The sequence below is a fragment of the Actinomadura sp. GC306 genome (genome assembly GCF_004348665.1).
Taxonomy (GTDB): Bacteria; Actinomycetota; Actinomycetes; order Streptosporangiales; family Streptosporangiaceae; genus Spirillospora.
In genome coordinates, this window is sequence record NZ_SMKM01000006.1 from 1 (window position 1) to 57,671 (window position 57,671).

General features: G+C 68.9%; 46 protein-coding genes, 1 tRNA gene and 1 pseudogene (1 of these 48 running past the window's edge). 21 read left to right on the plus strand and 27 right to left on the minus strand.

Translation table 11 applies throughout. The annotated features are described in order from the left end of the window. The coding region (sthA, locus tag E1200_RS01730; protein ID WP_131949969.1) for a Si-specific NAD(P)(+) transhydrogenase at nucleotides 1-955 on the plus strand (955 nt) is incomplete at its 5' end. 1 nt (nucleotide 956) lies between these two features. Here sthA and E1200_RS01735 read toward each other — a convergent pair. Then, the gene (locus tag E1200_RS01735; RefSeq protein ID WP_131949970.1) at nucleotides 957-1,370 is read right to left on the minus strand and encodes an SsgA family sporulation/cell division regulator; all 414 of its coding nucleotides are present in this window, start codon (nucleotides 1,368-1,370) and stop codon (nucleotides 957-959) included. Nucleotides 1,371-1,646: 276 nt separating this feature from the next. Here E1200_RS01735 and E1200_RS01740 point away from each other — a divergent pair, with 276 nt between their 5' ends. Next, nucleotides 1,647-2,060 (plus strand): TIGR02611 family protein, encoded by a 414-nt coding sequence (locus E1200_RS01740; protein ID WP_243708287.1) that lies wholly within the window; start codon nucleotides 1,647-1,649, stop codon nucleotides 2,058-2,060. Nucleotides 2,061-2,127: 67 nt separating this feature from the next. Further along, nucleotides 2,128-2,199: transfer RNA gene (locus E1200_RS01745), tRNA-Val, on the plus strand. A gap of 187 nt (nucleotides 2,200-2,386) precedes the next feature. On the opposite strand, the gene E1200_RS01750 is transcribed toward E1200_RS01745, so the two are convergent. From E1200_RS01750 to E1200_RS01765, 4 genes and pseudogenes are all read right to left on the minus strand, one after another. Next, entirely contained in the window at nucleotides 2,387-3,808 is a 1,422-nt protein-coding gene (locus tag E1200_RS01750; protein WP_131949971.1) for a site-specific integrase, read from the minus strand. Between the two features lie 27 nt (nucleotides 3,809-3,835). Then, nucleotides 3,836-4,087 carry a helix-turn-helix domain-containing protein gene (locus E1200_RS01755; RefSeq protein WP_131949972.1) on the minus strand — a complete coding sequence of 84 codons (252 nt, stop codon included), beginning with the start codon at nucleotides 4,085-4,087 and terminating at the stop codon, nucleotides 3,836-3,838. Between the two features lie 545 nt (nucleotides 4,088-4,632). Next, nucleotides 4,633-4,803: pseudogene (locus E1200_RS34595) on the minus strand (IS3 family transposase); the annotation flags it as partial. A gap of 482 nt (nucleotides 4,804-5,285) precedes the next feature. Beyond that, the gene (locus E1200_RS01765) at nucleotides 5,286-5,507 is read right to left on the minus strand and encodes a hypothetical protein (RefSeq protein ID WP_131949974.1); all 222 of its coding nucleotides are present in this window, start codon (nucleotides 5,505-5,507) and stop codon (nucleotides 5,286-5,288) included. Nucleotides 5,508-5,644: 137 nt separating this feature from the next. Between E1200_RS01765 and E1200_RS01770 the strand changes: the two genes are divergently transcribed. Together E1200_RS01770 and E1200_RS01775 are read left to right on the plus strand one after the other, a co-directional pair. Then, nucleotides 5,645-14,683, plus strand: a complete 9,039-nt coding sequence (locus E1200_RS01770; protein ID WP_165950160.1) for a DNRLRE domain-containing protein — start codon at nucleotides 5,645-5,647, stop codon at nucleotides 14,681-14,683. Then, nucleotides 14,646-15,215: a hypothetical protein gene (locus E1200_RS01775; protein WP_131949976.1), complete on the plus strand. Its 570-nt coding sequence runs from the start codon at nucleotides 14,646-14,648 to the stop codon at nucleotides 15,213-15,215. Before E1200_RS01770 ends, E1200_RS01775 begins: the two co-directional genes overlap by 38 nt. A gap of 328 nt (nucleotides 15,216-15,543) precedes the next feature. Here the strand turns inward: E1200_RS01775 and E1200_RS01780 are convergent, their stop codons facing one another. The 3 genes from E1200_RS01780 to E1200_RS01790 are packed head-to-tail and all read right to left on the minus strand — an operon-like array spanning nucleotide 15,544 to nucleotide 19,429. Then, the gene (locus tag E1200_RS01780) at nucleotides 15,544-17,553 is read right to left on the minus strand and encodes a hypothetical protein (protein ID WP_131949977.1); all 2,010 of its coding nucleotides are present in this window, start codon (nucleotides 17,551-17,553) and stop codon (nucleotides 15,544-15,546) included. After that, a complete protein-coding gene (locus E1200_RS01785; protein ID WP_131949978.1) occupies nucleotides 17,550-18,698 on the minus strand; it encodes a 5'-methylthioadenosine/S-adenosylhomocysteine nucleosidase in 1,149 nt (382 codons plus the stop codon). Before E1200_RS01785 ends, E1200_RS01780 begins: the two co-directional genes overlap by 4 nt. Then, nucleotides 18,695-19,429 (minus strand): NUDIX domain-containing protein, encoded by a 735-nt coding sequence (locus E1200_RS01790; RefSeq protein ID WP_131949979.1) that lies wholly within the window; start codon nucleotides 19,427-19,429, stop codon nucleotides 18,695-18,697. Before E1200_RS01790 ends, E1200_RS01785 begins: the two co-directional genes overlap by 4 nt. Nucleotides 19,430-19,726: 297 nt before the next feature. Here E1200_RS01790 and E1200_RS01795 point away from each other — a divergent pair, with 297 nt between their 5' ends. Both E1200_RS01795 and E1200_RS01800 read left to right on the plus strand, forming a co-directional pair. Then, nucleotides 19,727-19,957, plus strand: a complete 231-nt coding sequence (locus E1200_RS01795) for a hypothetical protein (RefSeq protein ID WP_207933045.1) — start codon at nucleotides 19,727-19,729, stop codon at nucleotides 19,955-19,957. Next, nucleotides 19,957-20,589, plus strand: coding sequence for a nucleotidyl transferase AbiEii/AbiGii toxin family protein (locus tag E1200_RS01800; RefSeq protein ID WP_131949980.1), 633 nt, complete (start codon nucleotides 19,957-19,959; stop codon nucleotides 20,587-20,589). The genes E1200_RS01795 and E1200_RS01800 overlap by 1 nt, the downstream gene beginning before the upstream one ends. 611 nt (nucleotides 20,590-21,200) lie before the next feature. Here the strand turns inward: E1200_RS01800 and E1200_RS01805 are convergent. Continuing rightward, a complete protein-coding gene (locus E1200_RS01805) occupies nucleotides 21,201-23,357 on the minus strand; it encodes a DUF262 domain-containing protein (protein ID WP_165950161.1) in 2,157 nt (718 codons plus the stop codon). A 789-nt stretch (nucleotides 23,358-24,146) separates the two neighbouring features. Between E1200_RS01805 and E1200_RS01810 the strand changes: the two genes are divergently transcribed. Continuing rightward, nucleotides 24,147-24,713 carry a DDE-type integrase/transposase/recombinase gene (locus E1200_RS01810; protein ID WP_207933051.1) on the plus strand — a complete coding sequence of 189 codons (567 nt, stop codon included), beginning with the start codon at nucleotides 24,147-24,149 and terminating at the stop codon, nucleotides 24,711-24,713. A 24-nt stretch (nucleotides 24,714-24,737) separates the two neighbouring features. Here E1200_RS01810 and E1200_RS01815 read toward each other — a convergent pair whose 3' ends face one another. The 5 genes from E1200_RS01815 to E1200_RS01840 all read right to left on the minus strand — a co-directional run bounded on the left by E1200_RS01815 (nucleotide 24,738) and on the right by E1200_RS01840 (nucleotide 30,904). Then, complete coding sequence (locus tag E1200_RS01815) at nucleotides 24,738-25,952, minus strand: cytochrome P450 (RefSeq protein WP_131949983.1); 1,215 nt, start codon at nucleotides 25,950-25,952, stop codon at nucleotides 24,738-24,740. 31 nt (nucleotides 25,953-25,983) lie between these two features. Then, a complete protein-coding gene (locus E1200_RS01825; RefSeq protein WP_207933053.1) occupies nucleotides 25,984-28,164 on the minus strand; it encodes an NAD(P)-binding domain-containing protein in 2,181 nt (726 codons plus the stop codon). A 229-nt stretch (nucleotides 28,165-28,393) separates the two neighbouring features. After that, complete coding sequence (locus tag E1200_RS01830) at nucleotides 28,394-28,807, minus strand: nuclear transport factor 2 family protein (RefSeq protein WP_165950163.1); 414 nt, start codon at nucleotides 28,805-28,807, stop codon at nucleotides 28,394-28,396. 5 nt (nucleotides 28,808-28,812) lie between these two features. Beyond that, nucleotides 28,813-29,340, minus strand: coding sequence for a serine hydrolase (locus E1200_RS34285; RefSeq protein WP_347813196.1), 528 nt, complete (start codon nucleotides 29,338-29,340; stop codon nucleotides 28,813-28,815). A 691-nt stretch (nucleotides 29,341-30,031) separates the two neighbouring features. After that, nucleotides 30,032-30,904 carry an SDR family NAD(P)-dependent oxidoreductase gene (locus E1200_RS01840; protein ID WP_131949985.1) on the minus strand — a complete coding sequence of 291 codons (873 nt, stop codon included), beginning with the start codon at nucleotides 30,902-30,904 and terminating at the stop codon, nucleotides 30,032-30,034. A gap of 220 nt (nucleotides 30,905-31,124) precedes the next feature. Between E1200_RS01840 and E1200_RS01845 the strand changes: the two genes are divergently transcribed. Further along, nucleotides 31,125-31,739 carry a TetR/AcrR family transcriptional regulator gene (locus tag E1200_RS01845; RefSeq protein ID WP_131949986.1) on the plus strand — a complete coding sequence of 205 codons (615 nt, stop codon included), beginning with the start codon at nucleotides 31,125-31,127 and terminating at the stop codon, nucleotides 31,737-31,739. Here the strand turns inward: E1200_RS01845 and E1200_RS01850 are convergent. Then, complete coding sequence (locus E1200_RS01850) at nucleotides 31,727-32,545, minus strand: IclR family transcriptional regulator (RefSeq protein WP_165950164.1); 819 nt, start codon at nucleotides 32,543-32,545, stop codon at nucleotides 31,727-31,729. The genes E1200_RS01845 and E1200_RS01850 overlap by 13 nt on opposite strands. Nucleotides 32,546-33,006: 461 nt before the next feature. Between E1200_RS01850 and E1200_RS01855 the strand changes: the two genes are divergently transcribed. Further along, entirely contained in the window at nucleotides 33,007-34,047 is a 1,041-nt protein-coding gene (locus tag E1200_RS01855) for a ferredoxin--NADP reductase (RefSeq protein ID WP_131949988.1), read from the plus strand. An 84-nt stretch (nucleotides 34,048-34,131) separates the two neighbouring features. On the opposite strand, the gene E1200_RS01860 is transcribed toward E1200_RS01855, so the two are convergent. From E1200_RS01860 to E1200_RS01875, 4 genes are all read right to left on the minus strand, one after another. Further along, nucleotides 34,132-35,805 carry an FAD-binding protein gene (locus E1200_RS01860; protein ID WP_131949989.1) on the minus strand — a complete coding sequence of 558 codons (1,674 nt, stop codon included), beginning with the start codon at nucleotides 35,803-35,805 and terminating at the stop codon, nucleotides 34,132-34,134. Nucleotides 35,806-35,906: 101 nt separating this feature from the next. Next, a complete protein-coding gene (locus tag E1200_RS01865; protein WP_207933058.1) occupies nucleotides 35,907-36,728 on the minus strand; it encodes an IclR family transcriptional regulator in 822 nt (273 codons plus the stop codon). Between the two features lie 86 nt (nucleotides 36,729-36,814). After that, the gene (locus E1200_RS01870; RefSeq protein ID WP_131949991.1) at nucleotides 36,815-38,035 is read right to left on the minus strand and encodes an acetyl-CoA C-acetyltransferase; all 1,221 of its coding nucleotides are present in this window, start codon (nucleotides 38,033-38,035) and stop codon (nucleotides 36,815-36,817) included. 2 nt (nucleotides 38,036-38,037) lie between these two features. Then, on the minus strand, nucleotides 38,038-38,982 hold the full coding sequence (locus E1200_RS01875) for an SDR family oxidoreductase (protein WP_131949992.1): 945 nt from the start codon (nucleotides 38,980-38,982) through the stop codon (nucleotides 38,038-38,040). A gap of 135 nt (nucleotides 38,983-39,117) precedes the next feature. Here E1200_RS01875 and E1200_RS01880 point away from each other — a divergent pair, with 135 nt between their 5' ends. Beyond that, nucleotides 39,118-39,888, plus strand: coding sequence for an enoyl-CoA hydratase family protein (locus E1200_RS01880; protein ID WP_131949993.1), 771 nt, complete (start codon nucleotides 39,118-39,120; stop codon nucleotides 39,886-39,888). 132 nt (nucleotides 39,889-40,020) lie between these two features. Continuing rightward, nucleotides 40,021-40,173: a hypothetical protein gene (locus E1200_RS01885; protein WP_207933061.1), complete on the plus strand. Its 153-nt coding sequence runs from the start codon at nucleotides 40,021-40,023 to the stop codon at nucleotides 40,171-40,173. Nucleotides 40,174-40,199: 26 nt separating this feature from the next. On the opposite strand, the gene E1200_RS01890 is transcribed toward E1200_RS01885, so the two are convergent. After that, nucleotides 40,200-41,804 (minus strand): AMP-binding protein, encoded by a 1,605-nt coding sequence (locus E1200_RS01890; protein ID WP_243708288.1) that lies wholly within the window; start codon nucleotides 41,802-41,804, stop codon nucleotides 40,200-40,202. 136 nt (nucleotides 41,805-41,940) lie between these two features. Between E1200_RS01890 and E1200_RS01895 the strand changes: the two genes are divergently transcribed. Beyond that, a complete protein-coding gene (locus E1200_RS01895; RefSeq protein ID WP_131949994.1) occupies nucleotides 41,941-42,567 on the plus strand; it encodes a TetR/AcrR family transcriptional regulator in 627 nt (208 codons plus the stop codon). A gap of 19 nt (nucleotides 42,568-42,586) precedes the next feature. On the opposite strand, the gene E1200_RS01900 is transcribed toward E1200_RS01895, so the two are convergent. After that, nucleotides 42,587-43,342 (minus strand): CoA-transferase, encoded by a 756-nt coding sequence (locus E1200_RS01900; RefSeq protein ID WP_207933063.1) that lies wholly within the window; start codon nucleotides 43,340-43,342, stop codon nucleotides 42,587-42,589. Nucleotides 43,343-43,344: 2 nt separating this feature from the next. After that, nucleotides 43,345-44,223, minus strand: coding sequence for a CoA-transferase (locus tag E1200_RS01905; protein ID WP_131950018.1), 879 nt, complete (start codon nucleotides 44,221-44,223; stop codon nucleotides 43,345-43,347). Nucleotides 44,224-44,348: 125 nt separating this feature from the next. Here E1200_RS01905 and E1200_RS01910 point away from each other — a divergent pair, with 125 nt between their 5' ends. Next, the gene (locus E1200_RS01910) at nucleotides 44,349-45,473 is read left to right on the plus strand and encodes a nitronate monooxygenase (RefSeq protein ID WP_131949996.1); all 1,125 of its coding nucleotides are present in this window, start codon (nucleotides 44,349-44,351) and stop codon (nucleotides 45,471-45,473) included. Here E1200_RS01910 and E1200_RS01915 read toward each other — a convergent pair. Genes E1200_RS01915 through E1200_RS01925 form a run of 3 tightly spaced genes read right to left on the minus strand, consistent with a single transcriptional unit; the run spans nucleotide 45,470 to nucleotide 47,696 of the window. Further along, nucleotides 45,470-46,624, minus strand: a complete 1,155-nt coding sequence (locus E1200_RS01915; protein ID WP_131949997.1) for an acyl-CoA dehydrogenase family protein — start codon at nucleotides 46,622-46,624, stop codon at nucleotides 45,470-45,472. The genes E1200_RS01910 and E1200_RS01915 overlap by 4 nt on opposite strands. An 11-nt stretch (nucleotides 46,625-46,635) precedes the next feature. Next, nucleotides 46,636-46,815, minus strand: a complete 180-nt coding sequence (locus E1200_RS01920) for a hypothetical protein (RefSeq protein ID WP_131949998.1) — start codon at nucleotides 46,813-46,815, stop codon at nucleotides 46,636-46,638. Beyond that, entirely contained in the window at nucleotides 46,812-47,696 is an 885-nt protein-coding gene (locus E1200_RS01925; protein WP_131949999.1) for an enoyl-CoA hydratase, read from the minus strand. Before E1200_RS01925 ends, E1200_RS01920 begins: the two co-directional genes overlap by 4 nt. Before the next feature lie 141 nt (nucleotides 47,697-47,837). Here E1200_RS01925 and E1200_RS01930 point away from each other — a divergent pair, with 141 nt between their 5' ends. From E1200_RS01930 to E1200_RS01960, 7 genes are all read left to right on the plus strand, one after another. Beyond that, nucleotides 47,838-49,016, plus strand: a complete 1,179-nt coding sequence (locus tag E1200_RS01930; RefSeq protein WP_131950000.1) for an acyl-CoA dehydrogenase family protein — start codon at nucleotides 47,838-47,840, stop codon at nucleotides 49,014-49,016. Nucleotides 49,017-49,121: 105 nt separating this feature from the next. Beyond that, on the plus strand, nucleotides 49,122-50,273 hold the full coding sequence (locus E1200_RS01935; RefSeq protein ID WP_131950001.1) for an acetyl-CoA C-acetyltransferase: 1,152 nt from the start codon (nucleotides 49,122-49,124) through the stop codon (nucleotides 50,271-50,273). Nucleotides 50,274-50,323: 50 nt separating this feature from the next. Beyond that, complete coding sequence (locus tag E1200_RS01940; protein ID WP_131950002.1) at nucleotides 50,324-51,676, plus strand: LLM class flavin-dependent oxidoreductase; 1,353 nt, start codon at nucleotides 50,324-50,326, stop codon at nucleotides 51,674-51,676. Beyond that, nucleotides 51,673-52,863 (plus strand): flavin reductase, encoded by a 1,191-nt coding sequence (locus E1200_RS34290; RefSeq protein ID WP_207933073.1) that lies wholly within the window; start codon nucleotides 51,673-51,675, stop codon nucleotides 52,861-52,863. The genes E1200_RS01940 and E1200_RS34290 overlap by 4 nt, the downstream gene beginning before the upstream one ends. Before the next feature lie 58 nt (nucleotides 52,864-52,921). Next, nucleotides 52,922-53,692, plus strand: a complete 771-nt coding sequence (locus tag E1200_RS01950; RefSeq protein WP_207933075.1) for an SDR family oxidoreductase — start codon at nucleotides 52,922-52,924, stop codon at nucleotides 53,690-53,692. Then, on the plus strand, nucleotides 53,689-54,561 hold the full coding sequence (locus tag E1200_RS01955) for an aldo/keto reductase (RefSeq protein WP_131950003.1): 873 nt from the start codon (nucleotides 53,689-53,691) through the stop codon (nucleotides 54,559-54,561). The genes E1200_RS01950 and E1200_RS01955 overlap by 4 nt, the downstream gene beginning before the upstream one ends. 10 nt (nucleotides 54,562-54,571) lie before the next feature. Continuing rightward, nucleotides 54,572-56,119: an FAD-dependent oxidoreductase gene (locus E1200_RS01960; protein ID WP_131950004.1), complete on the plus strand. Its 1,548-nt coding sequence runs from the start codon at nucleotides 54,572-54,574 to the stop codon at nucleotides 56,117-56,119. 85 nt (nucleotides 56,120-56,204) lie between these two features. On the opposite strand, the gene E1200_RS01965 is transcribed toward E1200_RS01960, so the two are convergent. Together E1200_RS01965 and E1200_RS01970 are read right to left on the minus strand one after the other, a co-directional pair. Further along, the gene (locus E1200_RS01965; RefSeq protein WP_131950005.1) at nucleotides 56,205-57,122 is read right to left on the minus strand and encodes a VOC family protein; all 918 of its coding nucleotides are present in this window, start codon (nucleotides 57,120-57,122) and stop codon (nucleotides 56,205-56,207) included. Between the two features lie 61 nt (nucleotides 57,123-57,183). Then, nucleotides 57,184-57,671, minus strand: partial view of a hydroxylase gene (locus tag E1200_RS01970; RefSeq protein WP_131950006.1) — the 3' end only. It continues 697 nt past the right edge of the window; the window shows 488 of its 1,185 coding nt (coding positions 698-1,185); its start codon lies beyond the right edge, outside the window — the gene reads right to left on this strand; the stop codon is at nucleotides 57,184-57,186.

Consider the following 57,671-nt stretch of genomic DNA (forward strand, 5'->3'; position numbering starts at 1 on the left):
CCCCGACACCGTCGAGTTCGACGACCGGACGGTCATCGACTCCGACGGCATCATCAACATGGACCGCATCCCCGAGACGATGGTCGTCGTCGGCGCCGGCGTCATCGGCATCGAGTACGCCTCGATGTTCGCGGCCCTCGGCACCAAGGTCACCGTCGTCGAACGCCGCGAGCGCATGCTCGACTTCTGCGACCTGGAGATCGTCGAGGCGCTGAAGTACCACCTGCGCGACCTGGCCGTCACGTTCCGGTTCCGGGAGAGCGTCGCGTCCGTCGAGCGGATGCCGCAGGGCGCGATCACCGTCCTGGAGAGCGGCAAGCGCATCCCCGCCGACACCGTCATGTACTCCGCCGGCCGGCACGGCATGACCGACGACCTCTGCCTGGACGCCGCCGGCCTGGCCGCCGACCACCGCGGGCGCATCAAGGTGGACGGCGAATACCGCACCGAGGTCCCGCACATCTACGCCGTCGGCGACGTGATCGGCTTCCCGTCCCTCGCCGCGACGTCCATGGAGCAGGGCCGCCTCGCCGCCCACCACGCCTGCGGCGAACCCGTCTCCGAGATGCACGGGACCCAGCCGATCGGCATCTACACGATCCCCGAGATCAGCTTCGTCGGCCGCACCGAGGACGCCCTCACCGAAGCCAAGATCCCCTTCGAGGTGGGCGTCTCCCGCTACCGCGAACTCGCCCGCGGCCAGATCATCGGGGACTCCTACGGGATGCTGAAACTCCTCGTCTCACCCGAGGACCGCCGCCTCCTGGGCGTCCACGTGTTCGGCACGGGCGCCACGGAGCTCGTCCACATCGGGCAGACGGTCATGGGCTGCGGCGGCACCGTGGACTACCTGGTCAACGCGGTCTTCAACTACCCCACTTTGGCCGAGTCCTACAAGGTCGCCGCCCTGGACGCGACGAACAAGATGCGCCACATCGCGCGCCTCACCGAGTGACCTACGACGGCCAGAGCAGGTTCTCCAGCTCGGCGTCGATGTCGATGAACTCGCACTCCTCGCCCGCGGGCACCGCCTGGTACGTCCGGTGCAGGAAGTCGGCGAGCGCCGGCAGCGGCACCTCGAACAACGCGTCCCCGAACGGGGACGAGAGCGCGATGTGCAGGGTGCCGTCATCGGCCCCCGGCCAGACCTCCACGTCCCCCTCCCCGACCCTGCGCACGATGCCGACCGTCAGGAGCTCCCGAGCGAAGATCCACTCCACCGGCTCGTCGTCGCCCACGTAGAACGCCATCCGGATCGCGTACGGGTCGTCGGCCGCGTACTCCAGCCCGGCCAGCAGGGGCACGGTCGTGCGGTCGGGGACGACGAGACGAAGGCCCAGCTCTGCTGAGACGGTCGTGCTGCTGTTCATGGCCATTCCCTCTAACGTCGGTCCCGCTGCCTCGCGGGGAGGCCGGTGGTGCTTCTCCCTGTACCGGGACATCCCCGCGATCTATGACGCCTAACTGCCTGATCTCGGCCGAACATTCCTGCGTCCCCGGCGACTGTGATCCATCTCACCGTAGCAAAACCGCCGCCTGACCTGCGCAAAGGTGGATCTTCCCCCCACGGGGCCACCGTCGCGTGGGAGGATCGGCACGGTAATCTAACGTCCCGGGCGGCCGGACCACTGGCTTGGGGTAAAACCGTGACGATCAAACAGGAAAACAATGCGCGGGGGCGTCACCACAGGTTCCGCGAGCGGATCCGGCGCAACCCCCTCCTGCACACCGCCTGGCGCGCGGGCGTCTTCACCGGCGGCTCCACCGTCCTCGCCTGCGGCCTGGTCATGATGGTCACCCCCGGCCCCGGCCTCCTCGGCATCGTCGTCGGCCTCGCGATTCTCTCCACCGAGTTCGCCTGGGCCCAGCGCGCCCTCCACCGCGCCAAGGCCGCCGCCGACCGCGCCAAGCAACAGGCCTTCAACCCCCGCCGTCGCCGCCGCAACATCATCCTCGGCACGGTGACCACCATCCTCGTCGCCGCCGCCGCGACCGCCTACCTCGCCCTCTACGGCCTCAAGGTCCCCTGGCATATAGAGAACCCAGCCTTCTGGACCTGACGTGCGCGATGCACACGCGACCCGCAACATGCGCTAGAGTTTCCGACGTCGGGCCCCGGGCCCGCCCGGGCGATTAGCTCAGTGGGAGAGCGCTTCGTTCACACCGAAGAGGTCACTGGTTCGAACCCAGTATCGCCCACCCTTACTACACAGGCCCTCCCGCACATCGGCGGCAGGGCCTGAGTGATCAACTGGGAGGATTCTGGGAGATCATCTTCCTCCCACCCGAACGAGGTCACCGGAAGCCTCCCGGTCACTGTCACAGTCCGTAGTCGCGGAAACGGGGATGGACGGCGACCGCCCACCCCCGTATCGATGCTTCCGTTCTATGCGCTGGCGAGGTGCCCGCGGGCAGTGCCCTTCGTCCGGGCGGCTTCCAACAGCCGGTTCAGCACCGGCACTGGCGATGTCGCTCCGTACTCGCGCCGCTGCGCCAGCGATTTCTCCCACCGCCGCTGGAGTTTGACCTTGAGTCCGTCCCGCATGGTGTCGGAGACGTGGGAGTACACGCCTCGGATGCCCGGAAGCGTGTGCCCGAGCCGTTCGGCCTGAAGCACTTCCGGAACGCCGTCTTCGAGCATCCAGGTCTTGTGGCTGTGCCGCAGCCCATGCGGGGTGAGCCCTTCGACCAGCGGCAGCCACACCGCAGGGGAGGAGTCCTCGTCCACGACGCGGATTCCCTTACCACGAGGCGGGACGAACGGCTGCCCGGGCACGGCGTCGGGCCAGGGTGGGATCGGCACCCCAGGCCATGCGGTCGTCTCGACCAGGATGCGCTTGCCGGCCTGCCGGGTCCCGCCGGGGTAGCGGCCGTCGGCCGCCGGTTGGAAGATCCGGCGGGCGTAGTTGGACCGCCGATGGTGCCCGCCGTCGGGGCTGAGGAACAGGAACTGCCCGCGACCCCCGCACGCAGGCGTCCGCCCCGGGCAGCCGCAGCGGCCTCGTGTCCGCGTGCTCTGGGCGGACACCAGGGCCGTCAGAAAAGGTGGCAGGTCCACGGGCCGGTGCGAGTCGTCCTTGGGCGGCACCATCTCCAGCCGTCCGGCCAGTTCGCGCAACTGCCAGTCGATCTGGATGCGGTCCAGTCGGCACGCGGGCCGCTCCAGCCCGTGGGCCTCGCCCCAACGCATGCCGGTGTAAGCGGTGAGGATGATCAGGACGAAGTCGTCATCGCGTCCCGAAAGCAACGCGCACCGCTCAGCGAGCAGCAGGGCCTGCAGGGACGTAGCCCACACCTTCTCCGGCCCGCGTACGGCGATGGTCCGCCGGGTGCGCTTACGTCCGCGCCCCCGCCGCTTCACCGCGACGTTGGACGCGACCATGCCCCGTTCTTTGGCATCGCCCAGGATCGTGCCAAGCAGCGATCGGGCGTCGGCTGCCGTACGGTGCGAGAACCCACGGGTCCGAGTGCGTTTCTCCCATGCGACGATCTCTTCTGGGCTGGTGAAGGTGCTGACGGGACGGTTCCCGAAGGCGGGGACGATGTGGTGGTCGATCAGGTACCGGTACTTGGCTTCGGTGGTGGCCTCTAGGTCCTGCCCGGCCCACCACAGCTCGACCCAGTCGGCCAGTAACGCCGCTCCGGCACGGGGATCGTTCCACATATGTCGCCGGATACCGGCTTCCTGTTCTTCTCCCCAGTGCAGGGCGGCCTGCTTGGTGTCGAAGCCCGACTGCGACGCGGTGCTCCCGTCCGGCCGCACGTACCGGACCCGCCACTTGTTGCCGCGCTTTTCGGCATACGCCATGACACACTCCTTCTCGGTAATCGAAGATCAGGCCCGGCCGCGCCGCCGCTGGACGATCGGCCGCTTGGCGCCGGCCGCGATGATCGCGTCGATGTCCTGGTCGCTGAACCGCAGGTGCTTGCCGATGAACGTGCACGGGACGGCCCGCGCGCTGGCCTTCTTCCTCAGCCAGGACTCCCGGACCTGCAGGACGTCCGCCGCTTCGGCGGGTGTGTAGAGCCGGACGCCCTCGGCTCTGCGCTCATTACGATGTGGGACCCGGTCGTTCCGCAAGGGCATACCTCGCCTCGTCAACGTGCCGCCGGACGCGCCGCCATGCAGGCTCGCCCGTGCAGCTCTCTTCGTGGGCCGGACAGCGCCCTTTCACGAGAGTTTGACGACCTTGCCCAGGACTTTACACAGAGAGTAGTTGGAACGCTACTGTCGAACGCGTGTCGGTTGATCAACGTCAGCCACGCGCCGACCGTTCAGCCTCGTCCTCTTCGCGCTCACGAGGCTGTCGCCGCCCGACTCGCCGTGGGCTGTGGCGGCACGGGGCAAGTAATGGTGTAAGTGACATATACGGGTTTCGGGCCGAGCGCGGTCCGAAGCTGCGTCCGCAGGTCCACTGTTCAGGCGATGACGTGGCAGGTTGGCGCTGAGGGGCGTGAAGGCTCAGGTCTAGGAACTCGTGGGCGGGTCTATGTGGGGCAGGACGGCGAGGGGCCAACTGGAGCCGCATGTCATCGTCGAGATCATGCCGGCTGCTGCACGCGGGTGCGATTGCTTCCACCGGTTCGCCGTAGGACCCCCGACGACCGCAACCACATCGGTGCCCTCCACCTCTGCCGGCGCCGTTCGCGGACCTCCCCGGCCCGGCGCAGCAGCCGGTACATGGTCGAGATCGAGGACAAGTAGGTGCCCTCGTCGAGCAGTACCGCCCACACCTGGGCGGGGGACCTGTTGACGAAACCGTCCGAGCGCAGGACGGCCAGCACCGGCTCCTGCTCGGCCGCCGTCAGCGACGGCCGGATGGGGCGCCGGCCGGCGGTGCGGCCCCAGCGGCCGCGCAACGGGGTTGCGCCGGCGGTGACGAGAAGACCCGGGACGCCGGGGACGTGCTCGCCGGCCAGTACCCACGCCCGCGCGCGTGCGGACGAGCGGGCCTCGCGGATCGCCCGTAACGCTCGCGGTCCGGCCTGGGCTAAACGCCTGCGCCTGCGGGGCTCCTCGACCGCCGCATGCCTGGCACGGGGCGGCAGACGGCTCCGGCTCCGGCTGGCCCGCTACTGGACCTGGAGCGGCCTGATCGCCGCCGCGATCACCCGGCTGTAGATGCTCCCGGCGCCCTGACCAGCACGAGCCGTCCCATCAACACCAGGAAGGAGAAAACCGGGGCCCGTGGAACCCCGCCCACCCGACGCGACAGGCGGGCCCAACCGGTGACCCGCCACCGAGAACCAATAAACGGTTGGGTCGCTCCGCGACCCAACCAACCTCACGAAATATCGAGGCTGAGCGCGTGGCGATCCAACGAAATGCTCGCTCCCCCCGCACTGGTGATCACATATTGTCGTGCTGTTTTTACCTGGCGGACTGCATGGGCGGACTCGTTTGTCAACAACGTAGGATGCTCACTTTTTGATAAAAACTGGTAAGGCTGCTGTTCGTGGCTGTTTGTGATCATTCCGTTTCCTAGACGATCTTGCGTGGCGTTCATGGGTCGGCCTACTCTCCATGTGTTCGAAGCGACGTATGAGCTGGCGGGCACGGATTGGGGTGTTCGAAACCCTGTGCCATGCGTGTCTCCGGCGTCGACGGTGTGTTGATGCGAGTCGGTGTCGGAGGCGATTTTCTGTGCGCGGCGTTCGTTTCTTCGAGCGGTTGTCGAACCGGACGACGGCGCGTTTCACCGCCGTTGTTGTCGCCGCTTCTCTGGTCCTCTCGCTTGGGGCCAGCGGAAATGTTGTTCCACCCGGAGCTATGTCGGCGGCGAACGTCGAAACGCCTGTGCAGCGTACGGGCTCGGCCAAGGGCAAGTCCCACCGCGTGACGACAGGGCAGACTGCCGCTGGCAACGACCGGACAAAGCGGATGCCCCGTCGGCCCAAGGGTGCACCGGGCCTGGAGAAGCCGCACACGCCCAAGGTCGTGAAGGACGTCAAGGGCAAGCGGGCGAAGCCCCCGCAGACGCGGCGGATATCCGAGCCGGAGCCGGTCGAAGTCACGGGGTTCGATCCGAAGAAGAGCGTTGAAAGTCCGGCGCGGAGAACGCGCTTCGGCACGCAGTACAAGAATCCTGACGGTACCTGGACCGCGAAGTACAACACGCGTCCGGTCAACTACCAGGCTTCTGATGGGTCGTGGCAGCCGATCGACTCCACCCTGACGCCATCAGGCAACGGGCGCTTTCGAAACAAGGCGGACGGGAGCCGTGTAGACCTCTCGGCGCGTGCGGCCGGTACGGACTTGGCGTCCATCGAACTGGGGCAGGGAAAACGGTTCGGGTTCGGAGTGGAGGGTGCCGGCGATGTGACCGGTCAGGTCAAGGGCGACTCCATCCTCTACCAAAGAGTGCGGCCGGACGCGGATCTCAAGCTACAGGTCCTGAATGGCGCCAGTGTCAAGGAGGAGATCGTCCTCCACTCCCGGGATGCGCCCTCCGAGTGGGTGTTCCCGCTGCGCACCGAAGGGGTGGCGCCACGGCTGGCGGCCGACGGCAGTGTCGAGCTCCTGGATGGTGCCGGGATCGTTGTCGCGCACATTCCGCACGGGTTCATGGTCGACTCCAAGATTCACCCCAAGTCCGGTGATGCGGCCCGCTCGGACGAGGTGAACTACGCGCTGGAGCAGCGTGGCGGCAGCTGGGCCCTGAAGGTGTCCGCTGACCGCGAGTGGTTGGAGGACCCGGACCGGGTGTACCCCGTGACGGTTGACCCGACCGCCGTGTGGAACTACGGAGCCACGCACGACACCTATGTGCAGACCGGTTATGGTTCTAGCCCTTACGCGGAGGCCGAACTCAAAGCGGGAACCTACAACGGTGGTTCCACAAAGGCAGCGACCTACCTGGCGTTCACTCAGGTCGACAATGAGCTTGCCTACAGCAAGGTCTACGACGTCAACCTGAACATCTACAACTGGTGGTCGTATTCATGTACGAAGACCCCGGTGACCGTGCACGGGGTAACCCAGCGGTGGGCGCAGTCCGAACTGGCGGCCTATCCGGGCCCCAACTACGGATCGGCGCTCACCTCCAAGAGCTTTGCGAACGGGTTCATCGCGGAGGGGGCCGGGAGCAGTGCGTGCCCGGCCAAGTGGCAGAGCATCGACCTTGGGTCTGCTGGTGACAGTCTTGTCCAGGGGTGGGTCAACAAGACCAAGCCCAACTACGGCCTGACGGTGCGTGCATCGACGAAGAGTAGTTACGGATGGAAGAAGTTCGGAAGCCGCGAGTCGGCGAACGGCCCCTACCTGGTCATCACCTACAGCCCGTACAACGCGGCCTACGCGTTCGCCGAGAACCCGCCCAAGGTAGACCCGCCTGTACTGAACAACCAAGCCGGCTATGTGAAGGTAAAGGTCAAGAATAAGGGCCATGACGCCTGGACGGCCTCCGCCGGCTACCGGTTGACCTACGGTGTATTCGACAAATCGGGTAGACAGATTTACCACAGGCCCGCCGAGACGCCGGTCCCCCAGACCGTGTCCAACGGCGAGACCGTGACGATAAATACAAAGATCAATCCGCTGCCGCCGGGTACGTGGACGATCAAGTTCGACATGCTGAACACCAGCTCGGGCGTGCTGTTCTCGCAATGGGGAGTCCCGCGCACCGCGGCGCTGTCGGTGACGGTCCCGGACATCCCATCGAAACTGAAGGAGATGTTCCCCAAGAACAATCACCGAGTCGGGACCCTGCGCCCTGAGCTGTTCGCCGAGGCCGAATCGGTAGACGCCTGGCCCTCGGCGAACGTCAATTATCAGTTCACTATATGCGCCCCGCCGTGGATCGACTGGGAATGGTGTGAAAGTTCTCCCTGGCAGGACACTCCGAAATGGACCGTCCCGGCGGGAAAGCTGCAATGGGGCAAGGAATACTACTGGATGGTGCGGGTCAGCGACAGTGGCGGAACCGCTACTGACAGCCCCTTGTACAAGCTGCTCACCGCTGTGGAGCAACCCGCCATAACCTCGCATCTGGCGAGCCCGGCGTCGGATCAGCAGGAGTTCGACCATCAGGCTGGCAACTACACCACCACGGTCACCGATGCCGCAGTCGCGAACGTGGGTCCGCCTCTATCGGTGGTGCGGACCTACAACAGCCTTGACCCACGGACTTCGCACGCTTTCGGTGCCGGATGGACGACCCGGTTCGACATGAAGGTCGTCCCGGACGCCGACGGGACCGGCAACGTGGTCGTGACTTATCCGGACGGCCAGGAGGTCCGGTTCGCCAAGAACACCGACGGCACGTTCACCCCGCCGCCCGCCCGGCAGGCGACATTCGCCGCGGTGACGGGCGGCGGATGGAAACTGATGGACAAGGGCTCGACCAGTTACCTCTTCGATGACGCCGGGAAGCTGACCCGGATCACCGACCACAGGGGTCGTAGCCAGAACCTGCAGTACGGGACCGATGGGAAGCTGTCCAAGGTCACGGTCCCCAGCGGACGGTCACTGTCCTTCACTTGGACGGGAGGCCATGTAACCGCCGTCAGCACCGATCCCGTCAACGGTGAAGCGCTGACATGGACCTATGGCTATACCGATGACACCTTGACGAAGGTGTGCCCACCTACCTCGGCGACCGAGTGCACAACCTACGAGTACGAGGACGGCTCTCACTATCGAAGTACGGTTCTCGACGACAATCCGACCTCCTACTGGCGGTTGAACGAGTCCAGTGGCCGGGTGATCTCCAGTGCCGTCGCGGGGAACCTGGGCACTGACAATGGTGGAGCCACCAGCCTCACCCTGGGGCGGCCCGGTGCCCTGGCCGGGACCTCGGACAGAGCGGTGGGATTTAACGGATCCGACAGCCGTGTACGGATGCCGGACCGCTACATCAGCCGGGAAGGCGGTTATCTTGCTGTCGAGGCCTGGTTCAGGACCACCGGACAGGGCGTGATCCTGTCATACCAGAACGCCATGTACGGGTCTCAGGCCAACAAGTACACCCCGGCTCTTTACGTCGGTGCAGACGGCAAGTTGCGTGGTCAGTTCTGGAACGGCAGCAATACCAACGTGCTCACCTCCGCCGGTGCGGTCAACAACGGGCAATGGCATCATGCAGTCCTGTCGGGTCAGGGAAGTTCGCAGACCCTCTACCTGGATGGCCAGAAGGTCGGCACCCTCAACGGGACGATCGACCACCTTAATGAGCCTTATGTTTATATAGGAAGTGGATACACCACCAAGGGGTGGGCTCAGACACCGCCCACTTCTGGCTGGTTCGACTTCGCCGGTGATCTGGACGAAGTAGCCATCTACGACAGGCCGCTGGGGCTGCCGGCCGTTCGCGCGCACTACGATGCCCGGCACACAACAAAGCAATTGACCAAGGTGACCAAACCGAGTGGCCGCGTCCAGGCCGTGAACGCCTACGACGTCGACACCGACCGGTTGGTCGAGCATGTCGATGCGAACGGAGGCACCTGGGAGATCCGTGCTCCGGTCTACTCCGGGAAGGTCGACGACCTCGAGCGGACCATCGAGGTCAAGGACCCGCGGAACGGGATGCTCAAGTATGTGTACGAGCCGTTGCGCGGGAACAGGCTCATCTCCGAAACCGACCAGCTGGGCAAGACCACAACGTACGCCTACGACACCAACGGCCAACTCGGCAAGATCACCGATGCCAACGGGAACGAAACGAACCTGTGGTTCGACGAGCGCGGCAACAAACGGTACGAACAGCGCTGCGCCGATGTCGATACCTGCCATGCCCAGTACTGGAACTACTACCTCAATCCGGACGACGCGTTCGATCCGCGGAATGACCAGCTGACCCAGCGCGCAGACGGCCGTACCGTCAACCCGTATGCGAGCCCGTACACCACCGTCTGGGAGTACGACGTCCACGGTCAGCAGACCGCGGAGCTCTGGCCGGCGACGGACGACTATCCCTTCCGAGGCATCGCCTACAGCTACACCGACGGCACCGAAGCCGCGGAAGGCGGCGGCACCCAGCCCGCCGGGCTCCTGAAGCGCCGCAGCAAGGCCAATGGCGGGACGGCCCAAACCTATGCCTACAGCTCCGCCGGAGACCTGCTCTCGACGACCGACGCGGCCGGCAAGGTCACCAGGTTCGGATACGACGCGATCGGCAGGGTGATCAGCAGCACCGAGATCACGGATGCACATCCCCAGGGCGTCACCACGACCTATGGATACGACGGACGTGGCCACCTCCTGCGGGTGACCAAACCCGCGGTGGAGAACGAGGTCAGCGGCGCCACCCACACCCCTGACACTCGCTTCTCCTACGACGCCGACGGCAACAAGCTCACCGAGACGTTGAGCGACCTCACCGGCGGGGATCCCGAACGCCGCACCACCTACGGCTACAACGCCCACGGCCAGGTCGAGACCATCACTGACCCGGAAGGCGGCACGGAGGGCTATGAGTATGACGCCACGGGCGCGCGCACGAAACTGACTGACAAGAGCGGTACGCGATATGCCTTCGCCTACGACTTGCGCGGTCAACTGACCACCCGGACCTTGCAGGAATGGGTGGGGAACCCGGACGACCCGAGCCCGGCCACCGATGTGATCCTGGACTCCTACGCCTACGATCCCGGCGGCCGCCTGGGCTCCCACACCGACGCTATGGGACGTACGAAGGCCTACACCTACTACGGCGACGACCGGCTCGCCCAGGTCATCGCCACCGGGGTCAAGGTCAACGACTCTGCCACTCCCAGGGACGTGGTGGTAGAAAGCCGCTCCTATGACGGTGCCGGTCATCTTGTGTCCCACGTGACGGGCGGAGGCAAGCACCGTACCGACTACGAGTACGACCAGGTCGGGCAACTCATCGCCGAAACCGTCGACCCGGACGGGGCCGCCCGCCGTACCGACTACGACCTTGACCCCGACAACAACGTGATCAGGACGGTCCGGAGCGGTGCGGACTCCGAACGCCAGGAGACCGCAGATTACGGGTACGACCCGATGGACCGGCCCGTCCGGCAGTCCATCGAGAATGGCGACGACAGCGTCGTCACGTCCCTCACCCGAGATCAGCGAGGGCTGGTCACCCAGATCGTCGACCCGCGAGGCAACGCGGTTGGAGTCGATCCCACCACGTACACCACCACAATGCGGTACGACGCCGCCGGGCAACTGAAGGAGCGCCTCGAACCCGCTGTCCAGGTCGAACGCAACGGAGAACCGGGCGTCACCACCCGTCCTGCAACCCGGTACGGATACAACACCGCGGGCGAGCAGACTCACGTGACTGACCCCGAGGGCCGCACCGTCACCAACTCCTATGACAAGGCCGGCCGCCCAGTCTCGACACACCAGCCCTCGTACGACCCGCCTGTGGGTTCGACGATCATTCCCACCATCACCATGGAGTATGACGCGGCCGGTCGGCTTACCGAGCAGACCGACGCCCGAGGCGGTACGACCCGCCTCTACTATGACGCGCTGGGACGACAGACCCGACTCGAAGAGCCCCAGTTGGCCAACGAGAACCGTCCCGGCGAATGGAAGTTCGAGTACGACCTGGCTGGCGAACAGCTGTCGGCGACCGGCCCCACCGGGATCCGGACCGAGGCGACTTACGACGACCTCGGCAGGCAGATCACCCATACGGAAATCGACCGATACCCCGTACCGGCCGCCTACACCACCGAGCTCGCCTATGACGACGCCGGGAACCTCACCTCACGCACCCGCCCGGCCGGGGACAGCACCGAATACACCGTCAGCGGAGCCGGGGACATCACCGCGGTCACCAACTCCCGCGGCCACACGACCGAACTCGCCTACGACCTGGCCGGACGACTGACCAAGGTCACCGATCCTCTGGGCGTCAGCGTCATCGCGGAATTCGACCACGCCGGACGACAGATCAAAACACGCGACGTCGACGCGGCCGGAAACACCATTCGCACCTACGGATACGAGTACGACGCAGCCGGCAACCGGATCAGTGAGACGAGCCCCGAAGGCCACACCACTTACCGGGCTTACGACGCCCTCGACCGGCTCACGACACTCACGGAACCGGTCTCGGCGACCGGCACCATCGAAACCGGCTTCGGCTACGACGCCACGGGGCAGCGCACCCGCCTGACCGATGGCCGGGGCAACTCCACCATCACCACCTACAACACCCTCGGCCTCCCGGAAAAGACGATCGAACCGTCCACCGCCGCGCACGGAGACAACGCCGATCGCACGTGGACCACCAGCTACGACGCCACGGGCAACCCTGTCCACGAGGCCAAGCCGGGCGGCGTCACCGTCACCCGCACCTTCGACCAGCTGAACCGGCTCACCGAGCAGACCGGCACCGGAGCCGAGGCACCGACACTGGAGAAGCGGTTCGGCTACGACCTGGCCGGACGCCGGTTGCGCATCTCCGGCCCCGTCGCAGATCTCTTGTTCACCTACAACGACCGCGGACAACTGCTCAGCAGCATCAGCCCTGGAGGCAAGACCGCCCATTTCGCCTATGACGCCAACGGCCGCCTCCAGCAGCGCACCGATCCCGCGGGCCAGACCTCTCTGACCTGGAACGGTGAGGACCAGATCGTCACCACCAGCGACGCCATTACCGGGGGCTTCTCCACACGCACCTATGATGACGCCGGTCGCCTCAACGCCATCAGCACACAGAACGGCGGAAACACCGGAACCCGGACGTACGGCTACGACGATCTCGACCGGATCACCTCCGACGAACTGACGTCCTCCACCGGGACGCCCCTGGCGACCACCTCCTACGGCTACGACCTCGACGACAGGCTCACCGAGAAGACCACCACCGGAACCATCGGAGCGGGCACGAACACCTACGCCTACGACCGGGCGGGCCGCCTCACCCAATGGGTCGCCCCGTCCGGGACGGAGACCGACTACGAATGGGACGCCTCCGGTAACCGCACCAAAGCGGGTGCCACCACCTACACCTACGACGAACGCAACCGCCTGACCTCCGACGGAACGAGCGGCTACACCTACACCGGCCGCGGCACGCTGAAGACGATCGGCGGCACTGGCCAGAAGTTCGACGCCTTCGACCGGCTGATACAGGAAGGCACGGTCGACTACCGCTACGACGCACTGGACCGCATCGCCACACGAACCGGTGACTCCGGCGCGACGAACTTCGTCTATGCCACACAGGAGAACGACGTCACCGCGGTCACCGATGACACCGGGATGGTCACGTCCGGATACCAGCGAACTCCCGATGGCGAACTACTCAGCGTGAAACAGGATGGCCAGGCTTACCACGCGCTGTCGGATCGCCACCAGGACCTCACCGCGCTGTACGACCCGGCCATCACCGCTCTCGCCGGCTCCACCGCCTATGACCCCTACGGCGGAACGATCGCACAGGCCGGCACGGGCACCCTTCTCGGATACCAGGGCGAATACACCGACCCTGCCAGCGGCCGCGTCAACATGCACGCCCGCTGGTACACCCCCGGCACCGGTAGCTTCGCCAGCCGCGACGACTGGACCCTCGAGCCCGACCCCAGCGTCCAAGCCAACCGCTACACCTACGCCAATGCCGCTCCGCTCAACTACACCGACCCAACGGGACATGCAGCCGCCCTCGCCTTCGTGGGCCTTGCGGTCGCCCTCGCCGGGGCACTGGCCGTCTCCCAGGCCTACCAGCAGAATCCGCCGACTTACACCTGGCCGTCCTGGGACTGGAGTTGGAGGTGGCCATGGAGTAGGAGTGCCGAGACTCCTTACAGCGTGTGGGACGTTCCCACCTTCCCCCCGTACTCTCCGGTAACTCCATGGCGCGGCACAGGAGGCGGCGGTGGAGGTGGAGGCGGCACCGTCGGCGCACTTGCGCGGCCGGGCATGGCACGGCCTGGAATAGCCCGTCCGCGACCGCCGAGGCCGTCACCCGCACAGATCCAGCGGACCCTCGCTCGCAAGGCCAGGGACACCTACGCCCCTCGCCCCCCGTCCCGCCCCGGAGTCGGACAGAAGGTCATCGACAAGATCCGCGACAACGCGGAGAAGGTCGTCAAGGTCGCCACCGGCGCCCAGAACACCGCCGGAACGCTCAGGGACGTGCAAAACGCACTCGAACCCCAGAACGCACGACCGGACACCCCCTCAACAGATGGGCCCAGCACCACCACGGATGGCGATGACGACGGCTGTGTACACAAAAAGGACTACGGGAGGTTCATCGGTGACGGGGGTTACCATACGCCAGCCCACGCTATCTACTGCAAGCCTACTGATGTCGATAAGGGCAGTCCGGCAGAGACCACCATTTTTCCTCCAGGGTGGCCGCAGGACGAACATGGACGCCCAACCAATTCTCCGATGGACCCGTTCAGGGGAAAGGCGTACAAGTATGCTCGCTGCCATCTGATCGCCGCCAGGCTCGGGGGGAGCGGTAAAGATCCGAATAATCTCGTGACCTGCGTGCACAATCCGACTAATAATTCTGGAATGAAAAGACTTGAAAGTCAAGTAAGAAAGGCAGTTAAGGGGGGGCAGATCGTCGACTACACCGTAATTCCAATCTATCGAAGGGGTGACATTACTCCCGACGCGTTTCGTATGATCGCCAGAGGGAGGAGTCGCGATGGTGCTCCGGGGATTAGCTTCGATAAATGTGTATGGAATAGTCCGTCTCCGATAAATGGAAGAGTGGCTGATGGTGTCCATTGTAGACCTTGAGCGCCTGGTTGGTCCGCCGAGCCAACCGCCGATCAGAGTCGACTGGCCTGCTTTTGAAGCGGCCTTGGGTCTGCAACTCCCCAGTGATTACAAGGATGTGTTTGACGTCTATCGAACTCTAGAGTTCGGTCAATTTGTTGGTGTCTTTCATCCTGGATCGGATGCTGAGGAGAACCGACATGACACGGTGGCGACGCTGAGTCCTTTAAAGTACATGATCGACGAAATGGGTGGACTGGAGGACGTTGCCGCCGTCGACGGAGAGGAAGAAAGAGTTCGGTTCGCCGTCTACCCTGAGCCTGGTGGTCTCTTGTTGTGGGGGAGTACTTGGAATGGAGATCTTTGTCTTTGGCATACAATCGGCGAGGATCCAAATTTGTGGCCGACGGTCATCACGGATAGCATCGTCTTTTGGGAATATCCGAAAGGTATGACGGAATTTCTGGTGGGAGTCATGGATCAGACGATTCGGTGTCCAATCTTTCCTGACGACTTCCCGAGTAGCCATCGTGTGCGTCAAATAGCTGACTAGGGCTCCAGCCGGAGACGCCTGAGATCAGGAGGGCGTGTCTGGTGAGAAACTGCTCTGAAGAAGGTCCGACCACAGAACGGTAGTGGCTCCGCCTGCGGAGCGCGGGGCCGGTGACGGTTTGTGTCGATCAGGGGTGTTCGCGGGCGGTGCGCGTCGTCGGTTGGCGGGACGGTGCCGGGGCTGACGTGCGTCGTGTCCCCGCCCAGTCGGCGTTCCCTCACGCCTCCCCGCTGGTCGCCGTTCGCCCGTCCGACTGGTGCCGGTGCGTTGATGGGGCCGGCCTGCATCGACCGAGTCGTGTCGCAGGATTTCTACCCCGAGAAGCGCCTCACTTGGACTCCACCGGGTGGGGACCGGACTCTGCCCGGTCGCTCAGGCGTTGGCGTTCTCGCGCGATCCACTTCTTGCCTTCCGCGGCGATTCCTTCCATGAGGGTCAAGGCGTGGCGGAGGTTGGCGGCGTCCCGCGTCACTTCTGACACGACGCCGCTTGGCTCATCCTGGAGTCTCTCCGCTTCCGGAGCCATTGCCTCGACGTGGATCTCCTCACCGTTGACGAGGGTGAGTCTGAAGTCGTGTTCATCATCGTCGGTCTGGCGTACCCGTACGGCGGCGACCGCCTCGTAGCGGTAGTTGGTCCGGTACCGATCGTGGAAGGTGCCTTGCGCGAAATCGAGTTCGGCGTTGAGTTGCCGTACGCCGTCTGTGGTGAGGAGGAAGAGGAGCAGCTTGTAGCGCTCGTAGCGCCAGGGGCCTTTGCGTACGCGTGCGCTTCTGCCGGGGAAGGCGCGCGTCTCGATGAACGCGTGGGAGATCAGGCCGCTCATCGTTAACCGGTAGTGGCGTAGTGCCTCGTCCAGGACCATCTTCCGGTCGCAGTCCAGCCAGGTGGCCATCTGGCGGTCGTCGGGTTTGTCGGCGAGCTTCGCCTTCCAGCGCTCGAAGGCCGCTTCGCAGTCCTTCAGCGTCCGTGCCTGCTCGGCAAGGTCGGCCGCATATCGCCTGCGTCTCAGGACGATGCGCAGCCAGGCGTGGGCGGCGATCACGCCGGCCGGCAGTGCGAAGGCGGCCGTGCGGACCGCGCTCAGTGGGTCGCTCCGTACCGCGGCCTCCAGCGTCCACGTGATCCCCGGGACGAGGAGGGCGAGACCGAGGACCGTCAGCAGTATGGAGGCCGGGGGAGTGGCGAGTTCCTGCCGGTAGTTCCACAGCGTGCCGTTCTCCCACCGTGTCCTGACGTCGCTGACCCGGTAGCGGATCAGCCAGGCGATCCGTTCGACGCCGATCCGCTGCTCCCGGTAGACGTCCACGATTTCGTCGCGCAGGCACCCGCGGATCCCCGCCGTCTCGGCCAACCAGACGGACCTGCTGGTGTCACGTGGAACGTATCTGGCGAAGTAGTGGTCTAAACGGCGGCCCACGTTGTCGGCGAAGCCGCCGGAGGGGGCGCTTCGCGTGCGCGTCCTCGGCGCATATTGCGCATCCTTCCTCCGGCGTCGCTCGATGCGGAAGCGCCACTCCACGCCGCCCTTTGCGGCGCAGTAGCCGCCACCGACGCTCAGCAGGTACGCGAGCAGAGCGACCGCCTGAAGTTCTCGCGCCAGAAGGTAGGCGATGTGGATCGCCGCCGCGATCAGAACTGCGGTCGACACTAAAGCCTGAACCCAGGTGCCGGTTGTGAGGTCCGGTGGTCGCGGCTCCCGGACCCGCGGCCGGGCTGGTTTCGGCTCGAAGAACTTCCAGACACGGTCGGCTCGGCCGTTCGCCATCTGGTTCTGCTGGGCGCTGTCCAGGGCGCGGCGCCACATCCCGTCTTCGAGTGGCCCGTCCAGGAACAGCTGCAGGTGCCGAAGGATCATGGAGCGTTGCGGGTCGGCAAGCCCGTCGAGGTCCTTGAGCAGGGGACGCAGGTCCTCGTCGGGTTGCTGTGCGGACTGCAGCAGCCGGCATAGGGTCCGCACTCCGTCTGCCCAAGCGTCGTCACCGGTGACGTTGCAGGTCCCCGGTGCCCGATGCAGCATCGTGAGGTGCTCCTGCGGTAGCTCGTGCCGGGTTCGGCCGCTGACGAGGGCGAGCTGCCAGTGGAAGCAGACCCGGCTGCCGGTGAGACCGCCGTCCATGACGGCTCGGCCGATGAGCTCTCGCGCCTTACCCGGTATGCCGCCCGCGAGCAGCCGGACGCCGATTTCGAATAACTCCGCGGACGATGCGCCTGCGGGGGTCTCGTAGACCTGAACGTCGCCGTGCACGACTCCCGCCTGGACCCCGACGTAGGCGGAATCTCCGGCGTAGTTCGTCGTGGTGCCTTCCGGTGCGGGGGTGGTGGCCTGCGCGGTCATGACAGGCCTTGAACCAGGGCGATGACGCTCGCCACTTCCGCGGAAAGGGCGGCCACGTCCCCGACCAGCCCGCGCACCTTCTTCAGGGCCAGCGTTACCGCACCGACGTCCTGCGGATCGGTCGTCTGCAGTGTCTCGCGGGCGGCGGCGAGTTCTGCCTCGGCCGCGCGGTAGGTGTCATCATCCAGGTGTCCCGCCGTCCGAGCCTGCCGAAGCCGGAGGGCGAGTTCGGCGATCACCGCGGCGGGATCGGTGGGGGCTCCGTGCTCACCGGACACCCGGATGCCTCCGTGCACGTGCCCCGCCTGCACGACCACCCGTGCGTTGTCCTTGGCGACGTTGCGGACGGTCTCGCTCATCATCGGTGTCCCTTTCGTGTCGGCTGGTTCGCGCTGTTGCGGTTCCTCGGCGGACAGGGTTTCGGCCAGTGCGGTGGTGAACGCCGCAGCGTTCGCCACCGCCCGTGCCTGCCAGTGCTCGCGGTCGGTGGTCTCCTTGGTGCCGTCGGCGTGGTCGCTGACGCCTCGGATCACGACCACCGGCAGGGACCTGTTGAGGTGCGCGGCCTGAGCCACGCCGGCGCCTTCCATCTCGATGGCGCGTGCGTCGTTGTAGTTCTGCCGGATCCAGTGCGCGTGCGGCGAAGTCGTCGAGTTCAGGACGACTTCGCCTGCTGCGATCGGCCCGAAGTGCACCGTGGGCTCTTGGCCATCGAGATCGTCCGCCCATGCGCGGTTACGAGCCACATGCCGGGCGATCTGGTCGGCGCCGTGCGACACCTCCCAGACACGGGGGCGGCTCTTGAACCCGTCGTCCTCGCTCGTCCCGCCGTGGAAGGCATAAATGTGGGTGGCCACCACCACGTCCCCGAGGGCGATGTCGGAGTGCAGGGCCCCGGCGACCCCTGCGAACAGCAGCGCCGCCGGGGAGAACTCGTTGATGGCGCGTTCGGCCAGTACCGCTGCGGACTGGTTGCCCTTCCCGACGAGGCCCAGTGCGATGCGTGCCCGGCCGTGCGCCAGCCGGCCCACCTCGAATCGGGTGCCCTGCGGGTGGCGATACAGCCGCGGCTTGCCCAGCTTCGCGCGGACGGATTCGTACTCCACGTCCAGCGCCGTGAGAACGACGATCGGATTGCCGCTCATTGTCCCGATCCCTTCGTGATCGACGGTTCGACCGGCCGGACCATCGGCGGATTCAGGGCCTTCTGCGGACCGGCTTTGAAGACTCGGGCCGGCCGGCCGGTCGTGCCCTTGCGTTCCGGGCCGGCCGCGACGATGAATCCGCTGGTCTTCTGGACCTTGCGATAGAAATTGCGGGGGTCGAGAGAGATCCCCCATACCGCCTCGTAGACCCGCTGCAGGTCGGTGATCGTGAATGTCGGGCCGCAGAACGCCGTGGCGAGCGCGGAGTGCTCGAGCTTGGCGCGGGCGTTCTCGACGCCGTCCTCGACGATCCGCCGGTGGTCGAAGGCGAGCTCCAGGTCGCCGGAGAGCACCTGATCTGCTCGCTGCCACCGGGCCCCGGCCGCGTCCGTTCCGGCAGCCGGTTCCGGGAGCCGCGGTGCGATCGCCAGGAAGGCGACCGACACCACCCGTCCGCGCGGGTCTCGGCCAGGGGCACCGTAGACGCCCAGGTGCTCAAGGTGCAGCGTATCGACGTCCATGTCTGTCTCCTCCGCCAGTTCGCGGTGGGCAGCGGCAGTGATGTCCTCCTCGGCGTGCTGCAGGAAGCCGCCCGGAAGCGCCAGAGCCCCCTTATAGGGCTCGATGCCGCGTTCGATCAGCAGCACATGAAGGAGAGACTTGCGCAGTGTCAAGATCACCAGGTCGACGGCGAGCATGACTTCGGGGGGAGTCCAGCGGTCCTCGGCCATGCGCTGACCCTAGCTTTTTGTCAGTCTGACAAAAAGTAGTTTCAGGATGCCGTCCTGGCCATCGCCTTGTCACCCGTTGGCAAGACCGTTGGCCGCAGGCCAGCCTCACTTGCGCTCCGGCCGTGGCGGGTCTGTTCCTGGGCCCGCACGTCCCATGAAGAAGGTCCTCCCGGTGGTGGATAGGGCACACTGGTGTGTATGGAGGGACACAGTGGAGCGCCGTTCAGTTACGCCGAGACCAGGCCATACGAGGTGGCCGGGTCACTGAGTGAACTGCAGGGACCCGAGCATGGCGTCGTGGTGCTTCCGCTGGAGTTGGCGTGGGGTGGGCGAACCGAGTTCGACCTCGATGAGGACTACGATCGGTCGGCCGTATACAAGATCGTGTTGGAGGAGGGCGGTGCGGAGCATCAGCGGCGCCTGATCAACGGTCGGCTGCTGGTGGAGCACTGGGACGAGATCCTCCCGGCACGTCCAGTCCGAGCCCTGTGGGAACGGCGCTTCCCTCAGCTTCGGCATGCCGCCTGATGGATCGGTTCCAGTTCCGGTTGGTCGGCATAGCGCTGGATGTCGTCGGTGACCGGGGTTTCGTGCTGGGCGGTGGGCACGCCGTCCAGATGCACGGCATGGGCGCTCGTCCTTCAGAGGACATCGACCTGTTCTCTTCTCGACGAGGAAGCCCGGAGCAGGTCGCCGACGACGTCATCGCCGCCTATGCGAGCCAGGGACTGCGACCTGAAGTGGCCCGGCGCACCCCGGACCTCGTCCAGATGACGGTCACTGACTCAGATGGCAATGCCTGCAAAGTGGATCTCGGGGTGTTCTGGCGGGCGCACGCTCCGGTGATTCTGGAGGTCGGCCCGGTACTGCACCCTGACGATGCCGTGGCCGGCAAAATGGACGCTTTGTTCAACCGGTGGGCACCGCGCGACTTCCTGGACATCGATGCGGTCTTGGCCAGCGGACGTTATGACCATGACCGCCTCTTGGCCGTGGTCGCGGAGCACAACCCGGGCTTCGACATTGCCTTGTTCGCCGAGTCGCTCTCCTATCTGCACCGCATCCCTGACCGGGACTTCACGGCCTACGGCGTGCCCGTTGCGCAGATCGCAGTGATGAGAGACCGGTTTGCCGCCTGGGAACGAATGCTTGCACCGTAGGCAGTGACGCGAGCCGCTGCTTGCCGCGCCGACTTGGCGTTAGAAGCGGGCATTCCATACCCCGTATGGGCGGTATGTGACTTCTATGCCTCGGATGGCTGGAATGGGCATGTTAAGTGGCGACGGTCACCCACGGTATTTGGTGGTGAAGGGCGGGGAGTGTGAATCGTGGGAGATCAGAAGTGACTTGATCTTCCTTGAACTGGTGTCACCGGAGCGGAAGACAGGCTTCTGACCTGGGGTGATGTCTGAACGGCCTGTGCTGCCGGGTTGTTCGATCGTTTTCACACCGAAGAGGTCACTGGTTCGAACCCAGTATCGCCCACCTCAAGTTTTCGCAGGTCAGAGTGTCGCCTGCAGTGCGACCACGCTTGCCTCGTTGACCGCTTCGTAGCCTTGGGGGCCAACGGGGGAGCTTCGGGGACCCTGAAGAGATCACCGAGCCTCGCTCGGCACTCAGATGCGGTTTGTGACGGACCTTGTCGACTTGGTCGGCGTGGCGTTCCGATTCTGGCCGGCCATCCGGGCGGGCATTTTCAACCTGGTCAGGAGCGTCACCGAGAGTGGCGGCCCTTCGGGGTGAGCGGTTGGCGGCGCTAGGCCTTCTTCGCCTAGTGAGATCGGCCGCGCTGCCGGGAGCCGCGACTTGGGAGACGTCCATCGGCGATGGCGCGTTCTCTGAGAGAGCGTAGGCTGACGCGCTGGCCCATAGGATCAACGATGTGCCAAGCAGCCATGCCGGAGCAGTTACTGGTCCCCTTTACCACTGCGCCGGCATCATCGACCTTATCGAACGGGGTTCCCCCGACGGCTCGGAGGATGATGCCGCCTTCAGCGTCGATCTCGGCCCAGTGATCAGCGCCCTGGTGGGTCATCACAATGGAAGTGCCGGGTGCGATGACGCCCGCGTCGACCATTTTCGCGACGTGGGTCGTGCGGCGACGCCGCGGTGGTGTGCCTGAGGTCTCACTGGGGGGCCGGTCGAGGGCCTTAGGGTCCCAGATGAGGGCGCACAGCGTGAGCATCAGCCGCTGGCGGGTCTCCACGATCGTCATCATCTTGGCGTTCACCGCGAAGCGGTGCATGAGCTTTTGCAGATGATGCCTCTTGATAAACGTTTGAAGCTCGGGCTTGCGTTCTCCGTAGCCGGGGGCTAGGACTCCAAGCAGCGCGTTATGGCTGGAATAGTGGGGCAACTTCTCGGCGAGTGGCAGGTCATTGAGGCTGGAGTTGGTGCGTTTAGGAAGGAGTCCCAGCGCACCGAGTTGGTTGCGGCGAGCCCGGAAGGCGACCGGGTCGGGAATCTCAGCGGCAACGCGGCCGTGGTGCTTGGCCCAGAGGTGCTCGATATCGTATTTGTCGCTGCTCAACAGCTCAACGGTGTCGCAAGGATGTCCGATTCCGGTTTCGACGAACGCTGTGAGCCGCGCCAGGACGTAGCGGACCTGATGCGTGTTATTGGGGCGCAGTCCGAACGTCGAGGACTCCGAGAGCTCCAGCGGATCACCGGCCATCATTTCGGCCAGGCGCCCCATCAGCTCCTTGGAGGTCTGAACGCCGCGCAAGGAAGGAACAAGGTTGCCGTAGACAAGGTCGCCGACCTCGGACGGACTGACAGGCCGGTCCCGGAGTATCTGAAGGACATACCATCGGTCAATGAAGTCGCAAATCGCGCGCCCTTTTTCAGCGGCTTCCGAAAGGGTATCGGTCGGCTGGATGACCGCAAGAACAGCTGCAAGCTGCTCGGATAGGCCGTTGCGCTCGTTGAAATAGACTGTCTCATACCCTTCCTTCAGCGAGGTTCTGGCGACAAGGAAGGGCTTTGCCCGAGTGGCGATGTCCAGCAAGTTCTCCACGAATTCAAAGTAGTCGTGTTCCTTGCGTAGACCGAGGCGTTCGCTGTTCTTTCTCGCCCATACGTTGAGATTGGCTTCGATGTGCGACGTCTCGTCCTGGTCAGCGTAACGGGCAAGTAGTACGCACTTGATGAACTGGCTCGCGGTATCGGTGTCGGAACGGTCGATCGTCAGCTCGGCCAGCATCTGCCGCCAGCGGCGGTTCAACTCATCTGCGTTCTCCCCGACGTGCGAGAGTAGATGGCTCTTGAGAAGGTCCACCGGGGTCAGACGGGCACCCCGATCATTCATCGTCTCGAACATGCGGTAACCATGGTCGGCATCAGTCGCCTGGATCCCGGCGAGCATCACATACTTCAGAAGCCATGGCACGAAGTCCTCGTACTGATCGCTTTCGAACAGCTCATGAAGATGCTCGGTGATCTGACGGCTTCGCCGGACCAGGTTGCGAACTGACAGGGAGTCTCTGGGGGCGATATCCCAGTCGCGTCCGTCACCGAGGACGCGAAGCACCGGCGCAAGCTCGGCGATGCCGATGGTCAGCGTACGATCGCGACTGAAGACCGCACGGTCCAGTTCTGGCAGGCTGCGCCGCAGCTGCAGTTCTTTGGCGATGTTGCGCAGCTGCAGTAACAGTAGATGCAGGGTGATGAACCGCTGTTGCCCGTCGACAAGAAACCGCCTTTTCCCGCGTGCTCGCGGATCCTCCTCGTAGTACACGAACGGTCCAAGGAAGTAGGACGAAGCAGGAGACGGCCGCCGACGTCGCTGACGATCGGACTCGTAGTCGCGGAACGCCTCACGCAGATCCATGACTAGCGTACGGACCTCCTCCGCACCCCAGGTGTACTCACGCTGGTAGTAGTCGATCTCGTAGGAGACGTTGTCGAAGAGTTGCTCCAGACTGAACACGTCCGCGCTGACCCCGTGACCGCGCATGCCACCGTCCGATCTTGATGTCCAGACCCGGCAACTCTATTTAAGCGCGGACGCCAGAGATTTTCGATGGCCGTCACCGATTCGGAAGTTGGGTGGGTTCGGCTGGCCAGCCCGTCTCCCCGGCCGCGGGTGATCCATGATCCGGGCAAGGTCGTCGCGACCTGGCGGTGACGCTGGTGCTGGGCAGCGCGCAGTTGCGCATGCTGGGGAGTTCTGGAGCGCCCCGGCTTTGATGGAGAGGCCCTGATACCTGAAGGTGAAGGGCTATGACAGCCCCGAGGAAGTACTCCACAGAGCTGCGTGAACGCGCGGTCCGGATGGTGTTTGAGCTGCGTGAGCAGACCGATGTGAGGACCGGCTCGATCGCCCGGGTGGCCGACCAGCTCGGGACCTGGGGCCGGTATGCCGACGTCGATGGCGGGCAGCGCCCCGGGACCATGACCAGCGACGCACAAGGATCGCCGAACTGGAGCGGGAGAACCGTGAGTTGCGGCGGGCGAACGAGATCCTGAAGGCCGCCAGCGCTTATTTCACCCGGCAACCCGACCCGAAACTGCCGAGCTGGTCGAGTTCATCGATACTCACCGGGAGCAGTTCGGTGTCGAGCCGGTCTGCACGGTGCTGGAGTGTGCGCCCTCGACGTATTGGGCGGCCAGGAAACGCGAGCTGGAACCATCTGCTCGTGCGGTGCGTGCGAATCATCGAAGGATGATTCTGCGGGTGTCGGTAGGTCCCGGCCAGCGGGTTTATGGTGCGTGGAAGGTGTGGACGCAGCTGAAGCGTGAACTGGGCATCGCCGGGGCGAGCGCTGCCCGCAAGCGGCCCCGTACCCACCTCGGCGGGACCGATCGGCCAGGTGACCTGCTGGAACCCGACTTCACCGCGGACGCGCCCAACCGGCGGTGGGTCGCCGACATCATCTATGTCGACACCGCCGCCGGGTGGGCGTACACCGCGTTCGTCCAGGACCTGTTCTCCCGGGTCATTGCGGGGTGGCAGGTCGTCGCCCATTTGGGTGCCGAGCCGGATTTGGACGCGTTGGAGATGGCGATCTGGTCCCGCGGCGGCATCGGTGACGGACTGGTCCACCATTTCGATCGCGGCACGCAATACACCTGTAGTCGGTACGCCGAACGCTTTGATCAGATCGGCGCTGCCCGTTCGGTCGGCGACAAGAACGACTCCTTTGTGACGAGCTCCGACAGTTGCGGGCTTGGAGTCCGTCGAGCGGTATTTGCATGCGTCTTCTGCATACCCAGGCCGAGTCGGAGGCGCGGCCGAACTGGCAGCCCGGCCCGCCGCCGAAGCCCCTCCGATCGACATGCCTGAGCCCGACTCCTTGGCCTTCCCGGGTCACCAGGTGATGGGTAGGTCGGTCATGCCGCCGGTGAGGACGCCGTCCAGGTAGACCGGTTCGCCGGCGAGTTTCAGTTCGGGCAGTCGGCGGAAGAGGGTGGCGATGCCGACCTGGAGCTCCAGGCGGGCGAGTGGTGCGCCGAGGCAGTGGTGGATTCCATGGCTGAGGGTCAGGTGCGGGTTGCGGGCCCGTGTCACGTCGAATGCGTCGGAGCCGGTGAAGACGTCGTCGTCGTGGTTGGCGGTCGCCAGGTCGACGGCGACCGCGTCGCCGGCTTTGATAAGGACGCCGTCGAGTTCGACGTCCTCGGAGGCGACGAAGGGGACGAGGCCAGCAGAGCCGGTCATCTCGCGTCCGAGGGCGAAGCCGCCGTGTCGAAGAATCTCTTCGACCGCGGTCGGGATGACGCCGTCGATGTCGGCCATCAGGGCGGCGTGCTGGGCGGGATCGGCCAGCAGCGCCTGAACGCCGAGTTCGATGAAGTTCGCCGTGTTGTCGAATCCGCCGCCGACCAGCAGCATCGCGATCTGGATGATCTCGTCGTCGGTGAGTTGGTCGTCGGCGTCGCGGGCGGCGACGAGGGCGCTGAGCAGATCATCCTGCGGGTCGGTCCGCTTTCGCGTCATGAGTTCCTGCAGGTAGAGGTAGAGCGAGGTCATCGCGTCGGTGACCTCCTCCTCCGTCATGCCGGACGTGGCCAGCATCGCGTGACTCCACTGGACGAAGTTCGCCCGGCCCTCTTCCGGTACCCCGAGCATGTCGCCGATGACGCGGATGGGCAGCCGGAGGGCGAAGGAGTCGACCAGGTTGGCGGGCGGTCCCGTGTCGACCATCGCGTCGACCAGTTCGTCGGCGACCTCCTGCACCTTGCCGCGCAGCCGCTCGACGCGCCGCAGCGTGAACGCCTTGGAGACCAGACGCCGGAACCGCGTGTGGTCGGGCGGGTCCATGAACTGCAGCGTCTGCGTGAGGAAGGCGGGGAACTCGAAGGCGTAGGGGACCGGACGGCCTTCGGTGAAGGGCTTGCGTACGAAGCGGCGGTCCTCGAGAACGGCCCGGCATGTCTCGTGCCGATGGACCATCCAGCAGTCACCGCCGATGGGGAAGGAGACCTTCGTCATCGGGCGGTCGGTGCGGATCGCCCGCATGATCTGCAGGGCTTCTGCGGGAGGGACCGGGCCGAAGGGGAAGTCGGCTTTGGTGACGCTCATGGTGGTGCTTTCTCCTGGTCTGGTGCGCGGGTCAGCTGGGCTCGATGGGAGTGCCGGTCTCGTCACGGATGGTGATGGCCGAGGTCGGACACAGCTCAAGGGCTTCGACGACGTCCTCGGAAGGAGCGATCGACTCGGTGGCCGGCCGGGACTTGCCCCCGTCGAGGACGAAGTGGTCAGCGGCGACGTTCACGCACATCTGGTTGCCGATGCAGCGTTGCCGATCGACCTCGATGGTCCACCGTGGCCCGCTCATGACGGCTCCTCGGTCGTGTCGAAGAAGATGTGGTCTTCGGGGACGGGGGAGCGGAGCATCGTCCAGTAGTCCACGAGTCGCCATGGGCAACTGATCCACGCGCGGCCGGACTCGTTGCGGTAGTAGCCGTGCCGCCGTGCCGCCGTGCCGCCAGACCGTCTTGTCGAGTGCCTCGTCGACTCTGCGGTTGTACTCGTCCGTCACGTCGCGCCTGGGCTCCATGGCGGAACGGGAGTTCTCGATGAGGTACTGCAGGCACTCGATGACGTAATGGACGTGCCCTTCGCTGACGGAGTTGTGCCCGCCGCCGTGGTTCGGGGCGGAGTTCGGGCCCGCCGTGACGAAGAAGTTAGGGAAACCGGGGACGGTGATGCCGAGATGGGCGCGCGGGTCGTTTCCGGCCCACTCGTCGGCGAGCTTCCGCCCGTCCCGGCCGATCACATCCATGAACGAAAGGAATTCGAGCTTGAATCCGGTCGCGAAGACGATGACGTCCGCCTTGATGAACTCGTTCTCGGTGGTCGTCACGCCGTTCGGTTCGATGCGCAGGAACGAGGCGCGGTGCAGGGAGACGTTGGCGCGGGCCAGGGCCGCGAGGAAGCCCGGGTCTTTGACGATGCGCTTGGCGTACGGCGGGAAGTCGGGAGTGAGGGCCGCTCGGATGTCCGGCCGGTCGGGGAAGGTGCGCTCCAGGTGGTCCAGGCATGCACGCAGGACGATGTCGTTGGCGGCGGAGACGGACGGACGATCCGCGCCCCATTCGGGATCGATACGCGGTTTGTCCCAGCCCTTGTCACCGGCGTACCAGTACGTCTTCACACGGAACCACTGCTGGTAGTAGGGGATGTTGGCCATGGCCCAGCGCGCGGCCTCGGGTACGGCCTTGTCCACCATGGGTTCGGCCACCATCCAGTGGGGCTGGCGGAACACGACGTGGAGGTCTCCGACCTTGTCGGCCAGACTCGCAGCGACCTGGACGGCCGTGCAGCCGGTGCCCAGCATGACGACCCGCTTGCCCGTCAGGTCCACGTCCGGATCCCACTCGGCCGTGTGCATGACAGTGCCCTCAAAGGAGTCCCGGCCTTCGATGTCGGGCTCCGAGGGCGCGTTGAGCATGCCCGTGGCGGTCACGACCGCGTTCGCTTCGTACACCTGGACGGAGTCGTCGGCGGCCTGGACCGTTACCCGCCAGCGGCAGGACTCCCCGTCCCATTCGCAGCTCAGGACCTTCGTCCGGAACGCGATGTTGCGGCGGAGGCCGTACTTGTCGACGACGTGCCGCATGTAGTCCAGGTACTCGGGTCCGGTCGGGTAGTACATCGACCAGTCCGGGTTCAGTTCGAAGGAGTAGGAGTAGAAATGGCTGGGGGTGTCGACGGCCGCGCCGGGGTAGACGTTGCGCGACCAGGTGCCGCCGATGTCGTCGCGCTCTTCGAAGATCAAGTAGTCGAAACCGGCCTCGGCCAGTTTCACGCCGGCGTTCAGCCCGACCATTCCCGCGCCGATGACGATGACGCGGAAGCCCTCCGGCGGGGTCTTCGTGACGGGCACGTGCCGCCGGGCAGGCTCGAAGCCGCACATTTCTCGCAGGTGCGCAGCGAACTCCTCCCCTACGGCGTCGTCCACGCACACTTCGGCCATGCGCCGGAAGAGGTCGTCGTCGGGCACGGTCAGCCGAGGCGCCATTCCGCCTTCCAGGAGCGCGAGCGCCCGTTCGCGGACCGCGGCCGCGACCGCCTCCGGGTACCGGCCGGCGACGGCCGGAGTCTCGCCGCGCTCGGTGTCGAGCATGGCCTGGAACTCCGGCAGCAGTGAGGTGTCGCCGGTGGTGTGGACCAGGGCCATCAAAAGCGGGCCGGGTTCGGCGGCGGCCACGGCCTCCCGCAGGCGATCGCGATCCACGTCCGGCACCGGCCCCACGACGTAGGTGGGTTCGGTCGGTGAGACAACGGTCATGGGCACCGGTTCCTTCATTATTCGGCGAGCGCGCGTGCGCCACCGGCGTCGCGGTATGCGCTGGGGCGCTGACCATCAGGAAAACGCTTGCGAGCGCACCTGTGCAGCACTGTCGCCCAGTGAGTGGAACACTTCGTCCGGGCGCTCCCCGAAAGGCTTCTATCCCTTGGTGAATTGCACAAGAAATCCCATTCCCAGATTTGCCCCGGGGCTGGAAGCCCTGCTCGGATCAGACGAGCACGCGTCGGCGGGCCAGGCGCCAGCCCGCGCCTTCCCGATGCAGGTCGTCGTGGTACTGCCCGAATGCGAGCAGCCGGCCGGCGCCGTCCTCGCCCCTGCCGATCAGGGTCCAGTAGCAGCGGGACCGTGCCGAATCGGGCCCGTCGAAGTCGACCTCGACGTTCGTGATCACGTGCCGGGTCCCGGATGCGGGCCCGGCCAGGCCCTTCTCGCGGTAGCCGGTCAGCGCCCGGGTGATCTCCGCCGGTCCCTGGAAGGTGCTGTCATGGGTCTCCCACGTGCCGTCCGTGGTGAACAGCGCTCCCGCCTCGGCGGGGTCCCCCTCGTCGGCGAGGAAGGCGAAGCGGGACAGCAGGTCGGAGATCTCGGTGTGGTCGTCGGCGCGGCCGGTTCGGTTCGGCACTGTGCTCAGTTCTCCTTCTTGAGGTCGGCGGCGACCGCTCGGACCGCTTCGGCGATGGGGACGAACGGGTGCCCGGACGGCTCGAACGGGCCCTCGTGCATGCGGTTGTGGCAGATCGACACGGCGAGGCCGGTGTCGAGTTCCGCCCAGGAGATCGACCCGCCCGCTCCGGGGTGGTGCAGGATGCGCGGGTCCGGGCCGACGGCGGGGTTCGCCGCCGGGCTGGAGCCGCCCAGCCAGTAGCCGAACGCGCTCACGTGCGCGACGCCGCCGAGGTACCGGTCGGGGACGCCGGCCTCGTCGCGCGGTTCGGTGAAACCGTCCACCCGGTCCGCGGGCAGGAGCCGGACGCCGTCCAGCTCGCCGTGCCCGGCGAGCATCGCGAAGAACCGGGCGAAGGACCGCGCGTCGCCGATCGCGCCGGCACCCGGGTTGACCGTCCGCCGCGCCAGTTCGGTGCCGTAGACCGTCGAGCCGGGGAAGACCTGGCGCGGCATGCCGCGCAGGTTCGGCCGGCGCGTCGGGCCCCGGATCGCCGCCGATCAGGCGGGCGACCCGTGCGTCCTCCGACGCCGGCAGCGGCAGGAAGAGGTCGGTGATGCCGAGGGGTTCGGTGATCTCCTCGCGGATCAGCGCGTCGATGGTCCGGTCCGCCGGGTCGGCGCGCCGCGCGATCTCCCCGACGATCCAGCCCCAGATCAGCGCGTGGTAGGCGTTGGTGCGGCCGGGCTCGAACGCCGGCTCCAGGTCGGCGATGGCGCGGACCATCCAGTCCCAGTCGGCCTGCCTCTCGGGCGTGACCGCTTCGGGCATCCACGGGATGCCCGCGCGATGGCTGAGCACGTCCCGGACGGTGGTGGCCTCCTTGCCGTTGCGGGCGAACTCCGGCCAGTACCGCCCGACCGGCGAGCGGTACTCGACCAGTCCGCGTGCGGCCAGGATGTGCAGCGCCGTCGCGGTGACGGCCTTGGTCACCGAGAAGACGTTGAACAGGGTCGAACCGTCGACCTCGCGACCGGTCTCAGGGTCGGCGGACCCGGCCCACGCGTCGACGATCAGCTCGCCGTCCAGGTAGGCGGCGACCTGGACACCCTCCTCACCGAGTTCGCGCGCCCGGTCGAGGGCCTTGGCGATCCTCGGATCCTGTGCTGGTGCGGCACCCATGCTGTGCCCCTTTCTCAGTGGAGGACGGCGGCGGGCGGGCAGGAGCACGCCCGCCAAAGGTCAGGTGGTGCGATCGGCCGTCAGGACGTCGAACATCTCCCGCGGGTCCTGCGGCTCGGTGCGCCGCGTGAGATGGTCCGCGCGCGCTCGCAGCGCGTCCGCTCCGCGCGCGTCGTCGGAGAACACCCAGAAGTGGCCGGCCGCGATCTGGTCGAGCATGTGCCGGGCGGCGGCGACCGGGTCGAGCCCGCTCGCGACGTTGGCCTCCTGCATCCAGGTGAAGAGGCGCTCCGAGTCGGGGTCCCCGGCCGGCGCCGCCTGCTGTGCGTCGACGAAGATGCGGCTGCGCACCGAGTGCGGCAGGACGGCGCAGACCTGGACGGGCGCTTCGGCCACCCGCAGTTCCTGATGCAGGCATTCGGTCATCGCGAGGACGGCGTGCTTGCTGACGATGTAGGGGGCCTGGAACGGCACGGTCCGCACCCCGCCCACCGACGACAGGTTGGCCACGACGGCCGGGCGTCCGGCGGCGAGCATGCGCGGGACGAACGAACGCACGCAGTGGTACACCCCGTCGACGTTGACGGACATGACCTGCCGCCAGCGCGCGACGGGGACGTCCCACAGGCGCCCGGCCGTCTCGATCCCGGCGTTGTTGATCAGCAGTTCCAGAGAGCCGAACTCGGCGAAGACGTGCGCCGCCATCCGCTCGACGGCCTCGTCGTCGGTGACGTCCACCTCGTAGGGGACGGCATGGCCGCCCGCGTCGCAGAGGTCGTCCGCGACGGCCTCGGCCCGGGAGCGGTCGACGTCCGCGACGACGACCCGCGTTCCGAGCGCGGCCAGATGGCGGACGAAGCCCTCTCCGATGCCGGCGCCGCCGCCCGTCACCAGCGCCGTTCCGTTCCCGAACCGCTCGGCTGCACTCGCCATACGTCCTCCTGCGGGCTTTCCGGTGTCGCGGCGCCCGGATCACCCGGCCGCGCACCGGCCCACCGTGGCCGATCGCACCGGACGGTGTGGAGCGCGTCTCCCACTGGGCGGACGGTTCATCCCGATGTTCCGGTCGGTGGACACCGCCTGCGCGGCGATTACGCTGGTTACCTAAGCTCGGATCCGCGTTCACGATGCACGACAGGAGAGGGGACCCGGTGTGAAGACCCCGGTGCGGCGGACGCTGACCGAGCGCCGGTCCGATGAGCTGCGGATGTCCGTGGCGGTGGCGGCGCGGGACCTGTTCGTGCTCGACGGCGGGACCGGGCCCACGGTCGACGACATATGCCGGCGGGCCGGAATCTCCCAGCGGACCTTCTACCGGCACTTCGCCGTCAAGGAGGACGTCGTCGTGCCGCTGTTCGAGCGCGCGGCAGAGCTGATCACCGAGGCGCTGGAGGCGGCGCCCGACGGCGGCGACGTCGTCACCGACCTGGCCCGGGCGTTCTGCTGGGGCGTGTTCGAGGAGAGCGGCCCCGGCGAGACATGGAGCGGGTTCCTCTCCGTGCTGATGGACTCGTCGGAGTACCGGCTCCGCTGGCACGCGATCGACGAACCGCTGACGAAACCGGTCTCCGCGTTCCTGCGGCGCCGCGGACTGGGCAGTGATGGGCAGTTCGAGTGCGTCCTGCAGGCGGGGCTCATCCTGCAGGGCGTCCGGCTCGCCTACCACCACTGGATCCGCACGGACACCTCCCAGGATCTGGACAAGCTGCTGGAACAGGCGCTGACGACCGTGGTGTCGGCCTGGGACGGGATCGATCAGCCGCGCTGAGAGGCGTCCGCGGATCGCGGGGCCCCCACCCGGAGGACGGTCCTGGAGCGGCTCCCGCCTCGGCCCCCGACCGCGGCCGCCCAGATGTCGGCCGCGGTGCCGCGGAGGGAGCCACCGAGCCGCTCCGGTTTCAGCACGCTGATCGGTCCGGTGATCGACAGCGCCGCCGTGGCGCGGTCGGTCGGGCCGATCGCGGCGGCGATCGAGGCGAATCCGGGGACCGTGCCGTGCGCGTCCACGGCGACGCCGTAGTCGCGGATCTTGTCCAACTCCCGTTCGAGTTCGGCGAGGGACCGCGGCCCGTAGGCGGTGGGCGGGGCCGCCAACTCGGTGTCGGGCCGGTCCACCGGAGCGAGTCCGGCGAGCAGGCTGCGGCCGGCCGCCGTGTGCTGGGCGGGCTGGCGGGCGCCGACCTGCCAGCACTCGCGATCGTCCGGACGCCCGCCGATCCGCTCGATGTGCAGGATGTCGGCCTCGCGCAGGACGCTCAGGTGAATCAGGAGGCCCGTGCGCAGGTGCAGTTCCTGCATGAAGGGGACGGCGACGCGGCGGATCCCGTCCCCCCGGACGACCAGCGAGCCGAGTTCGAAGATGCGCAGCCCGAGCCCGTACTCGTATCCGTGTCGCTCCACCCAGCCCAGCTCGACGAGCCGCTGCAGGATCCGGTGCGCCGACGATCGAGGCAGGCTCGACCTCCGGGAGATCTGGGCCAGCGTCAGCCGCCGCGAGCCGTCGAACACCCCGAGGAGCGACGAGACGCGGTCGATCATCGCCGCCGGCGCCTGTTCCGCCCGCGATGAGGTCATGGCACCTCCCAGCGCGCATGCTTTGGCAGTTTCTGCTGACATGGCAGATTCTGTCATGAGGGAGTGATGTTATTCACTGTTCACACAGCTGTAAAGGGCATGCGAGCACGCGATGTCGCCTGGTGGCCCGGGCACTGGCCCGGCCGACGAGCGGTTCTCCCGTCCCGCGGTCGGCGCGGTGCTTCCGGGGCTCCTCGGCGGCGAATGCCTCCGGCCACGGAACCTCCCGCCCACTGGGAGGTTCCATGGCCGCCCGCCCCGCCGCGACCTAGCGTCGTTCTCCAGGAGATGCACGTGACGACCGGACGGTGCTCGCACCGCATTCCCGCCCTGTCCGGCTCCGCCGGGCCCTGATCCTGGAGTTCTCCCGTGACCACATCCCGGCAAACCCCGGACGACGAGGTCCGCGTGATCGAGGCGGCCGCGCCGCCGACCAGGCACGTGCGCGGCCGGCTGGCGCTGTGACCGATATCGGGGCCTGCACGGTGACGGTCCTCGACGTCATCGAGGAGACCCGGGACGCCCGGTCGCTGGTGCTCGAAGCGCCCGAGGATGTGCGCGACCGGTTCGGCTACCGGCCGGGCCAGTTTCTGACGTTGCGGATACCGGCCGCCGGAGGTTCCGGAACCGCCCGCTGCTACTCGCTGTCCAGCGCACCGGGCGTGGATCCGCACATGAAGATCACGGTGAAGCGGGTCTCCGGCGGCACCGGGTCGAACTGGATCTGCGACCACGTCCGCCCGGGCGACACCCTCCAGGTGCTGCCCCCGGCGGGCCTGTTCACGCCGGAGCGGCTGGACGGCCGCCTCTTCCTCTTCGCCGGCGGCAGCGGCATCACCCCGGTGATGTCCATCATCAAGGCCGTGCTGGCGCGCCCCGAGGGGAGCGCGGTGCTGTGCTACGCCAACCGCGACGAGTCGTCGGTGATCTTCGCCGCCGAACTGCGCCGGCTGGTGGAGCGCCATCCCGGGCGGCTCCAGGTCGTCCACTGGCTGGAAAGCGTCCAAGGGCTGCCCACTGCCGCCGCCCTGGCCGCTCTCGCCGCCCCGCACGCGGACCGGGACGCCGCGCTCGTCTGCGGTCCGGAACCGTTCATGGACGCGGTCGCGGACGCGATGCGAGACGTCGGCCTGCCACGGGAAAGAGTGATCGTGGAGCGCTTCCATTCGCTCACCGGCGACCCGTTCGCCGAGCCCGAGCCGCTTCCCGCGGCGTCCGGCGGCGATGCCGGAGCACGGGTCACGGTCACTCTCGACGGCGAGCGGCACTCCCTCCCCTGGCCGTCCGGGACTCCGTTGCTCGACGTCCTGCTGGCCAATGGCATCAGGGCGCCGTTCTCCTGCCGGGAGGGCGCCTGCAGCGCCTGCGCCTGCCAGGTCGTGTCCGGCGAGGTGAAGATGCTGCGCAACGACGTCCTCGAAGAAGAGGACCTCGCGGAGGGCTGGGTCCTGGGCTGCCAGTCGCTGCCGGTGACCGAGGACGTCGAAGTCACCTACGACTGAACGGGGCCGGCCGGCCCTGCCGGGGAAATCCGAACAAGGGCTCGGCGGCATGCCGCCGAGCCCTTCTTCCAGGGGAGCGGTCCGCTACCGCGTCGGGACGGGCCGGGCCGCGGCGTGGCGGGCCGCGACGTAACCGAAGGCGATCGCGGGACCGATCGTCGCGCCGGCTCCGGCGTACTCGTTGCCCATCACCGAGGCGGAAGCGTTGCCGGTGGTGTAGAGACCTTCGACGGCACTGCCGTCGGCGCGCACGACGCGGGCGTGCTCGTCGGTGACGAGGCCGCCCTTGGTGCCCAGGTCGCCGGCCTCGATGCGGACCGCGTAGTAGGGGCCGCCGCCGATCTCGTCGAGGTTCGGGTTCGGCAGCGTCGGGTCGCCGTAGTAGTGGTCGTAGGCGCTGTCGCCGCGGCCGAAGTCCTCGTCGCGGCCGTTGCGGGCGAAACCGTTGAAGCGCCGCACCGTGGCCTTAAGCGCGTCCGCCGGCACGCCGATGCGGCGGGCGAGTTCGCCGAGGTCGCCGGCCTTGGTGACCAGGCCGCTGGTGTACCAGTCACGAGGGAACGGCCGCCCCGGCATGATTCCGGCGAAGTGGTAGCGGCTGCGCGCCTTCGCGTCGAAGATCTCGTACGCGGGGACGTGGCCCCCCTCCAGCTGCGTGTGCACGAAGTTCACGTAGGGCGCCGCCTCGTTCGTGAACCGCTCGCCCTTCTGGTCCACGATCACCATCCGGGGGATGCAGCGTTCGGTGACCAGTGGGAAGACCGAGCCGCCGGGCAGTCGGACGGAGGGCATCCACCACGCGTCCTCCATGAGGTCCAGCGCGGCTCCGGCCCGATGGCCGATGCGGATGCCGTCACCGACGTTGCTGCGCGCCCCCGCGCTGAAGTCCTCCCGGCCGAGTTCCGGGAGATGCTCCTTGCGCAGCTCGGAGTCGTGGTCGAAGCCGCCGGTGGCGATGACGACACCGCACCTGGCCCGCACGCGCAGGGGGCGGCCCTCGCGTTCGATCACGGCGCCGATCACGCGGCCGTCCTCGACGACCAGGTCGTTGAGCGGCGTGTTCAGCCACAGGGGGATCCGCAGGTCCTGCATCGTCAGCCGCAGCCGGACGACGAGCGAGGCGCCGAGGGTCTTCATGTGGCGGCGCCGCACGAGATTGCTCAGCACCCGCCAGGCGGCGACGCGCAGCATCCACTTGCCGGACCAGGTGCGCCGGAACATCAGCAGCTGCCGCCCCTCGTATCCGGTGAACCACAGGCCCATCGGGGACGGCAGCTCCGCCTCCAGCAGGAACTCCTCGTCGGCGCCGAGCCGCCGCGCGTCGATCGGCCGCGGCTCGATGGTCCGTCCGAGGGGCTGCCCGCCCGGCGCCTCCGGGTGGTAGTCGGAGTAGCCGGGACACCAGCTGAAGTCCATGTGCCGGCTGACCCGGTGGAGCATCTCCATCGCCGCGGGGCCCTGGGCCACGTAGGCGTCCAGCCGGGCGGCGGGCACGCGGTCCCCGATGATCGCCCGCAGGTACCGGCGGACCTCCTCGGGGTCGTCCTCGCGGCCCAGCCGCTTCAGCGTGGGGTTGTTAGGGATCCAGATCCCGCCGCCGGACAGGGCGGTCGATCCGCCGTAGCGGGGCGCCTTCTCGATGACGAGCGCGGACAGTCCCGCGTCGTGGGCGGCGATGGCGCCGGCCATCCCGCCGGCGCCGCTGCCGGCCAGCAGGATGTCGACCTCGTGGTCCCAGCCCGGGGGACTGGACGTCATGGGGTGCCTCCGATCGGGCATCGCGAAGAATCCGGCTCACCATCGATTCTTCGCAGGTGGGAAAGCTCGGACGATGCGCTCTCCCGACCATTGGAACGCCGTCAGAACCAGTCGGTCAGCCGTGGCCAGGTGGCCCACGCGTCCAGCGCTCCGCTCGGCCAGCCGCCGGCGCCGGCGCGCTCGGCGGTGCGCGGGCGGTCCTGCACCGGAGGGGCGCCGGCCGCACGCCAGATCCGTTGCGCCGCGTGCTGCACCGCCGGGGTGAGCCGGCCGAAGTCCAGCCGGCGGATCGGTCCGCACACCGACAGCGCCGCCACCGGAGCACCGGGCCCGCGCACGGCCGCGGCGACGCAGCCCACACCCCGGACCGCCTCCTCCCGGTCGAAGGCCGCCCCGCTCTCGCGCACCCGCCGCAATTCGCGCCGGAACCTTCCCGGATCGGTGACCGTGAACGGTGTCCGCGCCCGCAGTCCGGCGTCGACGACCCGCTGCACGGCATCGTCGTCGGCGTACGCGAGCAGCGCCTTCCCGACGGCGGTGCAGTAGGCCGGGGCGCGGCCGCCCGTCCGCGAGGGCAGGTCCGTGCCGCGCGGAGCGCCGATCTTCTCCAGGTAGACGATCTCCGTGCCGTCCAGGACGGCGAGGTGCACGACGCTGCGGCTGGCGGTGGCCAGCTGATGCATGAAGGGCGTCGCGGCGTCGCGGATCCGGTCCTGCTGGAGTACCAGCGACCCGAGTTCGAGCATGCGGAGCCCGAGCCGGTACCGGTTCCCCTCCCGGACCAGCCAGCGGACGGCCACCAGCCGCTCGAGGATGCGGTGGACGGATGAGCGCGGCAGGGCGGTCCGCCGCACCACCTCGGCGAGCGACAGGTGGGCCGGGCCGTCGAAGGCGTCGATGACGCGCACCACACGGTCGATCATGGACGCCGGAGTCGCGCTGCCGGTTCTCATCCGGTCCGCCCCCTCATCCCTCGCCGTGCCGCGCACCGTCCCGTTCGCGGCGGCCATCAGGACATCCGCTGCAGGATCAGTGCCATGCCCTGGCCGCCCGCCGCGCACATGGTGACGGCGCCGAACTCCCCGTCGCGTCGGCGCAGCCCGTTGACCAGCGTGGTGATCATGCGTGCCCCGGTCATGCCGAACGGATGGCCGAGCGCGATCGCACCGCCGTGCGGGTTGACCGCGTCCAGGTCCAGGCCGAGGTCGTCGCAGACGGGGAGCACCTGCGCGGCGAACGCCTCGTTGATCTCGACGAGATCGAGGTCGGACGCGTGCAAGGCGGCGTGGCCGAACGCCCGGTGCATCGCCTCCACCGGGCCGAGTCCCATGATCTCCGGGGAGAGGGCCGACACGCCCGTGGACACGATCCGGGCGAGCGGTGCCAGGCCGAGGTCGCGGGCCCGCTCGGCGGACATGATCACGAGCGCGGCGGCACCGTCGTTCAGCGGGCAGCAGTTCGCCGCGGTGACCGTTCCGTCCGGGCGGAACACCGGGGCGAGCTTCGCCACCGACTCGACGGTGACTCCCGGACGCGGGCAGTCGTCACGGGCGACGACCGTGCCGCCGGGAAGGGTGACGGGCGTGATGTCGGTGTCGAAGAAACCGTCGGCGATCGCCTTCTCGGCCAGGTTCTGGCTGCGGACGGCGAATTCGTCCTGACGCTCACGGCTCACACCGCGCAGCTCCGCGACGTTCTCCGCCGTCTGCCCCATGGCGATGTAGGGGTCGGGGAGTTCGCCGCTGCCGCGCGGATCCGTCCACGGCGGTGCGCCGGCCGCGGACCGGGCCTCGGTCCGGGCCGCCGCGTCGGCGTACCGGGGGTTGCGGGTGCCGTCCATCCCGTCCGCCTTGCCCCGGCCGAACCGGGAGACGCACTCCACGCCGGCGGCCACGAAGGCGTGCCCCTCGCGCGACCTGATCGCGTGCAGGGCCATCCGCGTCGCCTGCAAGCTCGATGCGCAGTACCGCTGCACGACGGCGCCGGGGACCTCGTCGAGCCCCGCGCCGACGGCGGCCTGCCGGGCGATGTTGTACCCCTGTTCACCGGCCGGCTGAGCACATCCGACCACCAGGTCGTCGAGGGACGCGGGATCCAAGGCCGGGATCTGGGCGAGTGCGGCGGCGAGCATCTGGCCAAGAAGATCGTCGGCCCGCATGTCCTTCAGCGAACCCTTGACCGCCCGGCCTATCGGCGACCGGGCCATGGCGACGATGACGGCGTCGGACATGACTACCTCCTTGGAAGAACTTGCGAGGGCCCAACGGGGCTTCCGGCGCCGTAGACGGGCTCCGGGTCGGGGGAGCGGTCGATGAGGCCGCGCAGCGCGGCCCCGACACCGGCGGCGTCCCACCGGTGGTCGAGTGCGGCGGCCGGACCGTGCCGCCAGCCGTCCTCCAGGCAGATCCGGCCGCCCTCGACCTCGATCACCCGGCCGGTCACGTCCGCGGACTCCTCCGCCGCGAGCCAGGCCACGACCGGTGAGACGTTCTCGGGGGCCATGGCATCGAACCCGGTGCCGGACGCGGCCATCTTCTCGGCGAACGCGGTCTCGGTCATCCGGGTGCGCGCCGACGGGGCGAGCGCGTTGGCGGTGACGCCGTACCGGCCGAGTTCCTCCGCCGCGACCAGGGTGAGCGCGGCGATCCCGGCCTTGGCCGCACTGTAGGCCGCCTGGCCGACACTGCCCTGCAGACCCGCGCCGGACGTTGTGGCGATGACGCGCGCGCTGCGGGCCCTCCCGGCCTTGGACTCGGTACGCCAGTACTCGGCCGCGTGCCGCAGGGTGGCGAAGTGCCCCTTGAGGTGCACGCGGACGACGGCGTCCCACTCCTCCTCGGAGGTGTTGACCAGCATCCGGTCGCGCAGGAAGCCGGCGTTGGCGACGAGAACGTCCAGCCCGCCGAATGTGTCGATCGCCTGCCGGACGAGCCGGCGGGCGCCGCCGAAGTCGGCGACGTCCTCACCGTTGGCGACCGCCTCCCCGCCCAGTGCCCGGATCTCCTGAACGACCTCCAGGGCGGGACCCGTCGAGCGCCCGCCGCCGTCGAGCTCGGCCCCCAGGTCGTTGACGACCACCCGGGCGCCCTGCCGGGCGAGTTCGAGCGCGTGCGCCCGTCCCAGCCCGCGACCGGCGCCCGTGACGACGGCGATCCTGCCGGTGCATATTCCGCTCACGATCTCTCCTCATCAGGGGGCGCGCCGGCGATCGCTCGCGTGCCCGGGTGGTGGGTACACCGCGATGCTAAGTTACCTAACAAACATTTGGCCAACAAGCGTGCCCGCAGGTCGGCGCACAGAGAGGGGCGGAACATGACCATCACGTCGGTCGCGCAGGGCGGCATCCGCGTCATCACGATGGACTTCCCGCCGGTCAACGCACTGCCGGTGGCGGGCTGGCGCGACCTGGCCGCCGCCGTGGCCGAGGCGGGCCGAGCCGAGGACGCACGGGTCGTCGTGCTCCGGGCCGAGGGGCGCGGATTCAACGCCGGGGTGGATATCAAGGAACTGCAGCGGACGCCCGGTTTCGAGGCGCTCGTGGGAGTCAACCGGCAGTGCTACGCGGCGTTCAAGGCCATCTACGAGTGCGCGGTCCCGGTCGTCGCCGCGGTCCACGGCTTCTGCCTCGGCGGCGGCGTCGGCCTGGTCGGCAACGCCGACACCATCGTCGCCTCCGAGGACGCCTACTTCGGGGTGCCCGAGGTCGACCGCGGAGCGCTGGGCGCCGCCACGCACCTCGCCCGGCTGGTGCCCGTCCACCTGCTGCGCACGCTGTACTACACGAGCCGGACGATCCCGGCCCGCCAGCTTCTGCAGTACGGGTCGGTCCTGGACGTGGTGCCGCGCGACCGGCTCGACGACACGGCCATCGCGGTGGCCGAGGAGATCGCCGCGAAGGACACGACCGTCGTCCGGGCGGCGAAAGAGGCGCTGAACGGCATCGACCCCGTGGACGTCAACCGCTCCTACCGGTTCGAGCAGGGCTTCACGTTCGAGCTCTCCCTCGCCGGTGTGGCCGACCGGCACCGGGACGCCTTCGTCTCCACCGGCGAGCCGCTGAAGGGCGACCAAGCGCACTCCTGACGCGGGAGCGGGCTCCGCTGCGGAGGGCAGGGCCCGGTACTCCCCTTGACGATGTGATCCGGATCATCCTAGCCTGCCAAGGCTAACAAATGTTTGTTTTAGCGGAGCGGTGGGAGAGGACGAAAGTTGGCGTTGACGATCGATCTCGCAGGCCGCATCGTCCTGGTCACGGGCGGCACGCGCGGAGTGGGGGCGGGAATCGCCCGGACCTTCATGCAGGCCGGGGCGACCGTGGAGGTCCAGTACGCGCCGGGGGTCGAGATGCTCCGCGGAACGGCGCCCTGAGGACCGGCGCGGTCCGGGCGCGGGCCTCAGCCGTCGGCCGGCCGGCCGACGTCCCGGCCCGCGGCGGCCCGCAGTTCCGACTTGAGGATCTTGCCGGCCGCATTGCGCGGCAGGCTCCCGGTGAGGACGATCTCGCGGGGCGCCTTGAAGCCGGCGAGCCGGGACCGGCAGTGCGCGATGAGTTCGCCGGGATCGGGCGCCGACCCCGGACGAGCCACGACGTGCGCGACCGCGACGGACCCCATGCGCGCGTCGGGGCGGCCCACGACGGCGGCCTCCGCGACGTCGGGATGCGCGGCCAGCACGCCCTCCACCTCGGCCGGGTAGACGTTGAACCCGCCGACCGTGAACATGTCCTTCAGCCGGTCGGTGATCTTGAGGCAGCCGTGCTCGTCCAGGCGCCCGACGTCGCCGGTGCGCAGCCAGCCGTCCTCGTCGACCGCGGCGCGGGTGGCCTCCTCGTCCTCGAAGTAGCCGAGCATGGTGTTGCGCCCGCGGACCAGGATCTCGCCGTCCTCCCCGCGCGGCACCTCGGCGCCGTCACCGCCCACCAGGCGGAGCTCCACCCCCGGGACCGGCGGGCCGGTCGTCTCGGCGACGTGCCGCGGGTCCTCGTTCGGCCGGGACTGGGTGACCATCATGCACTCCGTCAGCCCGTAGGCCTGCGCCACCTGGGCGAACCCGAGCTCCTCTCGCATCCGGGTGAAGAGGGTCTCCGGGACGGTGGCCGCGCCGGCGGTGGCGAAGCGCAGCGAGGAGAGGTCGTGGTCCTTGAGGCGGGGATGCGCCAGCAGGGACAGGAACAGGGTCGGCGTCCCGGGCAGCACGGTGATGCGCTCCCGCTCGATCAGTTCCAGCAGGCGGTCGCCGTCGAAGACGGGCACGGGGTGGACGGCCGCGCCGGCGGTGAGGGACGTGATCACCCCGGCCTTGTACCCGAACCCGTGGAAGAAGGGGTTGACCACCGCGTAGCGGTCGTCGGGGGACAGGCCAGCGCCTGCGGCCCAGATTCGGGCGACGTCGACCGTCTGGCGGTGGGCGCTCATCACGCCCTTCGGCCGGCCGGTCGTGCCCGAGGTGTACAGGATGTCGCACAGGTCGTCCGGCCCCACCCGGTCGGCGGCCTCCCGGGCGTCCTCCGCCGGGACCTCGTCCCCGCCGGCAAGGAAGTCCGACCAGGACAGCGCACCGGCGGGCACCTGGCCGGCGGGCACGTCGATGACGGTGCGCAGGTGCGGCAGACCGGGGACGGCTCCCGCGCCGCGCGGGACGTCGGCTTCGGCGGCCGCCCTCCGCAGCATGCCGATGAGGTCGAGGTCCAGGAAGCCGTTCGAGACGACCAGTGCGCAGGCGCGGGACCGTGCCAGGATCGCGGTGGCCTCATGGCCTCGGTAGCGTGTGTTCATCGGCACGACGACCGCGCCGATGGACTGCGCGCCGAGCATCGCGACGATGAACTCGTACCGGTTCGGCATCCAGACGGCCACGCGGTCGCCCGGCCGTACACCGAGCCGCAGGAAGGCGCGGGCGGCGCGTTCGGCGAGCCCGGCGAGGTCCTGGTAGCTCAACCGGACGTCTCCGTCCGCGACGGCAAGGCGGGCACCATGGTCGCGCACGGCATCGCGCAGCATTCCGGGCATGGTCGTCGACGGGGGCAGGGCGTGCATGTCACTCCAGGGAACGGGGCGGGTTCGGAGTCGGCACGAGCCGTGCGCGACACTGGACGGGGCAAGCGAACAAACAGTTGGTCAAGTTGAGGAGACGGACATGGCAGTGGCGAGGGCCGGCGGCCGACCACCGAAGAAGGAGGCGGTCCGGGCGGACGGCGTCGGCAGGCGCGCGCGCCTGCTGGCCGTTGCGGCCGAGCTCTTCGCCACACAGGGGTACGCCGGGACGACGGTCCGCGACATCGCCGACAAGTCCGGGATACTGCCCGGGAGCATCTACCACCACTTCAGCTCCAAGGAGGACATGCTCGACGTGATCCTCCGGGACTTCCTCACCCGCCTGTACGAGGGGTTCTCGGAGATCGAACGGCAGGGCGACGACCCGCGCGAGGCGCTCAGCAAGCTGATCCGCGTGTCCTTCGCCTGGATCGCCGAGGCGCCTCACGCGGTGGCCGTGTACCAGAACGAGAGCGACAACCTGATCGGGCAGGAGGGGTTCGAGTACGTCGCCGACTACAGCCTGAAGGTCGAGCAGATCTGGCTGCGGGTGCTCACCGCGGGCCAGACGTCCGGCGTCTTCCGGCCGGACCTCGACATCAAAGTGTCCTACCTGTTCGTCCGCGACTCCATCTGGTCCGCCGTGCGCTGGTACCGGACCGGAGGGCAGCTGACGCCCGAGAGCGTCGCCGACGAGTTCCTCGCGCTGGCGTTCCACGGGCTGCTCTAGGGACGTCCGCCGCCCCCGCTCAACCGGCGACTTCGCGGGTACGCACCGACGAAGGGTCGATCACTTCGCGGATCAGCCGCAGCTCCTCCGGCGTGGGCGAGCGGGTCTCGGCCGCGTCCGTCCCGTCGATGGCGAAGCCGGTGCTCCGCTGGACCTCTTCGACGGTGACGCCCGGGTGGACCGACCTGATGCGCAGCGTCCCGTCGAGCGCGTAGTCCAGTACGGCGAGGTCGGTGATGACGACGCCGAGATCGTGGAACCTCAGTGCCGCGCCCCCGGCCTCCCGGGCGCGGTCGTTGCCCACTCCGGACACGATGTCGACGCGCTCGACGAAGACCTTGGGGGAGTGGCGGGCCACCCAGTAGTTCGTCCGGTGGTTCACGGTGTTGCCGGGCGCCCCGCGCACGCCGATCAGCTGCCGCTTCGGCCGGCGCCAGTCGCCGATCGCCGAGATGTTCTGGTTGCCGTACCGGTCGAGCTGGCTGGCCCCCATCATGCTCTGGCGGCGGCCCGACTGCAGGACGTCGAAGACACCGCGGAACGGCACCCACGCCTCGATGACGCCGCCGGCCGCGGCGGTCCGCCCGAGGGGCGGGGGCTCGGCCATGAAGAACGCCTCCCCGTCGGACAGCACCAGGTCCGGGGAGTGGGTCAGCCGGGCGAGGCGGGCGCCGAGGACGGGCACGGTGCCCACCGCATGCGCCAGCACCTCCCCGGCGTCGCGCCAGGAGTCGGACGCGGCGGCGACGCACACCTCGGCTCGGGTGAACTCCATGGTCAGGCACTCCTCTCGTCGGCGCCGGCCGTCGCTCGGCCGGCGATCGCGGCGCGGTAGCCGGCCTCATCGCCGCGCAGGTAGGTCTCCTCGAACCTCCGCCAGGCGTCCGGGTCCTTAGCGGCCGTGGCGTACTCCTTCTGGAACGCCTCGTCGCGCTCGTAGCCCGGGACGCAGGACGTGAAGTGGGCGCCGCGCGGCGCCTCGATCACGCCCGTGACGTACATGCGGCTGACCAGCAGCGACTGAATCGGAGCGCTGCGTCCGTCCTCGCCGGGCGCGAGCAGCCGCTCGGTGGGAACGACCTCCTCGCAGCTCAGGAAACAGCGGTCCGCGCCCATGGCGTAGAGGTCGTCGAAATAGGGGTCTGGGCCGAGATACTGTCCGTTGCCCGCGGCGTCCGCCCGGTTGAGGTGGATCAGCGCGACGTCCGTCCGCAAGGCGGGCATCGCGACGTACTCCTCGTCGCTGTACGGAGAGGCGACGGTCCGCAGATCCGGGTTCATGGCGAGGACGTCCGAGGCCAGGCCCGCCCGGGTCGGCAGGAAGTCCAGCCGCTGCGCCGCGGCCCGCAGCCCGGCCACGTACATGCCCTCGTCGTACTCGGCGATCTCCACCGCGCCGCTCTCGCGGGCCGCGCGGAAGTGCGGGTCGAGGGGGATGCTGTCCAGCGATACGAAGCCGTAGACCAGTTTGCGCACCTTCCCCGCCGCACAGAGCAGCCCGACGTCCGGACCGCCGAGGCTCACGACCGTGAGGTCGCGCACATCCGTCCGCAGCAGCGCGCGGACGAGCGCCATGGGCTTGCGGCGGGAGCCCCAGCCGCCGATGCCGATGGTCATCCCCGACTCGATCGTCCCGGCGAAGTCCTCCAGGGACATCGTCTTGTCCTTCAACGCGGTCGTTCCTCCTCGTGTCCGCGGCGCCGCGCCCTTGCCGGTGGGCGCCGTCTCACGCATACTCGTCGAGCCAGTAAAACAAACATTTGTTAGAGAAGGAAGTCCGCATGGCACAGCAGCCCGACCCGACCGCCCCGGCGTCCGGTGCGGACGCCGCGGAGAAGCGGCGCCACCCCGCACTGAGGACCCGGGCGACCGAGCTGTTCGGCGTCGAGTACCCGATCGTCCAGACCGGGATGGGATACGTCTCGGACGCCCGCCTCACCGCGGCGACCGCCGAGGCCGGAGGGCTCGGGATCCTCAGCGCCGGGCTGCTGTCCTACGAGGAGCTCTCCCAGGCCGTCGACACCGTGCGGTCGCTCACCGACCGGCCGTTCGGGGTCAACGTCCGCGCGGACCAGCCGGACGTGGTGAAGCGCGTCGACCTGCTGATCCGCAAGAAGGTGAAGGTCGCCTCCTTCGCGCTGGCCCCCCGCGAGGACCTGATCAAACGGTGCAAGGACGGCGGGCTGGTGGTGATGCCGTCCACCGGCGCGCGCCGGCACGTGGAGAAGGTGGCCGCCTGGGGCGCCGACGCCGTCATCGTGCAGGGCGGCGAGGGCGGCGGGCACACCGGCCAGGTTCCGACCAGCCTGCTGCTGCCCCAGGCCCGCGACGCCGCCGACATCGTCGTCCTCGGTGCGGGCGGCTACTTCGACGGCCGCGGGCTGGTGTCGGCGCTCGCCTACGGAGCCGACGGCATCGCGATGGGCACCCGCTTCCTGCTCACGACCGACTCCCCGGTGGCGCAGGAGGTCAAGGAGGAGTATCTCCGCCGCGGCGTCGACGACACGGTGCTCACCCTGCAGATCGACGGAGTGCCGCAGCGGGTCGTCCGCGGGCGCACCATCGACCGGCTGGAGCGCGGCACCGCCCCCGGCCGCCTGCTGCGGGCGGCCGGGAACGCCGTCGCCTTCCAGCGCATGTCCAGGACCTCCTGGAAGGACATCGTGCGCGAGGGGCTCGCCATGAAGCGCCATCACGGCCTGACCTGGAGCCAGGTCGTGATGGCGGCGAACGCGCCCATGCTCTACCGGACGGCGTTGCTGGACGGTCGTCCCGACATCGGTGTCATGGCCACGGGGCAGGTCGTCGGGCTCATCGACGACCTGCCGAGTTGCCGCGAGCTGATCACGCGCATCGTCGACGAGGCCGTCGACGTCCTGGAGCGGCTGGAGGGCGGCGGACGCTAGGACGGCGCTGGGGCGGCGGCCCCGGCGCCCGCGCGCGGCGTCCCCCGGTCCGCCGCCAGGAGCCGCCGGCGCTGCTCGTGCGGCTGCCCGAACAGCTGCGACGTGGCGTGTGCGCGTTTGAACAGCAGTTGCGCGTCGTGCTCCCAGGTGATGGCGATGCCGCCGTGCAACTGGACCGTCTCGGCGGCCACCGCGTTCAGCGCGTCGGAGCACCACGCCTTGGCCATCGCCGCCTTCTCGGCGAAGTCGGCCGCGCCGTGAGCCGCGGACCAGGCCGCCGCCCAGGACAGCGTCCGTGACGTCTCGACCTGCACGAGCATGTCGGCCATGCGGTGCTTGAGCGCCTGGAACGAGCCGATCGGGCGGCCGAACTGCTCGCGATCCTTGGCGTACGCCACCGTCATGTCCAGGCCCCGTTGGGCCGCCCCGACCTGCAGTGCGGTCACGGCGACGGCCGCGATGTCCCGTAGCTCGGCGAGCGGCACGCCGGCGTCCTCGCACAGCGGGCGTGCGGGCGCGGCCCGGAAGTCGATCCGCGCGAACCGCAGGGTGAGGTCCAGGCCGGTCATGGGGGTGCGGCGGACCCCACTCGCCTCGGGATCGACCTCGTACAGGCCGACCAGCCCGTCCTCCCGCACGGCCACGACGAGCAGGATGTCGGCGTCGGCGCCGTCGAGGACCAGATGGGCCGATCCGGTCAGCATGGTCCCGTCTCCCGCGCCGGCGGCGCGCACACCGGAGCGGTCCGGATGCCAGTGCCCGTCGGGGGAGGCCCAGGCCAGCGCGGCCACGGCCGTTCCCGCCGCGATGTCCGGAAGCAGGCGCGAGCAGGCATCGGCGTCGCCCGCCCGCAGGACCGCCTGCGCGCCGAGGACCGCCGAGCCGAGCAGCGGGGACGGCGTGAGCGCGTAACCCAGCCGTTCCAGCACCACGTGGGTTTCGAACAGGGAGAACCCCGCGCCTCCGTACTGCTCCGGGATCGCCAGGGCGGCGGCGCCGATCTGCTCGCATAGCGTCGACCACAGGTCTGGATCGTGGCCGCGCGGGCCCTGTATCGCCCGGCGTACGGCCTCGCCATCGCTGTTCCGATCCAAGAGGGATCGGACGGTGGCGTCGAGCGCGGCCTGCTCCTCACTTAGCGCAAAGTACACAGAATCCCTCCTCAGGCGGGCTTCGCGTGCGCCGGCGACGCGGCGGTGATGGCGGCCAGTACCCGGGAGCGGTGGAACCGGGCCGTGCCCCAGGCGGAGACGAGAGCGCGGATCTTCGTGATCCACAGGCCCAGGTCGAACTCCTCGGTGCGGCCGGTGGCGCCGTGCGCCCGCAGCGCGGTGCGGTTCACCGGCCGTTCCCCGCGTTCGAGTCGCGCATCGCGCGGGCGTCCATGCCGGCCAGCGAGTCGACGCCCACCTCGGCGTTGTGCGCGTGCGCGGCGTGGTGGAGCCCGAAGACCGAGTCCATCCCCGACCGCATGCCCTGGAGGTCCTCGGCCTGGTTGATCGCCTTCTTCGTCAGCGCCAGCCCGAACGACGGCATCTGGCTGATCCGCTCGGCGATCGCCAGGGTCTCCGCCTCCAGTTCGGCGCGGGGCACCACGTGGTTGACCATGCCGAGGTCGCGGGCGCGTTCGGCCGTGAAGCGGTCGCCCGTGTAGAGGAACTCCTTCGCGGCCCGCGGATTCATCACCCACGGGTGGGCGAAGAACTCGACGCCCGGGATGCCCATGCGGACCACGGGGTCCGCGAAGAAGGCGTCGTCGGCGGCCACGATGAAGTCGCAGCTCCAGGCCAGCATGAGCCCGCCGGCGATGCACGCCCCCTGCACCATCGCGATCATCGGCTTGGGGATCTCCCGCCACCGGCGGCACATGCCGAGGTAGACCTCGGCCTCCCGGGCGAGCCGCCGGTCGACGCCCTGCTTGCGCGTGTGGTCCCACCAGATCACGGCCTTGCGCTCGAAGGACTCGTCGACGTCCCGGCCGGGCGTGCCGATGTCGTGCCCGGCGCAGAAGTGCCGCCCGTTCCCGGCGAGGACGATGACCTTCACCTCGTCGTCGTCGACGGCGCGGGTGAAGGCGGCGTCGAGGGCGTAGGTGACCTTCGAGTTCTGGGCGTTGCGGTACTCGGGGCGGTTGAGGGTGACGACCGCCACCGTCCCGCGTCGCTCATAGGTGACGACCTCCTCGTCGGGCCGGTCCACGGCGGCCGTGTCCGCGTTGCTCATATCGGTCTCCTGACGGTGTCCAGTGAGTGGCACGCGCTCTTGCGCACGCTTGCCTAACAAATGTTTGATTTCCCTTGCTATGGTGCAGTCCGCCGCGGGCGGCCGCAACCCCGGACAACGAAGCGCAGGCGGAGGGCGGACGTGGATCTGACGTATTCGGCGGAGGACGAGGACTTCCGGCGCGACGTCCGGAACTGGCTCGACACACACCTGCACGGCGACTTCGCCGGGCTGCGGGGGCTGGGCGGCCCCGGCCGGGAGGACGAGGCGTTCGACGAACGGCTGGAGTGGGACCGCCACCTCGGCGCGCACGGCTGGACCTGCCTCGGCTGGCCGGCCGAGTACGGCGGGCGCGGGCTGAGCCTGGCGCGCCAGATCGTCTTCCACGAGGAGTACGCGCGCGCCGACGCGCCGGCCCGGGTCAACCACCTCGGCGAGGAACTGCTCGGACCGACGCTGATCGCGCTCGGGACGCCGCAGCAGCGGGACCGGTTCCTGCCGGCCATCGCCGCCGTCCGCGAACTGTGGTGCCAGGGCTATTCCGAGCCGGGGGCGGGCTCCGACCTGGCCGCGGTGTCGACCAGGGCGCGGCGCGACGCGGACGAGTGGGTGATCGACGGCCAGAAGGTCTGGACCTCGCAGGCACACCACGCGGACTGGTGCTTCGTCCTGGCCCGCACCGAACCGGGTTCCCGCCGCCATGACGGATTGTCGTACCTGCTGGTCCCCATGCGGCAGAACGGCGTCGAGATCCGGCCCATCGACCAGCTCACCGGGACGTCGGAGTTCAACGAGGTCTACTTCGACGGCGCCCGCACCGAGGCGTCCCTCGTGGTCGGAGCGCCCGGCGACGGCTGGAAGGTCGCGATGGCGACGCTCGGATTCGAGCGCGGCATCTCCACCGTGGGGCAGCAGGTCGGGTTCGCGCGCGAACTCGACGCCGTGATCGCCCTCGCCCGCCGCAACGGCGCCTTCGACGACCCGGTGATCCGGGACCGCCTCGCCCACGCCCGCACCGGCCTGGAGGCCATGCGCCTGCACGCCCTGCGAACCCTGGCCGGGGACGGCTCCACCGGGCCGATGCAGGCGTCGGTGTCCAAGCTGCTCTGGGCGAACTGGCACCGCGACCTCGGCGAGCTCGCCATGCAGGTCGCCGGGGCCTCGTCGCTGGTCGTCGAGCGGGCACCGTACGAGCTGGACGACCTGCAGCGCCTCTTCCTGCACAGCCGCGCCGACACGATCTACGGCGGATCCAACGAGATCCAGCGGAACATCCTCGCCGAGCGGGTGCTCGGCCTGCCCAGGGAGGCCCGGCCGTGACCGCAGCCGAGACCGGACAGCCCGTCCCGCCCACCGGCGAGGTGGTGTCGGTGAGCAGCCGGCACCCCTGATCCCGCCGTCCCCCGACTTCTGAGGAAGGTTCACATGGCCGAGGCCTACATCATCGAGGCGGTCCGCACGCCGGTCGGACGCCGCGGCGGCGCACTCTCCGGCGTCCACTCCGCGGACCTGGGCGCCCACGCCCTCTCCGCGCTCGTGGACCGCAGCGGCATCGACCCGGGACGTGTCGACGACGTGATCCTCGGCTGCACCGAGACCATCGGCTCGCAGGCCGGCGACATCGCCCGGACCGCCTGGCTGGTCGCCGGCCTGCCCGACCACGTGCCGGGCGTGACCATCGACCGGCAGTGCGGCTCCAGCCAGCAGGCGGTGCACTTCGCCGCGCAGGGCGTCATGTCCGGCACGGCCGACCTCATCGTCGCGGGCGGCGTGCAGAACATGTCGGCGATCCCCATCTCGGCCGCGATGACGGTGGGGGAGCAGTACGGCTTCACCACACCGTTCGCGGAGTCCCCGGGATGGCGCGCCCGCTACGGGGACCAGGAGGTGTCCCAGTTCCGCGCGGCCGAAATGATCGCCGAGAAGTGGGAGATCTCCCGCTCGGAGATGGAGGAGTTCGCGCTCCGCAGCCATCACCGGGCCGTCGCCGCGACCGACGAGGGACGGTTCGCCAAGGAGATCGCACCGATCGGCGGCGTCTCGGCCGACGAGGGACCGCGCCGCGACACCGGCCTGGAGAAGATGGCGGCCCTCCGGACGCTGCGCGAGGGCGGGCGGATCACCGCCGCCGTCGCCAGCCAGATCAGCGACGCCGCGTCCGCGGTCCTGATCGCCTCCGAACGAGCCGTCAGCGACCTCGGGCTGAAGCCGCGGGCGCGCATCCACCACATCTCCGTCCGCGGCGACGACCCCGTCTGGATGCTGACCGGCCCGATCCCGGCGACCCGGCACGCACTCCAGAAGACCGGCATGTCGATCGGCGACTTCGACCTCATCGAGATCAACGAGGCGTTCGCGTCGGTCGTTCTCGCCTGGGCGAAGGAGACCGGCGCCGACCTGGACCGGATCAACGTCAACGGCGGCGCGATCGCACTGGGGCATCCGATCGGGGCAACCGGGACCAGGCTGCTGACGACCATGCTGCACGAACTCGAACGCCGCGGCGGACGGTACGCACTCCAGACCATGTGCGAGGGCGGCGGCCAGGCCAACGTCACCATCATCGAACGGCTCTGACCCCGGGCAGGCCGCCTGGCCTGCACGAACGTCTACACAGGGAGCAACGAATGAACGATACCGGGCGTCAGATGCACCTCGCGGTCTTCGCCCGAGGGCTGGGTACGGCGCACTCGGTGTGGCGGTCCCCGCGGACCGAACCCGAGAAGGTCCACACCCTGGAGCACTGGACGCGCGTCGCCCAGGTCGCCGAGCAGGGCAGGTTCGACGCGGTGTTCATCGCCGAGGCCCTGAACCTCAGCCCGTCGATCGGCACCGACGCCACCGAGTGGCCGGACGCCGTGAGCCTGGTCGCCGCGCTGTCGGCGGTGACCTCGCGCATCGGCCTGGTGGGGACCGCTTCGACGACGTACAGCCACCCCTTCACCGTGGCCCGGCAGTTCGCCACCATCGACCACCTGAGCGGCGGCCGGGCCGGCTGGAACATCGTCACCACCGCGATCGCTGCGGCTGCGGGCAACTACGGCTCCGCCGACCTGCCCGAGCACGAGGCCCGCTACGAGCGCGCCGACGAGTTCGTCGACGTGGTCACCCGGCTCTGGGACGGCTGGCGGGACGACGCGATCGTGCTGGACCGGGAGGCGGGCGTGTACGCCGACCCCGGCCGGATCCGGCGCCTAGACCACGAGGGCGACCACTTCACCGTCCGCGGCCCGCTGACGATGCCCCGGTCCCCGCAGGGCCGGCCGGCGCTGGTGCAGGCCGGGTCCTCGCCGACCGGCATGAACCTGGCGGCCCGGTACGCGGACATGGTGTTCACCACGCAGTTCGACCTCAAGGCCGCCAAGGCGTTCGTCGACCGGATGCGGGAACTGGTGACCGCCAAGGGGCGCGACCCGCAAGCGGTCGCCGTCATGCCGGGGCTCACCCCGATCATCGGCAGGACCGTCCAGGAGGCCCGGGACCTGGCACGGGAACTCGGCGGCTTCGTGCAGATCGACGCGACCCTCGCCTTCATGCAGCAGATGTTCGGCGGGATCGACTTCACCGGCTACGAGCTGGACGAGCCGTTCCCCGACGTCAGCGGCCTGCTTCCGGCGCACGCCGGCGTCTCACGCCCCCGGCTGTTCATGGACATGGCGAAGGAGGAGGGGCTGACCCTGCGCCAGGTGGCGCAGCGGATCGGCCTCAGCATCGGTCACCGCTCGTTCGTCGGGACTCCCGACCAGGTCGCGGACGAGATGGCCGCCTGGTTCACCGAGGGGGCGGCCGACGGCTTCAACGTCCTTCCCGCCGACCTGCCCCGCGGGCTGGAGGACTTCGTGGAGGAGGTCGTGCCGCGCCTGCAGGACCGCGGGCTCTTCCGCAAGGAGTACACGGGGACCACGCTTCGCGAGCACCTCGGCGCACCCGCGCCCGCCCCCGCGCCCGGGGACGGCCCCACGTTGAAGGAGGCCCGGTGAGCGACTCGCCCGCGCCGTTCGACGGGCGGCGGTTCCGGGACGTCCTCGGCCACTACCCCACGGGCGTGGTCGTCGTCACCGGCATCTGCGACACGGGGGAGCCCACCGGAATGGTGGTCGGCTCGTTCTCCTCCGTGTCGCTCGACCCGCCGCTGGTCTCCTTCCTGCCGAGCAGGACGTCGAGCACGTTCGCGCGGCTGCGCACCGCCTCGTCCTTCTGCGTCAACGTGCTCGCCGCCGACCAAGAGCAGGTCTGCCGGCAGTTCGCCGCGAAGAGCGGCGACAAGTTCGCCGGCGTCCCGTGGCGGCCCGGCCCGTCCGGCGCGCCGCTGCTCGAAGAGGCCGTCGCCTGGATCGACTGCGGGTTCGAGGCCGTCCACGAGGCCGGCGACCATCTGATCGTCCTCGGCAGGGTGCGGGACCTCGGAGTGCTCGAACCCAAGTCACCGCTGCTGTTCTTCCAGGGCGGGTACGGCGCGTTCTCGCCCGGTGCGCTCGTCGCCCCCTACGAGAGGGACCTGCTGGGCCATATCCGGGTGGCGGACATCGCCCGCGACCACATGGAGGCGGTGTCGGCCGACCTCGGACTCGAATGCTACGCGCAGTGCGTCGTCGCGGACGAGATCGTGATCATCGCCGGCTCCGCGGGTTCCCGGCAGAGCACGGTGCACGGGCACATCGGCCGCCGGATGCCGTTCGCGCCGCCCTACGGCGCACTGTTCGTCGCCGGACGTGAGGACGGGGCGATCGATGCCTGGCTCGCACGGCGCAACCTCCCGCTGACCGGGGAGGACAGGGACCATTACCGGCGGGCGCTGCGGCGGGTGTCGTCGCGCGGCTGGTCCCTCGCCCTGTGCGCCCCCGAGCACGACGAGGTCTGGGACGAGATCGACGGGTTCTCCACCGCGCAGCGCACTCCTGAGCTGGAACGCCGGGTCGGTGCTCTGCTCGAACGCCTCAAGGAGCACTACGAGCCCGACGACCTGGACCCCGGGGGCCGGTACGACGTCCGGCTGCTGGGCGCGCCCGTCTACGGCCCGGACGGTGACGTCGTGCAGGTGCTCGCCCTTTTCCAGATGCCGCCGCGGGCGAGCGCCGAGCGGATCGCCGGTTGGCGGGACCGGCTGGTCCGCGCGGCGGACACGGTCACCACCGCGATCGGCGGACGCCCCCCGCGGACCCGCTGAAAACCGAGCGGGGGCCTGCTCGACGCGGAGCCCGCACATAGACGAGGGAGATGAACCCATGCCCGGAGAACACGTGCCGAGTGAGCACGTGCCGAGTGAGCACGTGCCGAGTGAGCACGCGGTCGTCACCGGCGGCAGCAGCGGCATCGGACTGGCGGTCGTACGCCGGCTGATGAAGCGGGGCCTGACCGTGACCGTCCTGGACATGCAGGCGCCGCCGGACGACGTGCCGCGGGCGTACCGGATCGACGTGACCGACGAGGCGAAGGTGCGGGAGGCACTGGCCGAGACGGCGCGGGCGGCCGGGACCCCGACCCGGCTCGTGACCTGCCACGGCGTTCGCGGCGAATTCAAACCCGCCTTGGAGCTGGACCTCGACACCTACCGGAGGGTGCTCGACGTCCACCTGGTCGGAACGCTCGTCACCGCGCGTTCGCTCGTCGCGGGAATGCTGGAGGCCGGACTCGGCGGCGGGTCGATCGTGACGATCTCCTCGACGACCGCCTACGGCGGGTGGCGGGACCAGGCCGACTACGGTGTCGCCAAGGCCGCGATCGAGCAGCTCACGCAGAACCTCGCGATCGAGTGGGCTCCGCACGGGGTCCGCGTCAACGCGGTGGCACCGGGCCACACCCTCACGCCGATGGTCCAGGAGATGGTCGACAAGGAGGGCTACGACCTGTCGGCCACCGAGGCGCGGATGCCGCTCGGCCGGCTGTGCACCCCGGACGAGATGGCCGCGGCGATCGAGTTCATGCTGCTCGACGCCACCTTCTCCACGGGCGTCCGGATGCCGGTGGACGGCGGGTGGACCGTGGTCGGCAAATGACGGGCGTCGCCCGCCGGCGGCTCGGGGACCTGCGGGTGTCCGCGATCGGCCTGGGAGCGATGACCCTGACCCAGGTGCCGGGCTACGACGAGGAGCGCGGCATCCGTACGGTGCACGCGGCGCTGGACGCGGGTGTCACCCTCCTCGACACCGCCGACGTGTACGGACCGGCGGGCGGCGACTACGGCGCCAACGAACTCGCGGTCGCCAAGGCGCTCCGGCTGTATCCCGGCTCCACAGACCATGTCGTGGTCGCCACCAAGGGCGGCCACGTCCGCTACTTCGACACCGACACGTGGTGGATCGACGGCCGTCCGGAGTGGCTGCGCCGCGCCTGCGAGGCGTCCCTGCGCCGGCTCGGCCTGGACGTGCTGCCCCTTTACATGCACCACCGCCCGGATCCCCGGACCCCGTACGAGGAGAGCATGGGCGGCCTGAAGGAACTGCACGACAGAGGTCTCGTGCAGCGCGTCGGAGTCTCGAACGCGAGCGTCGAGCAGGTCCGTGTCGCCCACGAGATTCTCGGCGACGTCCTGGTCGCCGTGGAGAACGAGTACTCGCCGCGCGCCAGGGCCTCCGAACCCGTGATCGATCTGTGCGAGCGGCTCGGCCTGGCCTTCCTGTCCTGGGGGCCGCTCGGCGGGATGCGTGCCGCCAAGGACTTCGGGTCCGAGTTCGCCGCCTTCGACGCCGTGGCGAGGGCCCGCGGCGTCAGCCCGCAGCGGATCGCGCTCGCGTGGCAGCTGCACAGGTCTCCGGCGGTCATCCCGATTCCCGGGGCGAGCCGGCCGGAGTCCGTGCTGGACTCGCTGGCCGCCGCCGGCCTCGCCCTCACCCCCGCCGAACTCGAACGACTGAACCGGAAATGAGAAGGACCCAGTGACCTCAGTACAGGAGCATCCGGCCGAGAGCACGGACGTCATCGTCGTCGGCTCCGGAGGCGCGGCCCTGGCCGCCGCCTACACCGCCGCGGCGAACGGGCTGCGCACCATCGTGCTGGAGAAGACGGAGTACTTCGGCGGCACCAGCGCGTACTCCGGGTCGGGCATCTGGCTCCCGGGCAACCAGGCGCAGCGGCGTGCGGGCGTGCCCGACAGCGTCGAACTCGGCACGGAGTACTTCACCGCCCTGGTCGGGGACCGCACGCCGGCGGAACTGCAGCGGGCGTACCTGTCCACCGGCCCGGAGCTGGTCGAGTTCCTCGAACGCGACCCCGCCCTCCGGTTCCAGTACATGCCCTTCCCCGACTACTTCGAGGCTCCCGGCCGCATCGAGAACGGCCGGGACATCTTCCCCGTGCCCGTCTCGGCCGCCGAACTCGGCGACCGCCTCGCCCGCATCCGCCCCGTCATCGCGCTCGACCAGCACGGCATCGAGCAGGACCGGGAGACGCTCACCGGCGGCCAGGCGCTCATCGGCCGGTTCCTGCTCGCGCTGGACAAGACCGGTAACGCCGATCTCCGGACCGGCACGCGCATGCGGTCCCTGATCATCGAAAACGGGCGGGTGACCGGCGTCGTCGCCGACGGTCCGGCGGGAACCGTGCGGCTGCGGGCGGGCCGGGGCGTCGTGCTCGCCGCAGGCGGCTTCGAGCGCGACCACGAGTCGCGCGCCCGGCACCACGGGCTGCCGGGCGGTGGCTGGACGTCGACCGCCACCGGAACCAACACCGGCGACGCACTCGCCGCGCTCCGGGCCGCCGGCGCGTCCGTCGACCTGATGGACGAGGCGTGGTGGTGCCCGGCGACGCTCTTCCCGAACGGGCGCGCCGAGTTCACCCTCGGGCTGCGCGGCGGGATCTTCGTCAACTCCGCGGGGGAGCGGTTCGCCAACGAGTCCCTGCCCTACGACCGGATGGGCCACGAGATCCGCCGCGGTCACGCCACCGGGGTCTCCCACCTGCCGGTCTGGTTCGTGTTCGACGACAGGTTCGACAACGTGCCGGCACTGTGCGAGCCGCGTCCGGATCCCGCCGCGTTCCGCGAGGCGGGCCTGTGGCGCACCGCCGGCACCGTCGCGGACCTCGCCGAGCTGATCGGCGTTCCCGCCGAGGCGCTGCAGCGCACGGTCGACCGGTTCAACGGATTCGCCGCCGGCGGGACGGACTCGGACTTCCGGCGGGGCGAGGACCCGTTCGACCGCTTCTTCGCGGCGGGCGACGGCCCGAACCCCTGCCTGGTTCCCATCGACCGCGGGCCGTTCCACGCTGTCCAGATCGTCCTCGGCGACCTCGGTACCAAGGGCGGGGCGCGCATCGACCCGGACGCCCGGGTGCTGGACGAGTCCGGCGACCCGATCCCGGGCCTGTACGCGGCGGGCAACTCGGCCGCGTCCGTCGCCGGGCACGTGTACCCCGGGCCCGGCGTCCCCCTCGGTTCCGGGATGGTCTTCGGGTACCGCGCCGTGCGCCACATCCTGGCCGGCTGATCGCCCCGGACGGCCGCGGGCCGGTGTCGCGGAGGCGCCGCCTCTCCGACACCGGCCCGCTGCTTCCGGCCCGGACGGCGTCACGTCACGTGCCGGGCGGAGTGAACGCGGCCAGCGGTTCGGAGCCCGACCAGTCGTGGCCCCAGTAGCTGTCGGCGGTGATCTCCTCGGCGGTGTAGTGGCTCTCGTCGACGAGCATCCCCTCGGTGCCGTACTCGATGTCCCAGCCGCCGGGGGCGCGCACGTAGAACGACACCATCTTGTCGTTGGTGTGCCGGCCGAGCGTGGAGGAGATCGAGAAGCCGAGCCGGTTGACGTTGTCGAGCGCCCGGCCGACCGCGTCCAGGCTGTCGACCTCCACCATCAGGTGCACCAGCCCGGGGTCGCCGTCGTGCGGGGCCGGGGCGACGGCGAGGCTGTGGTGGCGCCGGTTGACGCCCATGAACCGGACGCGGACCGGGCCGGCCGGGGTGTCGGCCACCTTCATCGCGCCGCGCGGAAGGAACCCCAGCACCTGGGCGTACCAGGCCACCACGTCCTCGGCGGCCGGAACGGGCAGGACCACGTGCCCCATCCCCTCGGCGCCGGTGACGAACCTCTGGTCGAGGCCGAGCCGCAGCGGGCCGTGGTCGAGCACGGGACCGAAGAAGACCTCGACGGGAGTGCCGCCCGGATCGGTGAAGGCGATCGCGGCCTCCACATCGCGCTCGGCGGCCTCCTCGTGCGAGAGGACGGAGACCTCTATACCGGCCTTCTCCACGGCCTCCCGGACGGCGGCCAGCCCGAACTGGTCGCGGACCTCCCAGCCCACGGCCAGTACCCGGTCGACGCCGCCCGGCAGGACCGCGAGGCGGTACCGGCGCTCGTCCATGCGCAGGTACAGGCCGCCGGAGACCGGACCGGTCCCTTCGCCGAAGCCGAGACCGTCGATGGCGAGTTCGCGCCAGCGCTCCAGGTCCCGTGCCTGCACCCGCAGGTACCCGAGCCCTCGTATGTGTGTCACTGGTGCCTCCTGTTGAGCGATGGTCCCCGGCGGGGACATCCCGATCAGTGGGAAACGCGCGTCAGATCATCGAGCGCATCGGGCCCTCCGGCGGCTCGATGTCCAGGTCGGTCAGCGCGGACACGTGGTAAACGGCGCCGGGGACGTGGATGGCATGCGCGAGGCCGACATGGACGTCGCGCCAGAACCGCTGGATCGGGTTGTCGACGCGCATGGCGTTGCCGCCGGAGCGGATCACGAGTTCGTTCACCGCGCGGGCCGCCCGCCACGCCGACCGGACCTGGAGCCTGCGCCCGGCCGCCCGCTCGCCGAACGAGATCTCCTCGCCCGCGGCGGCCTTGTCGTACATGCGGGAGGCGAAGTCGAGGAGCCGGGTGCGGGACGCGGCGATCTCCTCGGCCGCCTCGCTCATCGCGTACAGGACGTACGGGTCGTCCTTGACCCTGGTGCCGACGATCTGCACCCGGTCGCGCTGGTAGGCCATGTGGTGCGCGAGGACGCCCTCGGCCATGCCGATCACGGCGGAGGTGATGCCGAGGGGGAACGCGC

What these genes read in the sequence shown, in the direction of transcription:
- E1200_RS01735 (WP_131949970.1), bottom strand. Translation starts at nt 1,370, where the DNA reads ATGAACAGCAGCACGACCGTCTCAGCAGAGCTGGGCCTTCGTCTCGTC.
- E1200_RS01750 (WP_131949971.1), bottom strand. Translation starts at nt 3,808, where the DNA reads ATGGCGTATGCCGAAAAGCGCGGCAACAAGTGGCGGGTCCGGTACGTG.
- E1200_RS01755 (WP_131949972.1), bottom strand. Translation starts at nt 4,087, where the DNA reads ATGCCCTTGCGGAACGACCGGGTCCCACATCGTAATGAGCGCAGAGCC.
- E1200_RS01765 (WP_131949974.1), bottom strand. Translation starts at nt 5,507, where the DNA reads ATGAACGCCACGCAAGATCGTCTAGGAAACGGAATGATCACAAACAGC.
- E1200_RS01775 (WP_131949976.1), top strand. Translation starts at nt 14,646, where the DNA reads ATGGAAGAGTGGCTGATGGTGTCCATTGTAGACCTTGAGCGCCTGGTT.
- E1200_RS01780 (WP_131949977.1), bottom strand. Translation starts at nt 17,553, where the DNA reads ATGACCGCGCAGGCCACCACCCCCGCACCGGAAGGCACCACGACGAAC.
- E1200_RS01785 (WP_131949978.1), bottom strand. Translation starts at nt 18,698, where the DNA reads ATGAGCGGCAATCCGATCGTCGTTCTCACGGCGCTGGACGTGGAGTAC.
- E1200_RS01790 (WP_131949979.1), bottom strand. Translation starts at nt 19,429, where the DNA reads ATGGCCGAGGACCGCTGGACTCCCCCCGAAGTCATGCTCGCCGTCGAC.
- E1200_RS01800 (WP_131949980.1), top strand. Translation starts at nt 19,957, where the DNA reads ATGGATCGGTTCCAGTTCCGGTTGGTCGGCATAGCGCTGGATGTCGTC.
- E1200_RS01815 (WP_131949983.1), bottom strand. Translation starts at nt 25,952, where the DNA reads ATGAGCGTCACCAAAGCCGACTTCCCCTTCGGCCCGGTCCCTCCCGCA.
- E1200_RS01825 (WP_207933053.1), bottom strand. Translation starts at nt 28,164, where the DNA reads ATGACCGTTGTCTCACCGACCGAACCCACCTACGTCGTGGGGCCGGTG.
- E1200_RS01840 (WP_131949985.1), bottom strand. Translation starts at nt 30,904, where the DNA reads ATGGCGAGTGCAGCCGAGCGGTTCGGGAACGGAACGGCGCTGGTGACG.
- E1200_RS01850 (WP_165950164.1), bottom strand. Translation starts at nt 32,545, where the DNA reads ATGACCTCATCGCGGGCGGAACAGGCGCCGGCGGCGATGATCGACCGC.
- E1200_RS01860 (WP_131949989.1), bottom strand. Translation starts at nt 35,805, where the DNA reads ATGACGTCCAGTCCCCCGGGCTGGGACCACGAGGTCGACATCCTGCTG.
- E1200_RS01865 (WP_207933058.1), bottom strand. Translation starts at nt 36,728, where the DNA reads ATGATCGACCGTGTGGTGCGCGTCATCGACGCCTTCGACGGCCCGGCC.
- E1200_RS01870 (WP_131949991.1), bottom strand. Translation starts at nt 38,035, where the DNA reads ATGTCCGACGCCGTCATCGTCGCCATGGCCCGGTCGCCGATAGGCCGG.
- E1200_RS01880 (WP_131949993.1), top strand. Translation starts at nt 39,118, where the DNA reads ATGACCATCACGTCGGTCGCGCAGGGCGGCATCCGCGTCATCACGATG.
- E1200_RS01890 (WP_243708288.1), bottom strand. Translation starts at nt 41,804, where the DNA reads ATGCTGCGCGATGCCGTGCGCGACCATGGTGCCCGCCTTGCCGTCGCG.
- E1200_RS01895 (WP_131949994.1), top strand. Translation starts at nt 41,941, where the DNA reads ATGGCAGTGGCGAGGGCCGGCGGCCGACCACCGAAGAAGGAGGCGGTC.
- E1200_RS01900 (WP_207933063.1), bottom strand. Translation starts at nt 43,342, where the DNA reads ATGGAGTTCACCCGAGCCGAGGTGTGCGTCGCCGCCGCGTCCGACTCC.
- E1200_RS01905 (WP_131950018.1), bottom strand. Translation starts at nt 44,223, where the DNA reads ATGTCCCTGGAGGACTTCGCCGGGACGATCGAGTCGGGGATGACCATC.
- E1200_RS01910 (WP_131949996.1), top strand. Translation starts at nt 44,349, where the DNA reads ATGGCACAGCAGCCCGACCCGACCGCCCCGGCGTCCGGTGCGGACGCC.
- E1200_RS01925 (WP_131949999.1), bottom strand. Translation starts at nt 47,696, where the DNA reads ATGAGCAACGCGGACACGGCCGCCGTGGACCGGCCCGACGAGGAGGTC.
- E1200_RS01935 (WP_131950001.1), top strand. Translation starts at nt 49,122, where the DNA reads ATGGCCGAGGCCTACATCATCGAGGCGGTCCGCACGCCGGTCGGACGC.
- E1200_RS01940 (WP_131950002.1), top strand. Translation starts at nt 50,324, where the DNA reads ATGAACGATACCGGGCGTCAGATGCACCTCGCGGTCTTCGCCCGAGGG.
- E1200_RS01950 (WP_207933075.1), top strand. Translation starts at nt 52,922, where the DNA reads ATGCCCGGAGAACACGTGCCGAGTGAGCACGTGCCGAGTGAGCACGTG.
- E1200_RS01955 (WP_131950003.1), top strand. Translation starts at nt 53,689, where the DNA reads ATGACGGGCGTCGCCCGCCGGCGGCTCGGGGACCTGCGGGTGTCCGCG.